This window comes from Dyella jejuensis, from assembly GCF_044904675.1.
GTDB classification, from domain to species: Bacteria; Pseudomonadota; Gammaproteobacteria; order Xanthomonadales; family Rhodanobacteraceae; genus Dyella_B; species Dyella_B jejuensis.
Genome location: NZ_JADIKJ010000013.1, coordinates 1 through 57671, shown reverse-complemented (window position 1 = coordinate 57671; position 57671 = coordinate 1). Strand labels below are relative to the sequence as shown.

General features: G+C 63.0%; 48 protein-coding genes (1 of these 48 running past the window's edge). 24 read left to right on the top strand and 24 right to left on the bottom strand.

Going from position 1 to position 57671, the window contains the following annotated elements; all coding sequences use genetic code 11:
• The 3 genes from bluB to ISP15_RS12400 all read right to left on the bottom strand — a co-directional run.
• A protein-coding gene (gene bluB, locus ISP15_RS12410; RefSeq protein ID WP_404547778.1) for a 5,6-dimethylbenzimidazole synthase crosses the window boundary here: on the bottom strand, positions 1-23 show its 5' portion. 694 nt of this gene lie to the left of the window's left edge; 23 of the gene's 717 nt are visible here — the first part of the coding sequence; its start codon is at positions 21-23; its stop codon lies off the left edge, out of view.
• A gap of 21 nt (positions 24-44) precedes the next feature.
• Positions 45-2027 (bottom strand): UvrD-helicase domain-containing protein, encoded by a 1983-nt coding sequence (locus tag ISP15_RS12405; RefSeq protein ID WP_404547775.1) that lies wholly within the window; start codon positions 2025-2027, stop codon positions 45-47.
• 136 nt (positions 2028-2163) lie between these two features.
• Complete coding sequence (locus tag ISP15_RS12400; protein WP_404547772.1) at positions 2164-2919, bottom strand: YfdX family protein; 756 nt, start codon at positions 2917-2919, stop codon at positions 2164-2166.
• A 173-nt stretch (positions 2920-3092) separates the two neighbouring features.
• Between ISP15_RS12400 and ISP15_RS12395 the strand changes: the two genes are divergently transcribed.
• Positions 3093-3725: a thymidine kinase gene (locus tag ISP15_RS12395; RefSeq protein WP_404547770.1), complete on the top strand. Its 633-nt coding sequence runs from the start codon at positions 3093-3095 to the stop codon at positions 3723-3725.
• A gap of 54 nt (positions 3726-3779) precedes the next feature.
• Positions 3780-4544 (top strand): hypothetical protein, encoded by a 765-nt coding sequence (locus ISP15_RS12390; protein ID WP_404547767.1) that lies wholly within the window; start codon positions 3780-3782, stop codon positions 4542-4544.
• Between the two features lie 12 nt (positions 4545-4556).
• Here ISP15_RS12390 and mutM read toward each other — a convergent pair whose 3' ends face one another.
• Genes mutM through ISP15_RS12365 form a run of 5 tightly spaced genes read right to left on the bottom strand, consistent with a single transcriptional unit; the run spans position 4557 to position 8730 of the window.
• Positions 4557-5384, bottom strand: coding sequence for a bifunctional DNA-formamidopyrimidine glycosylase/DNA-(apurinic or apyrimidinic site) lyase (mutM, locus tag ISP15_RS12385; protein ID WP_404547765.1), 828 nt, complete (start codon positions 5382-5384; stop codon positions 4557-4559).
• A gap of 1 nt (position 5385) precedes the next feature.
• Positions 5386-5880 (bottom strand): hypothetical protein, encoded by a 495-nt coding sequence (locus ISP15_RS12380; RefSeq protein ID WP_404547763.1) that lies wholly within the window; start codon positions 5878-5880, stop codon positions 5386-5388.
• Positions 5877-7196, bottom strand: coding sequence for a GldG family protein (locus ISP15_RS12375; RefSeq protein WP_404547761.1), 1320 nt, complete (start codon positions 7194-7196; stop codon positions 5877-5879). Before ISP15_RS12375 ends, ISP15_RS12380 begins: the two co-directional genes overlap by 4 nt.
• Positions 7196-7981: an ABC transporter permease gene (locus tag ISP15_RS12370; RefSeq protein WP_404547759.1), complete on the bottom strand. Its 786-nt coding sequence runs from the start codon at positions 7979-7981 to the stop codon at positions 7196-7198. Before ISP15_RS12370 ends, ISP15_RS12375 begins: the two co-directional genes overlap by 1 nt.
• Positions 7978-8730 carry an ABC transporter ATP-binding protein gene (locus ISP15_RS12365; RefSeq protein WP_404547757.1) on the bottom strand — a complete coding sequence of 251 codons (753 nt, stop codon included), beginning with the start codon at positions 8728-8730 and terminating at the stop codon, positions 7978-7980. The genes ISP15_RS12370 and ISP15_RS12365 overlap by 4 nt, the downstream gene beginning before the upstream one ends.
• 156 nt (positions 8731-8886) lie before the next feature.
• Here ISP15_RS12365 and ISP15_RS12360 point away from each other — a divergent pair, with 156 nt between their 5' ends.
• Positions 8887-10086: a DesA family fatty acid desaturase gene (locus tag ISP15_RS12360; protein ID WP_404547755.1), complete on the top strand. Its 1200-nt coding sequence runs from the start codon at positions 8887-8889 to the stop codon at positions 10084-10086.
• Between the two features lie 137 nt (positions 10087-10223).
• Here ISP15_RS12360 and ISP15_RS12355 read toward each other — a convergent pair whose 3' ends face one another.
• From ISP15_RS12355 to rpmB, 3 genes are all read right to left on the bottom strand, one after another.
• Positions 10224-12377 carry an alpha-glucuronidase family glycosyl hydrolase gene (locus tag ISP15_RS12355; RefSeq protein ID WP_404547754.1) on the bottom strand — a complete coding sequence of 718 codons (2154 nt, stop codon included), beginning with the start codon at positions 12375-12377 and terminating at the stop codon, positions 10224-10226.
• A 373-nt stretch (positions 12378-12750) separates the two neighbouring features.
• Positions 12751-12918: a 50S ribosomal protein L33 gene (gene rpmG / locus ISP15_RS12350; RefSeq protein WP_126675274.1), complete on the bottom strand. Its 168-nt coding sequence runs from the start codon at positions 12916-12918 to the stop codon at positions 12751-12753.
• 10 nt (positions 12919-12928) lie between these two features.
• A complete protein-coding gene (rpmB, locus tag ISP15_RS12345; protein ID WP_090449535.1) occupies positions 12929-13165 on the bottom strand; it encodes a 50S ribosomal protein L28 in 237 nt (78 codons plus the stop codon).
• A 403-nt stretch (positions 13166-13568) separates the two neighbouring features.
• Between rpmB and secB the strand changes: the two genes are divergently transcribed.
• The 3 genes from secB to ISP15_RS12330 all read left to right on the top strand — a co-directional run bounded on the left by secB (position 13569) and on the right by ISP15_RS12330 (position 18221).
• The gene (gene secB / locus ISP15_RS12340) at positions 13569-14066 is read left to right on the top strand and encodes a protein-export chaperone SecB (protein ID WP_404547751.1); all 498 of its coding nucleotides are present in this window, start codon (positions 13569-13571) and stop codon (positions 14064-14066) included.
• Positions 14067-14075: 9 nt separating this feature from the next.
• The gene (locus ISP15_RS12335; RefSeq protein WP_404547749.1) at positions 14076-15101 is read left to right on the top strand and encodes an NAD(P)H-dependent glycerol-3-phosphate dehydrogenase; all 1026 of its coding nucleotides are present in this window, start codon (positions 14076-14078) and stop codon (positions 15099-15101) included.
• 96 nt (positions 15102-15197) lie between these two features.
• Complete coding sequence (locus ISP15_RS12330; RefSeq protein ID WP_404547746.1) at positions 15198-18221, top strand: DEAD/DEAH box helicase; 3024 nt, start codon at positions 15198-15200, stop codon at positions 18219-18221.
• Positions 18222-18705: 484 nt separating this feature from the next.
• On the opposite strand, the gene ISP15_RS12325 is transcribed toward ISP15_RS12330, so the two are convergent.
• The 4 genes from ISP15_RS12325 to ISP15_RS12310 form a co-directional block, all read right to left on the bottom strand.
• On the bottom strand, positions 18706-19530 hold the full coding sequence (locus ISP15_RS12325) for an SEL1-like repeat protein (RefSeq protein WP_404547744.1): 825 nt from the start codon (positions 19528-19530) through the stop codon (positions 18706-18708).
• Positions 19531-19598: 68 nt separating this feature from the next.
• Positions 19599-20282 carry an HAD family hydrolase gene (locus ISP15_RS12320; RefSeq protein ID WP_404547742.1) on the bottom strand — a complete coding sequence of 228 codons (684 nt, stop codon included), beginning with the start codon at positions 20280-20282 and terminating at the stop codon, positions 19599-19601.
• A gap of 68 nt (positions 20283-20350) precedes the next feature.
• Positions 20351-21367 carry a glucokinase gene (glk, locus tag ISP15_RS12315; RefSeq protein ID WP_404547739.1) on the bottom strand — a complete coding sequence of 339 codons (1017 nt, stop codon included), beginning with the start codon at positions 21365-21367 and terminating at the stop codon, positions 20351-20353.
• 119 nt (positions 21368-21486) lie between these two features.
• Complete coding sequence (locus tag ISP15_RS12310; protein WP_404547737.1) at positions 21487-23013, bottom strand: S53 family peptidase; 1527 nt, start codon at positions 23011-23013, stop codon at positions 21487-21489.
• Positions 23014-23221: 208 nt separating this feature from the next.
• On the opposite strand from ISP15_RS12310, the gene hemB reads away from it, so the two are divergent.
• Positions 23222-24214 (top strand): porphobilinogen synthase, encoded by a 993-nt coding sequence (gene hemB / locus ISP15_RS12305; RefSeq protein ID WP_404547735.1) that lies wholly within the window; start codon positions 23222-23224, stop codon positions 24212-24214.
• A 185-nt stretch (positions 24215-24399) separates the two neighbouring features.
• Here the strand turns inward: hemB and ISP15_RS12300 are convergent, their stop codons facing one another.
• Positions 24400-25185, bottom strand: coding sequence for a glutaminyl-peptide cyclotransferase (locus ISP15_RS12300; RefSeq protein WP_404547733.1), 786 nt, complete (start codon positions 25183-25185; stop codon positions 24400-24402).
• A gap of 107 nt (positions 25186-25292) precedes the next feature.
• Here ISP15_RS12300 and ISP15_RS12295 point away from each other — a divergent pair, with 107 nt between their 5' ends.
• Together ISP15_RS12295 and ISP15_RS12290 are read left to right on the top strand one after the other, a co-directional pair.
• Complete coding sequence (locus ISP15_RS12295; RefSeq protein ID WP_404547731.1) at positions 25293-27131, top strand: monovalent cation:proton antiporter-2 (CPA2) family protein; 1839 nt, start codon at positions 25293-25295, stop codon at positions 27129-27131.
• 131 nt (positions 27132-27262) lie between these two features.
• Complete coding sequence (locus ISP15_RS12290; RefSeq protein WP_404547729.1) at positions 27263-28366, top strand: glycosyltransferase family 9 protein; 1104 nt, start codon at positions 27263-27265, stop codon at positions 28364-28366.
• A gap of 55 nt (positions 28367-28421) precedes the next feature.
• Here the strand turns inward: ISP15_RS12290 and ISP15_RS12285 are convergent, their stop codons facing one another.
• Together ISP15_RS12285 and ISP15_RS12280 are read right to left on the bottom strand one after the other, a co-directional pair.
• A complete protein-coding gene (locus ISP15_RS12285; RefSeq protein WP_404547727.1) occupies positions 28422-31880 on the bottom strand; it encodes an ankyrin repeat domain-containing protein in 3459 nt (1152 codons plus the stop codon).
• Positions 31881-31956: 76 nt separating this feature from the next.
• Positions 31957-32247 (bottom strand): YcgL domain-containing protein, encoded by a 291-nt coding sequence (locus ISP15_RS12280; protein ID WP_404547724.1) that lies wholly within the window; start codon positions 32245-32247, stop codon positions 31957-31959.
• Between the two features lie 408 nt (positions 32248-32655).
• On the opposite strand from ISP15_RS12280, the gene ISP15_RS12275 reads away from it, so the two are divergent.
• On the top strand, positions 32656-34071 hold the full coding sequence (locus ISP15_RS12275) for an OmpP1/FadL family transporter (protein ID WP_404547721.1): 1416 nt from the start codon (positions 32656-32658) through the stop codon (positions 34069-34071).
• Between the two features lie 78 nt (positions 34072-34149).
• Here the strand turns inward: ISP15_RS12275 and ISP15_RS12270 are convergent, their stop codons facing one another.
• The gene (locus ISP15_RS12270; RefSeq protein WP_404547719.1) at positions 34150-35565 is read right to left on the bottom strand and encodes a coniferyl aldehyde dehydrogenase; all 1416 of its coding nucleotides are present in this window, start codon (positions 35563-35565) and stop codon (positions 34150-34152) included.
• Between the two features lie 704 nt (positions 35566-36269).
• Positions 36270-37016, bottom strand: a complete 747-nt coding sequence (locus tag ISP15_RS12265) for a glucose 1-dehydrogenase (protein ID WP_404547716.1) — start codon at positions 37014-37016, stop codon at positions 36270-36272.
• Between the two features lie 106 nt (positions 37017-37122).
• Between ISP15_RS12265 and ISP15_RS12260 the strand changes: the two genes are divergently transcribed.
• Positions 37123-37488 carry an ArsR/SmtB family transcription factor gene (locus tag ISP15_RS12260; protein ID WP_404547714.1) on the top strand — a complete coding sequence of 122 codons (366 nt, stop codon included), beginning with the start codon at positions 37123-37125 and terminating at the stop codon, positions 37486-37488.
• A gap of 67 nt (positions 37489-37555) precedes the next feature.
• On the opposite strand, the gene ISP15_RS12255 is transcribed toward ISP15_RS12260, so the two are convergent.
• The 3 genes from ISP15_RS12255 to putA form a co-directional block, all read right to left on the bottom strand.
• Positions 37556-38638, bottom strand: coding sequence for an AraC family transcriptional regulator (locus ISP15_RS12255; protein WP_404547712.1), 1083 nt, complete (start codon positions 38636-38638; stop codon positions 37556-37558).
• 195 nt (positions 38639-38833) lie between these two features.
• Positions 38834-39553, bottom strand: a complete 720-nt coding sequence (locus tag ISP15_RS12250; protein ID WP_404547711.1) for a TlpA family protein disulfide reductase — start codon at positions 39551-39553, stop codon at positions 38834-38836.
• 138 nt (positions 39554-39691) lie between these two features.
• The gene (gene putA / locus ISP15_RS12245; protein ID WP_404547709.1) at positions 39692-42895 is read right to left on the bottom strand and encodes a bifunctional proline dehydrogenase/L-glutamate gamma-semialdehyde dehydrogenase PutA; all 3204 of its coding nucleotides are present in this window, start codon (positions 42893-42895) and stop codon (positions 39692-39694) included.
• Positions 42896-43245: 350 nt separating this feature from the next.
• On the opposite strand from putA, the gene ISP15_RS12240 reads away from it, so the two are divergent.
• The 5 genes from ISP15_RS12240 (at position 43246) to ISP15_RS12220 (ending at position 47517) form a co-directional block, all read left to right on the top strand.
• Positions 43246-43728, top strand: coding sequence for a DUF2244 domain-containing protein (locus ISP15_RS12240; protein WP_404547707.1), 483 nt, complete (start codon positions 43246-43248; stop codon positions 43726-43728).
• A 76-nt stretch (positions 43729-43804) separates the two neighbouring features.
• Complete coding sequence (gene coxB, locus ISP15_RS12235; protein ID WP_404547704.1) at positions 43805-44704, top strand: cytochrome c oxidase subunit II; 900 nt, start codon at positions 43805-43807, stop codon at positions 44702-44704.
• Between the two features lie 59 nt (positions 44705-44763).
• Positions 44764-46389, top strand: a complete 1626-nt coding sequence (ctaD, locus tag ISP15_RS12230) for a cytochrome c oxidase subunit I (protein WP_404547702.1) — start codon at positions 44764-44766, stop codon at positions 46387-46389.
• Positions 46390-46393: 4 nt separating this feature from the next.
• Positions 46394-46576 (top strand): hypothetical protein, encoded by a 183-nt coding sequence (locus tag ISP15_RS12225; RefSeq protein ID WP_404547699.1) that lies wholly within the window; start codon positions 46394-46396, stop codon positions 46574-46576.
• A gap of 53 nt (positions 46577-46629) precedes the next feature.
• Positions 46630-47517 (top strand): cytochrome c oxidase subunit 3, encoded by an 888-nt coding sequence (locus ISP15_RS12220; protein WP_404547696.1) that lies wholly within the window; start codon positions 46630-46632, stop codon positions 47515-47517.
• Between the two features lie 241 nt (positions 47518-47758).
• Here the strand turns inward: ISP15_RS12220 and ISP15_RS12215 are convergent, their stop codons facing one another.
• Positions 47759-47974, bottom strand: a complete 216-nt coding sequence (locus ISP15_RS12215) for a twin transmembrane helix small protein (RefSeq protein WP_404547903.1) — start codon at positions 47972-47974, stop codon at positions 47759-47761.
• A 65-nt stretch (positions 47975-48039) separates the two neighbouring features.
• Between ISP15_RS12215 and ISP15_RS12210 the strand changes: the two genes are divergently transcribed.
• From ISP15_RS12210 to ISP15_RS12175, 8 genes are all read left to right on the top strand, one after another.
• Positions 48040-48783, top strand: a complete 744-nt coding sequence (locus tag ISP15_RS12210; protein ID WP_404547694.1) for an SURF1 family protein — start codon at positions 48040-48042, stop codon at positions 48781-48783.
• Positions 48784-48825: 42 nt separating this feature from the next.
• Positions 48826-49389, top strand: a complete 564-nt coding sequence (locus tag ISP15_RS12205; RefSeq protein ID WP_404547692.1) for a hypothetical protein — start codon at positions 48826-48828, stop codon at positions 49387-49389.
• Positions 49389-50546 (top strand): COX15/CtaA family protein, encoded by a 1158-nt coding sequence (locus ISP15_RS12200; RefSeq protein ID WP_404547690.1) that lies wholly within the window; start codon positions 49389-49391, stop codon positions 50544-50546. The genes ISP15_RS12205 and ISP15_RS12200 overlap by 1 nt, the downstream gene beginning before the upstream one ends.
• Positions 50543-51427: a heme o synthase gene (gene cyoE, locus ISP15_RS12195; RefSeq protein ID WP_404547689.1), complete on the top strand. Its 885-nt coding sequence runs from the start codon at positions 50543-50545 to the stop codon at positions 51425-51427. Before ISP15_RS12200 ends, cyoE begins: the two co-directional genes overlap by 4 nt.
• A gap of 271 nt (positions 51428-51698) precedes the next feature.
• Positions 51699-53843 carry a type I secretion system permease/ATPase gene (locus ISP15_RS12190; protein ID WP_404547687.1) on the top strand — a complete coding sequence of 715 codons (2145 nt, stop codon included), beginning with the start codon at positions 51699-51701 and terminating at the stop codon, positions 53841-53843.
• A complete protein-coding gene (locus ISP15_RS12185; protein ID WP_404547685.1) occupies positions 53840-55276 on the top strand; it encodes an HlyD family type I secretion periplasmic adaptor subunit in 1437 nt (478 codons plus the stop codon). The genes ISP15_RS12190 and ISP15_RS12185 overlap by 4 nt, the downstream gene beginning before the upstream one ends.
• Positions 55277-55371: 95 nt before the next feature.
• The gene (locus ISP15_RS12180) at positions 55372-56037 is read left to right on the top strand and encodes a lysozyme inhibitor LprI family protein (RefSeq protein ID WP_404547684.1); all 666 of its coding nucleotides are present in this window, start codon (positions 55372-55374) and stop codon (positions 56035-56037) included.
• A 57-nt stretch (positions 56038-56094) separates the two neighbouring features.
• A partial coding sequence (locus ISP15_RS12175) for a beta strand repeat-containing protein (RefSeq protein WP_404547682.1) occupies positions 56095-57671 on the top strand: 1577 nt, incomplete at its 3' end.

The following is a 57671-nucleotide window of genomic DNA, read 5'->3' as shown; positions in this document are numbered from 1 at the left end:
TCCGGAAAACCGTGGTCAGTCATGCTGCATGGCCCGTGCTTCCCTCAGTTGCCGGCAAGCATCGCGGCAATCTTGGCCATATGCGATTCGGCCGTTTCACGCACGGCTTCCTTGTCGGCTTCCGGGTCCTTGCCCTCCCAGTGCAGATCAGCCTGCGGCAGTTCGTGCAGGAAGCGGCTGGGCTGGTTGCTATGCACTTCGCCGTAGCGCTTGGTGCGCGCCGACCACGAGAGCGTCAGCAATTCCTTGGCGCGGGTGATGCCCACGTACATCAGGCGGCGTTCCTCGTCGATGCGGCCTTCGTCGATGGCGCCATCGTGCGGCAATGTGCCTTCCTCGCAGCCGACGATGAAAACAAAGCGAAATTCCAGTCCTTTCGCGGCATGCAGGGTCATCATGCGCAGCGCATTGCCTGGCTCGTCGCGATCGGCGTGACTGAGCAGCGCCAGTTGCGAGGCGAGGTCGCCGGCGCTGTTGCCGCCTTTCTGCATGGCCCGGAACCATTCGGCCAGTTCGCGCAGGTTGCCGAGGCGGCGCTCGCGCAAGGTGGCATCCGGCGAGGACGAAGCAATATGGGCGGCATAGTTGGTGCGCGCCAGCACGCGATCCACCAGCTCGGCGGCGCTTTCGTGCAGCGACGCGCTGCGCAACTCGTCCAGCAGCTCGGAGAACGAAGCGAGGGCGGCCGCAGGGCGTGGGCTCAGCTGGCGCAGCACACTGTCGCTGCGCGTGGCTTCAAGCAGCGAGCCATGCCGCGTCTGGGCAATCTGCCCAAGTTTCTCCAGCGTGGTGGCGCCGATCTCGCGCTTGGGCACGTTCACCACGCGCAGGAAGGCGGCGTCATCGCTGGGATTGGTCAGCAGGCGCAGATAGCAGAGCAGGTCTTTCACTTCGGCGCGATCGAGAAACGACAGCGCGCCGGTAAGGTGATAGGGCACACGTGCCAGGCGCAGGGCTTTTTCCAGCGGACGCGCCTGGAAATTGCCGCGATAAAGAATCGCCATGTCGTGCCAGCGCACTTTGTGCTTTTCGGCCAGGGTGGCGGCCATGCCGGCGATGCGCTCGGCCTCGTGCTCGTTGTCCTTGCACTCGATCACGCGGATCGGCGCGCCTTCCGGGTGCTCGCTCCACAGCTTCTTGACGTGCAGGTGCGGATTGTTGGCGATCAGCTGGTTGGCGGCGCGCAGGATGCGCTTGCCGCAGCGGTAGTTCTGTTCCAGCTTGATCACGCGCAGGCTGGGCCAATGCTTGCCGAGCTGGTCGATGTTTTCCGGATTCGCGCCGCGCCAGGCATAGATCGACTGATCGTCATCGCCCACGCAAGTAAAATGGCCGCGCTCGCTGGACAACGCTTTCAGCAGGCGATATTGCGCATCGTTGGTGTCCTGGTACTCGTCCACCAGCAGGTAGCGCAGGCGTTCGCGCCAGCCATTGCGGCATTCCTCGTCGGTTTCGAGGATGCGCAACGGCAACCGGATCAGGTCATCGAAGTCGACCGCATTGAAGGCGGCAAGGCGCTGCTGGTACATCTCGTAGATCGTGGCCGCGTCCAGCTCGCGCGGGCTGCGTGCGGCAGCGAGCGCTTCTTCCGGCGAGAGGCCGCTGTTCTTGGCGCGGCTGAGCAGGCTGCGCAGGCCAAACAGTACATCCGGTTTCGCGCCCTTGGGCGCAAGTTCCTTGACGATGTTCTCGCTGTCGTCGGCATCCAGCACGGAAAACCCACGACGCAGGCCGGCGCGCGCGTGTTCGATCTGCAGGAATTTCAGGCCAAGCGCGTGGAACGTGCACACGGTGAGCGCTTGCGCATCCTCCGCGCTGACCAGTTTGCCGACACGCTCGCGCATTTCGCGCGCCGCCTTGTTGGTAAAGGTGATCGCCGCGACCTTCGAAGCGGGCAGCTTCCGCCGCTGCACCAGATGCGCGATTTTCTGGGTGATGACCGACGTTTTGCCGGACCCGGCGCCGGCGAGCACCAGCAGCGGGCTATCGACATGTTCGACGGCGGCCAGTTGTTGGGGGTTGAGCATGCGTCGGGCGGAATGGGGCGGGCGTCAAGGCGCGGCGCATGATGGTAACAGCGGCGCGGAACGAATGGCGCCCTGCCGCCGGGAAACGGCAGGGCGCGTGGTGTCGCATGGCGGTTGCCCTATGGCTTACAACGCCTTACTTGTTCGCATGCGCATCGTCGGCTGCGTCGTGCGTCGAACTCGTCACCGGCTCCGTCAAGCCCATCTTCACGGGCGCCGTGGCGTTCTTGGCCGGCCTGGCGTTGAGGTCGACCCAGTCATAGCGCACGCTGTCCTGCACGTGCTTGAGGCTCAGATTGGCTTCGTAGTATTTGCCATGGGCCAGCAGCGTGGCGGCTTCATCGACGTCGGCGGCGATGGTTCCGGCCGGCACCAGGGCCAGCGTGCAGGAGAGCTTGATGTTGGCCAGGCGCAGCGTTTCGATCGCCTTGTCGCGCTCGCCTTTCTTCAGGTGGACGTTGGAGGCAGCGACTGCGGCCGCCTTGGCCGGATCGGCTGAATAATCCTGGTCGAGCGAGAAATCCGCGCCGATCGGTAGCCAGCGAACCGGCGCGCCATGGGCTGCCGGCGCCGGATTGGCATGTCGGGGCGGGCTTTTCAGATCGGCCTCGGCCTTGTCAAAGGCAGTGCCGTCCGACTCGGCCTTGATGAGCGATAGCTGGGCACGCTTGATCAGCGTAACGGCGACCTGGGGATGGCCGTTGAAAATCGCGATGCGGGCGATTTCGATGTCCTGGAAAGCCTGGCTGCCTTGCTCCGACAGCTGCTGGAAATCTCGCGTTGCCGCAGCAGAGGATGCAGGGGCGGCGGCCTGGGCGATATCGGCCGAAGCGGCGCCGGCAGCGCAGGCCAGTGCGAGGGCCAGGGCGGTGGCCATTCGATAGTGGGTCATGATCTGTCCTTGTCTAGTCCTTAGGAGTACAGCTCTCGTTGCTTCCTGCCCGCATCGCAGGCGCGATGGGGTCCAGGTAGACAGGCCGGTGGGCGAACGGTTCCGTGGATGACACACGAATCGGATCGTTTGCAATGGCGTTACCATGTGCCGTCACATGTGCGGTGGGGACCATGGCCAAGCTGTATTTCTATTACTCGGCAATGAACGCCGGCAAGACGACCAACCTGCTGCAAAGCGCCTACAACTATTACGAGCGCGGCATGCGCACGCTCATCCTCACGCCTGCGCTGGACAATCGCTACGGCGAAGGCATCGTGGCATCGCGTATCGGTTTGCAATCGCAGGCGCAGCGCTTTACCGGCGACGCCGATCTCTATGCGCTGGTGCAGGCCGACATCGCCGCGCATGGCGACCTGCATTGCGTGTTCGTGGATGAAGCGCAGTTCCTGCGCAAGGCGCAGGTCTGGCAGCTCACCGATGTGGTCGATCACCTCGACATTCCGGTGCTGGCCTATGGCTTGCGCACCGATTTTCGCGCCGAGCTGTTCGAGGGCAGCCGCTATCTGCTGGCCTGGGCCGACAGCCTGGAAGAAATCAAGACCATCTGCCATACCGGCCGCAAGGCCACCATGGTGGTGCGCGTGGATGAAAACGGACGCGCGATTACCGAAGGGCCGCAGGTTGAGATCGGCGGCAACGAACGCTATGTCTCGGTGAGCCGGGCCGAGTTCAAGAAGATTACCCAAGGGCGCGGCCGCATCGAATTGAAGCGGCCTGGCTTGCCGCTGGATGACGAAGCCTAGCGACACCTATTCCTCGCCTCGAAAGGGCGTGGAAAAAAACACAAGGATAAACCCATGAGCAACCCGGTCTACTTTCCCGCCTGGCAGCGTCCGCACTGGCAACCTGGCGACGAAGAGATCCTGCTGCACTTTTACGTGTTCGGCGATTTCAAGCCAACCAGGGTGCCATCCGCCGCGTACGGCAGCGATGGCCTGCCCGACGCCGTGAAGATGAGCAGCCATCACCACTATGTGTTGCGCGATTGGGAAGGCTATCCCTTGAAAGGCCCGCTGGGCGATCTATTCAAGAACGATGCGCCCGAAGCGTTCGAAAAGGCGATGGCCGCGCCGCAGGTGCTGGTGCTCCACGGGCGTTTCAACGATTCGCCCGACACCGGCTACCTGCGCGACACCTATGGCGTGCTGGCCGGCTTGCTCGATATCGGCGGCGTGGCGATCCTCGATCCGCAGATCCTCACCCTGTTCAGCGCCGAAGCATGGCGCAGCCATTATCTGGTCAAGGATGGCGCGCCGCTGCGCAACCATGTGCTGATCCTGCGCGATGAGGAAGAGCACGATCGCCAGTGGATCCATACGCGCGGCCTGCGCAAGTTCGGCCGGCCCGATATCAGCCTGCGCAACGTTCCCCTGGATGACACCGACCGTGCCGGCGCGCTATGCCAGCGGCTGGTCGAGCTGGAGGCGCTCGGCGCGCATTTCGTCGACGGGCAGGCGCTGGAAGTCGACGGCATGTTCGGTGGCCTTACGGCCGAGTTGGGCGGCGGCTACGACGATCCGCAATTCAACAATACCCATGTAACTTTCCACTGGCCGGATTGACGCGGTTGTCCGTCATTTCTGGCAATGCGGGCACCAGAACGTGGAGCGTTGCCCGATCACTCCTTGGCGGATCGCCGTGCCGCAAACCTTGCACGGCTCGCCCTCTCGGCCATAGACGAAGAGTTCGCGGAAGAAATAGCCCGGTGCGCCATCCGGATTGAGGAAGTCGCGCAGCGTAGTGCCGCCCCGTTCGATCGCCCAGGCGAGAATGCGTTTTACCTCGGCGGCCAGCCGCTGGTAGCGTGCGCGCGATAACGCTCCCGCCGGACGGCGCGGATCGATGCCGGCGGCAAATAGCGCTTCGCTCGCGTAAATGTTGCCCACGCCGACCACGACCGCGTTATCCATCAGGAACAGTTTTACCGCCGCCTTGCGGCCGCGCGAACGCCGCCACAGCAAATCGCCATCGAATGCGTCAGTAAGCGGTTCCGGACCGAGCCTTGCAAGCAATTCATGCGTCTCGCCAGGCGGCTGCCACAGCAGGCAGCCGAACCGGCGCGGATCGGTAAAGCGAAGCATGCGCGCGCGATCGCCTGGTAAAGGCTCAAGCTGGATATCGACGTGATCGTGCACACCGGGCGCTACGTCCGGCGGCAGCACGCGCAGCACGCCGGTCATGCCCAGATGCAGCAACGCGCTGCCGGCATGCGTGTGCAACAGCAGGTATTTGGCGCGGCGTTCTACTTCTTCGATACGCTGGCCTGGCAGCTGTTCGGTGATTTCGCCTGGAATCGGCCAGCGCAAGTCCGCCCGGCGCAGGATGACCGAGGCAATGCGCCGGCCGATCAGGTGCGGTGCGATGCCGCGTCGGGTGGTTTCGACCTCCGGCAACTCGGGCATGTCAAAGTGCCTTGACGGATGTGCTTTGCGCGGAACGCGGCAGGTAACGCAGCGATACGATGCCTACGCGCTGGCCTGCCTGCACATAGACGTTCCGGCCGAGTGCCGTCATGCCGCCGAATAGCAGGGTTTGGCCGTCCAGATCCAGTTTGGCCTGCGGTGGCGCGAGGCCGATCTTGGCGAAATCATAGCGGCTCGCGGATTGCCAATCCTGCACTGGCGCGGCGGCGATGCGTACCAGTTCGCCCAGGCGCAGGTCGTCGGCGCGTGTGATCGGAGCCGGATCGATGCGCCACCAGTGGCCTTCGCGCTTGGCGTAATGTTCGGCCGGCGCACGGCCGGCCTGCAGGTCCACGCGCGTGATGGCCTCCGGATCGAGCGGCAGCAAGGTGCCGGGTGCGGCCAGCCGGTCGCTGCGCAGTTGCCACCACGCCACCGCCAGCAGCACGATTACCGCGGCCAGCGTCCATCCCAGTCGACGCGCTGCTCGCTTCATGCGCGACGGCGACGCCACGCGATGAAGCCGCCGAGCAACAGCAACACCAGCGGCATGGCAACGATGAAAGCCGTGCTCAATACATTCAATGCGCCCTGCGAGACAGTCAATACGCGATCGGGCGCCCCGCGCGAAGGCAGGTTGATCAACTGATCGTCGCCCAGCAGCCAATCGAAGATACGTTCACCCAGGGCGCGGTTGCCGCCGTTGCCAAGATAGCTGTTGGACAGGAAGTCGCCGTTGCCGATCACCACGACGCGCTGCTCGCTCTTGGCCGGGCTGGGCGACAGCCGGCTCAGTGCGAACGCAAAATCGAGCGGACCTTTCAGCGAAGCCGCTGGCGTATCGGTCAGGGATTGCACCACGGCTTGCGGGCTGGAGCGCAGGAAGGGAGCGATCTGCCATTCGCTCTTGCGCACCTGTGCCAGCGGCGCGACTTCCGGGAACAGCGTGGTGAGCGTGAAGCCGCGCGTGATGGCGCCAGGCGGATAATCGCCGAGTGCGATCATGCGTGGGTCCTTCAGTCCCAGTGCCGTGGAGGATGCATCCACCAGTTCGCCTGGCAGCACACGTATGCCCAGGGCATCGGCCAGCGGTTGCAGGCTCGGATCCTGATTGCCCGGATCGGCGAGCCAGAGCAGGTTGCCGCCGCTGCCAAGGTAATCGACCAATGCCTTCGCCGCGCCCGGCGCCAGCGCTGCCTGCGGGCTGGCGAGCACGACCAGGTCGGTATGATCGGGCACGGTTGCGGTCTGCGAGAAATTCAGCGGTACGGCGCGCATGCCGCTCTGTTCGAGCTGCGAGACGAACAGGCCGAGGTCCGCGTTGGCGACCCCGTCCGGGCGGCGCTCCCCGTCGCCGGTGACAAAGGCGACGATGCGGTCATTGCCGCGCACCAGGCGTTCCAGCGCATCGGTCAGGCTGCGCTCGGTCAGCGTGTCGAGGCGTTGCTCGCGATCGCGATAGTGCAGGATCAGTTCGCCATCGACCGTAATGCCAAGGTTGCGCATGGCGGCGGGGTCTTGCTGCGGATCGACGAAGCTCAAGCGCAAGTCAGGTTTGGCTTGCTGGTAGCGTTGCAGCACGGCTGCGATGGTCTGGCGCAGATCGCCTTGCGGATTGGCGTAGCTGACGATCTCGACCGGGCCATCCAGCTTCGCCAGCACGGCGCGTGTTTCCGGCGACAGGCTGACGCGGTGGCCATAAGTCCAATCGGCGACGCGATCGTGGCGCGCGGTGAGGTAGCCGATCGCGCCGGCGCCAAGCAGGATCAGCAAGGCGAACAGCCAGCCATGGAGACGGCGTGCGAAAATCATCAGCCGCGCTCCCGATCGGCAGCGAGACGCTGCGTGCCCAGCGCCAATGCCACCGCAATGGCGAGCAGGAACCACACGATATCCGCGCTCGATACCAATCCGCGCAACAAGGTTTCCTGATGCGGGCTCATCGCCAGCCAATTGAGGAACCCGTTGCTGACGCCCGCCAGCTGCGCGCCAAGATTGATGCAATTCAAGCCGATGCCCACCATCAACGCGGCCACCGCGGCCACTGCCGGATGCGATGCGAACGCCGAGCACGCCACGCCAATGGCGCCGAGCACCGCCAGCGCCAGGAACGTTCCCAGGCTGGCGGCGGCGAGCTTGCCCCAATCAAGCGTAGCGCCGTGCGCAAGGCTCATCGGAATCACCAGCGCGAGCGCCAGCCACAACGCCAGCCAGATCAGCACCGCAAGATATTTGCCGAGCACTATGCGCGATGCGGAAAGGCCGCTGGCGAACAGCAGCGGCAAGGTGCCGGCATTGCGTTCGCCAGCCAGGGTCGACATGGTCAATAGCGGAACCAGCAGCAAGGCCAGTTCGATCAGGCCGAACGGCAATGGGCTGCCGGTAATGAAACTGCTGTCCATGCGCACCACCACCAAGTCGGTATAGCCGGGGCCGTCCGGCAGCGCCGCCAGCTTTATCTGGTTCAACAGGAAAATCTGCAACAGCAGTGCGAAGCGCCAGCCCAGTTCCGCCAGCGCCAGGGCGGCGACGATCCAACCGAGCGGACGCACGAACAGGCGGCGCAGTTCCAGCCGCGTCACGGCGAAAAGGGTCATGCGGCTTCCGCCTTGCCGTTGAGCGCGATGTCGAAAAAGATTTTTTCCAGTGCGGCGTGCTGGTCCGCGGGCAGCGCTGCGTCATGGCGCAGGATGCCGCCGTGCAGGATCGCCACGCGATCGCATACCGCCGTGATTTCGGTCAGCTGGTGCGTGGACAGGATCACCGCGGTGCCGCCCGCAGCCAGTTCGCGCAACAAACCGCGCAAAGCCACCACTTGCACGGGATCGAGCGCATTGGACGGTTCATCCAGCACCAGCAAGGCGGGCCGGTGCAGCAGCGCGCAAGCCAGTCCGAGGCGCTGGCGCTGGCCCTGCGACAATACGCCGGCCAGTCGCCGCGCCATGTCGTTCAGTTCCAGCCGCGCGAGGGCCGTCTCGCGGGCCTCGCGCAGAGCGGCGCCGGCCATGCCGCGCAGGCGACCATGCGCGTCCAGATGTTCGCTGACGGTCAGTTCCGGCCATAGCGGGGCACCTTCCGGTAGCCAGCCGATGACCCGCCGGGCCAGTTCGGGATACTCCAGGAAATCCTGGCCTTGCAGCCGGATCGCGCCGCTATCGGGGCGCAAGGCGCCGGCCACCATGGCCAGCGTGGTGGACTTGCCGGCCCCGTTCACCCCAAGCAGGCCAAGGATCTGGCCCGCTTCCAGCCGCAGGCTGAGATCGCGCACGGCCGGGCGGCCCGCACGGTGCCGGTTGACCGCTTCGAGTTGCAATACGGGAGGTGAAGCAGGTTTGGGCGCGTTCATTGCATGATTGTCAGGGTGACCCCATCCGCTAGACAACCGTTGTTTGTCACGAAGTGGCGCTCTTAACAGAAGTCGAAGTAGCAAGGGGCTACCATGCTGGTGGGTACGGACACCCTCAACTAGACTGCTTTTCAACGTTATCCAGGTAATCCAAAGATGTTCGATGCTGTGCTGCACTTCCTTTCGAGCGGCGTGAGCGGTGCCGGGTGGGTGGCGATCCTCGTCTACTTGCTGGTGGTCACCCAGATCACCATTTTCACTGTCACGCTCTACCTGCACCGCTGCCAGACGCATCGCGGCGTCGACCTGCATCCGTCGATCTCGCATTTCTTCCGTTTCTGGGGCTGGCTCACCACGGGCATGGTCACCAAGGAGTGGGTCGCGGTGCATCGCAAGCACCATGCCAAGGTCGAGACGGAGGAAGATCCGCATAGCCCGCAGATCTATGGCATCAAGAAAGTTTTCTGGGATGGCGTTTCGCTGTATCGCGATGCCAGCTTCGTGACGGAAGACCTGGAAAAGTACGGCCGCGGCACGCCTGACGACTGGCTTGAGCGCAAGTTCTATAGCGGCCATCCCTACTGGGGGCCGGCGCTGATGCTGATCATCAATGTCACCCTGTTCGGCGTGATCGGCCTGGCCGTGTGGGCTGTGCAGATGGCCTGGATCCCGTTCTGGGCTGCCGGCTTCGTCAACGGCATTGGCCATTGGTGGGGCTATCGCAATTTCGAGAGCTCCGACACGGCCACCAACCTGATTCCCTGGGGTTTCTGGATTGGCGGCGAAGAGCTGCACAACAATCATCACGCCTTCCCGAGCTCGGCGAAGTTCGCGCTGCGCAAGTGGGAGTTCGACATCGGCTGGGCCATGATCTGTGTCTTGCGTGCGTTGGGCCTTGCCAAGGTGCTGCGCGTGGCACCTTCGCTGGACGTGCGCCCCAATGTGCACCTGCCGGATGCCGAGACGCTGAAAGCCGTGCTTACCCACCGCTTCCAGGCCATGACCGACTATTACCGCAACGTGATCGTCCCCACCCTGCGCGACGAAGCGCAGCATGCCGGCGAAAACATCAAGGCCACACCGCGTCGCCTGCGGCGCGCGCTCGCCGATGGCGGTCGCTGGCTCGATGGCGAGGGCCGCGAGCGCATGCAGGCGGTGCTGGCCAAGCGTCCGACTCTCAGCACGGTATGCGAATTCCGCAACCGCCTTGCCGAGCTGATGGAACAGCGCGGTGCCGACCAGGCGTTGAAGGGTTTGCAGCAGTGGATCGCCGAGGCCGAGCAGAGCGGCATTCGTGCGCTGCAGGATTTCGCGCAGCGCCTGAAGAGCTACTCGCTGGTCGGCAGCAACGCCTGATTCATCGCGCGACCCACCGCTCCAATGCAAAAAGCCCGCCTCGATGGCGGGCTTTTTGTTGGATGCGCGGCGTGATCGTGGTTTATCCGTACACGCGCGTGGGCAAGGGCGTCCTTCGTTCTCTTGCACTGTCGTGATCAATGCGATCCGAGGGCGGATGGATTGGTCCCCGGCGCGTAGGGAAAGGAAAGCGATTCGTAGTATTTGAGCGAGTGTTGGGGTGGTGCAAATCCGGGCGGCAAGGGACGCCCGGACATGCTTTGGAAATAGGCAATGCAGGCGTCGCGCCACCATTGCGCTTCTTTTTCCTGAATAGCCAGGAACGCGGCAACCTGCCGGTAGCGTTCCGGATCGATATAGCCGTCCAGCCGCCGCCAGGTTTCCTGCATCTGCTTCACTTCATCCACGCCATGCGTGTAATGCGCCACCAGTTCGTACCACAGCGTATGGCCGGAACGCAGGCGATAGTCCCAGGACACATGATGGAACCAGAGCAGGTATTGCTCGGGCGTCTGCTTGATATCGTTGAACTGCGCAGCGAGCGGTGGCGCGTATTGATCGACGGCATCGCTGCCGGTACGGGTCCGGTCGAAGCCGATGCCGTGGCGGTCCGCCTGGTGATAGTAGGCCGGGCGCCAGTCGGCACGCGGCGGGCTGGTATCCCAGGGCGCCGGTCCGTAGTGGCTGCCGTAGGCCATCAGGTGATGCAGGCCGAGCGGGGTCATGTAATCGACGGCGGCTTCGCGCGAGCCCATCATCATGTCGACCACGGGCCTGACGAATGCTTCGTCGTTGGTGAAGGTCATGCGCACCCAGTCGTCGGCAATGGCGCGTGCCGATAGCGTCGGATTCCAGGCCAGGCGGCCAAATACGTACCAGTTGGCCTGGTTGAATGTGGAGCCGCACCAGTCGCGGTCGGTGCCGATGTTGGCGGCGCCGGCCATGCCTGAGAGCGTGTGGCGATCCAGCGCCCCGTCGATCACCTTCGCGACGGTAGAGCCCTTGCCATCCACCAACGTGTCGGCCGACAACACCTCCTGGTACAGCGGACCTAAGTAAACCAGATGCGTGGCGAAGCCGAGGTATTCCTTGGTGATCTGGAATTCCATCATCAGCGGCGTCTTTGGCATGGCGCCGAAAAGCGGGCTGAAGGGCTCCCTTGGCTGGAAGTCGACCGATCCGTTCTTCACCTGCAACAGCACATTGGGACGGAACTGGCCATCGAGCGGTTTGAATTCTTCGTATGCCTGCTTGGCGCGATCGTCCTTATTGGCTTGCGAGTAGACGAACGCGCGCCACATGACGACACCGCCGTGCGGTGCGAGCGCATCGGCAAGCATGTTCGCGCCGTCCGCATGCGTGCGGCCGTAATCTTGCGGACCAGGCTGGCCCTCCGAGTTGGCCTTGACCAGGAAGCCGCCAAAGTCGGGAATGAGCTGGTAGATCGCATCGGCTTTTTCGCGCCACCAGCGCTGTACCTGCGGATCGGACGGATCGGCGGCTTTCAAGCCGCCGATTTCCATCGGCGAGCTAAAGCGAACGCTGAGATACACCCGAATGCCGTAAGGGCGAAACACGGACGCCAGTGCCGCGACCTTTTGCAAGTACGTCGGCGTAAGAATCGCTGCCTCGGCGTTGACGTTGTCGAGTACGGCGCCATTGATGCCGATCGAAGCGTCGGCGCGCGCGTAGTCGGTGTAGCGTGGCTCCAGCCAGTCGGGCAGCTTCCACCAGTCCCAGATCGAAGCGCCGGCATAGCCGCGCTCGATGCTGCCGTCGAGATTGTCCCAATGATCGAGGACGCGCAGTTTTATGCGCGGCCATTCGCGCACGTCAAGATGATCGATCGGTTGTTCGGTTTGCAGCAGGCGCAGGAAATGGAATACGCCGTAGAGAACACCGATATCCCGGTTGGCAACGATGACGGTGGCGGGATGACCGTCCACCATTGTGCTTCGGACCAGATAGCCTTCGTTGCCGAGCTGTCCGGTATCCAGCCGCAGCCGCGCGAGTTGCGGCGACGACGCCGGCGTGCCGGCGATAATCGCGCCATCGCGCGTGACCGTATCGGACAGTCGCGGAGTTTGGCCGAGCAAACCGCCCAGGCCGCGCAGCAGTTCATCGCGCGCCGCGGCCTGGGTGGGCGTGGAGGAAGCCATGATCAATTGTGATGCGCGGCTTCGATACGCGGTGGCCTGCGTTGAGGCCAGCGGGTGATAGCGCAGCCATAGTTCGTAGCCGTCTTCCGAATATGCCGGTTTTGCGCATAGCAGCGCGATCAGCACCAGCATGCTGCTTGCCAGGGCGCGGAGCAGCGAAAGCCTGCGCCGGCTACGGCGGTGATCTGCTTTGGCTGCTTCAGCGGCCTTGGACTTCGTTTCCACAACCATGCGCAAGAAGGGACGCATACAACGCTCCGAAATCGTGGCCGGAATCGAGTGCCGATGGCGAAGTGTCGCCGATCGCGGCGTCGCGTGTTGTCAAGGATTGGAGGGAAGAACCACGCGGGTGGGTGCAATGTCGCAGACGCGGCAGCTGGCTGCGCGGGGCATCGCAATAAGCGCGAGAATTTTTGGGCAAAAAAAACCCGCCACGACGGCGGGTTTCTTCAAGACGACAAGGCAAAGTTCCCCGGCTTTCGCCGGATGACCTGCCTGGAGCAGGTCACTTGATCTTGCCTTCCTTGTAGATCACGTGCTTGCGAACGACCGGATCGTATTTCTTGAACTCGAATTTGTCCGGGGTGTTCTTCTTGTTCTTCTGCGTGGTGTAGAAGTGGCCGGTACCGGCCGACGAGATCAGGCGGATCTTGTCTTGCTTGCTGTTAGCCATGACTTACTCCTCAGACCTTTTCGCCGCGGGCACGCAGGTCGGCGATCACGGCCTCGATGCCCTTCTTGTCGATGGTGCGCAACGCCTGGTTGGAGACGCGCAGTTTCACCCAGCGGTTCTCGCTGGCGACCCAGAAGCGACGCTCATGCAGGTTGGGCAACCAGCGGCGACGGGTCTTGTTGTTGGCGTGCGAGACGTTATTGCCGGTCTGCACACCCTTTCCGGTGACTTGGCATACACGGGCCATGATGACCTCCGTAATTTTGTTTACCGCCCGTTGGCCAGGGCGACATCGGCCCAGCGGCGCCATGCGCCACGCGATGCTGGAGGGTAGTGCTTTCGCCAAGATCGTGAGGTCCGCATCGCGTTGCGGACATGCCCGGAAAGCCGGGTCGACAGGGGCGAGCCGCGTATTCTCCCAGAAGACGCGCCCTGTGCGCAATGTTTGAGCAGTGGCAGCGTCCGGTCGGGGCGGGAAAAGACCTGCCGGCGACCGTGGAACCGGTCGCCCGGCTGCGTTGGCCCGGATGCTTCGCTGCTGATTCTGGCCGGTAACAGGGCAAACGCCTCATGGCGGCCACCGGGGATGTATGGAACAATTCCCTCCTTTGCGCCCCGTGCGCTCGCCCATCTGAACCTAAGGGATTCCCATGGCAGAAATCATCGCCAACGGCCAGGCCAATGGCCCGGCCAGCCAGCCGCAGCTGATGCTGCAGAAGATCTACGTCAAGGACGTATCCTTCGAGGCCCCCAATGCGCCGCAGATCTTCCAGGACATCGGCGAGATCAGCGAGCCGCCGCAAGTGCAACTGAACCTGACCCAGCGCGCCACCGGCCTGGGCAACGATCTCTACGAAGTGGTGCTGACTCTCACGCTCACCTGCACGGTCAACGATCGCACCGCCTATCTGGCCGAAGTGCATCAAGCGGGGCTGTTCGGCATCGCTGGATTCAACGAAAGCGACCAGGCCGGCATCATCGGCAGCTACTGCCCGAACCTGTTGTTCCCCTACGCGCGCCAGATCATTTCCAGCCTGGTGCAAGAAGGCGGTTTTCCGCCGTTCCTGCTGCAGCCGATCAATTTCGAGGCGCTGTACGCCGAACAGCAGCGCCGCGGATCCGGCGAGGCGCCGACGCTCAACAGCTGAAGCCCATCTATGAGCGATCAGCCGATCCTGGCAGTCCTGGGTGCCGGCTCCTGGGGGACGGCGCTGGCGGCGCTGGCGGCGCGCAACGGCGTCCCGACCCGGTTGTGGGGCCGCCATGCCGGCGCCCTGGCCGACATGGCGGCTACTCGCCGCAATCAGCGCTATCTGCCGGAACTGGAACTGCCGCCGCAACTCGCCTACGAGCCGGACCTGGCGACCGCGGTGCGTGGCGCGACGATCGTGTTGATCGTCGTGCCCAGCCACGCCTTCGCCGAAATGCTGGACGAGCTCGTGCCGCTGCTCGATACCGGCGCCAATATCGCGTGGGCGACCAAGGGCTTCGAGCCAGGCACCGGCCGCTTCCTGCATGAACTGGTGGGCGAAAAGCTGCCGGGCCGGGCGGCGGCGGTGATCACAGGGCCGTCGTTCGCGCGCGAAGTGGCTGCCGGCATGCCCAGCGCCGTCACCGTACATTCGGAAAGCAATGCCTTCGCCCAGCAGCTTGCGGCGTTGCTGCATGCGCCGAACTTCCGCGCCTATTCCGGCAGCGACGTACTGGGCGCTGAACTTGGCGGTGCCATGAAAAACGTGCTGGCGGTCGCCACGGGCGTTGCCGATGGCATGCAACTGGGTTTGAACGCCCGTGCCGGCTTGATCACCCGCGGCATGAACGAAATGCTGCGCCTGGGCGTGGCGCTTGGTGCGCGGCCGGAAACCCTGATGGGTCTTTCCGGACTGGGCGACCTGGTGCTGACCTGCACCGGCGACCTGTCGCGCAATCGCCGTCTCGGCATGGCGCTGGGACAGGGCGTAGGCATCCACGAAGCTGTCGCGCAGATCGGTCAGGTGGTCGAAAGCGTCGTCACGGTCGACGAAGTAATGCGCCTGGCCGACAAGCACAGCCTGGACCTGCCGATCAGCAGGGGCGTGCGTGCGGTGCTGCACGGCGAGGTCACGCCCGCCGAAGGCCTGAAGGCTTTGATGGCGCGTGAGCAGAAGCCGGAATACCCGCAAGGCCTGTTCGGAAGCCATTGAGCGCCGATTCTTACTGCGCTGTCCGTATCCACTTGTGGTGCGGACCTGGATCGCTGCTAAGCTCAAGGTTTTGATCGCTCCAGGGATCGCATCCGCATGCACCTACCGGACGAGAAACAGCACGGCGATCCGTCCATCCAACGGGATGAGCGCGAGGAAAGCCTGCCTGGCGTATGGCGCAAGCTGCTGGCCAAGCCCGCTACGGCCACGATGCCGGAACACGTCGTGCTGGGTTTCTTTTTCGAGGTGATGCCGGAAGAGGGAGCGCCCTATGCGCGGCTGGACGCGGCGCCAGTGTTGCTCAGCCCGGTCGAGCACGGGCGCTTCGCCCGCCCTGCGCCGCTGGAAAGCAAAATGCTTTCGCACGCGGCATTGCAAACGCATGAACAGCGGCTGGCGACGGCGGTATTGGGACTGCCGCAGGCGCTGCGCAAGTCCCGCAGCTATGCCCGGCTGACCGGACATGTCGGCAACGCGCTGTTGGCCGAGATGCTCGATACCGCGCCGTGCTTCCTGGGTGGCCTGGCTGGCTTGCGCCTTTCGCGCGGCAAGTCGCACCAGCTCAACTGGCATTGGCACCTGGAGCAGGACGGCAGCCAGAGACTGTTGCCGGCGTTGCCGCACAGCCAGCGCCTGCTGCGTATCGATGGCCTGTGGTACCTGGACGCGGAGCGTGCCGAGCTGGGACACCTCGAGGCCGATCCGGAGGAAACGCACTGGCTCGACCTGCCGCCGCTGAAGCATGACTACAGCCGCAGCCTGCGCCGCAGCTTGCCGTCGAGCCGGCTGGCGCAGCGCATCCCGCTGCCCCAGGTATTCGATGAGCTGCGCCGCGCCGAAGTCGCGCCCAAGCCGGTGCTGACCCTGCACGCACTCACCCGCCACGTGCGCCTGGCTGCGGGCACGCCGCCGTTGGCGTATGCGCGGCTGGCCTTCGATTACGCCGGCGAGCGCCTGCCGGGCCGTGGCGGCGAGCCGCTGGTGCGCCGTGTTCGCGATGGTCAATTGGTCGAAATCATCCGCCGCCGTGCCGAAGAGCTTTCCACCATGGAACAGCTCGAGCGCGCCGGACTCACCCTGGGCGTGGATACCGAAGGCCTGCCATGGGATCTGGCCGACACGCTGCCCGAAGATGCATGGTTGTTTCCCGGCAAGGGCCACGCTGGCGCGCTGGAAGTGAATACCCCGGCACGCTGGCTAGCCTTGCGGCCGAAGCTGGAGGCGGATGGTTTCCAGCTTGAATACGCGCCGAGCTTTCCGTTCGAGGTGCTGGAAGGCCCGGTGCGCTGGTATGGCAACGCGGTCGAAGATGCCGACGACCACGCCTTCGACCTGGAAATCGGCATCGAAGTCGAAGGCAAGCGCCGCAATCTGCTGCCCGCCGTGGCACAAGCGCTGGCCGAGCATCAGCTCAACCTTAGCCCCGCGCCGAACGAGCCGGAAGACGCGGTGTGGTACGCGCCGGTCGACGAACGCCGCCGCGTGCCGGTGCGCCTGAAGGAACTGCGCGGCTTGCTGGCGCCGCTGGCCGAGTATCTGGAAAAGCCGAAAAAGAAACTGCACCTGCCACGGGTGCAGGCCGGGCGCCTGGAAGAGATCGTCGAAGCGTTGCCAAGCGGTGGCGAGCTGCAGGCGCCCGAACAGTTGCGCGGTTTCACGGCGCGCCTGCGCGATGCTGCCGAACGCGCCAGCGATGCGGTCCCGGATGGGCTCACGGTCGAACTTCGTCCTTATCAACGCGAAGGCCTGCGCTGGTTGAACGCGCTGGCCGAAGCGGGCGTGGGCGGAGTGCTCGCCGATGACATGGGCCTGGGCAAGACCCTGCAATTGATCACCCATCTGTTGGCGTTGAAGCAGCACGGTGCCTTGCAGCAGCCAGCATTGATCGTGGTGCCTACCAGCCTGATCCCGAACTGGCTGGCGGAGATCGCGCGCTTTGCGCCATCGCTGCGCGCACTCGCCTTGCACGGCCCGCAACGCAGCGGCGACTTCTCGCAGATCGCTATGCAGGACATCATCCTCACCAGTTACGCCTTGCTTCCGCGCGACGTGGTGACGTTGCGCAAGCAGCCGTTCTCGGTAATCGTGTTCGATGAAGCGCAACAGGTGAAAAACCCGCGCACGCAGGCGCGCCGCGCCGCGCTCACGTTGCGTGCGCCACGCTGCATCTGCCTTACCGGCACGCCCCTGGAAAACCATCTGGGCGAACTATGGTCACAGGTGGACCTCGCCGTGCCGGGCTTGCTTGGCGACGAGGGCGCGTTCCGCCGTCACTACCGCGTGCCGATCGAAAAGCAGCGCGACGAAGAATGCCAGGCGCGCCTCAATCGTCGCCTCGCCCCGTTCATCCTGCGCCGTACCAAGGCCCAGGTCGCCTCCGAGTTGCCGGCCAAGACCGAAATCACCCGTCGCGTGGTGCTTGATGGCCGCCAGCGCGAGCTCTATGAAAGCCTGCGCCTGTCACTGGCCGACGAACTGCGTGAAGTGATCGCCCAGCGCGGCATCGCACATAGCGGCATCGTGGTACTCGATGCATTGCTCAAGTTGCGCCAGGTTTGTTGCGATCCGCGCCTGGTGAAACTGGAAGCGGCGCGCGGCGTGCGCGATTCGGCCAAGTTCGAGCTGCTGATGGACATGCTGCCAGCGCTGCTCGCCGAAGGGCGCAAGGTGCTGCTGTTCTCGCAGTTCACGGAAATGCTCAAGCTGATCGCCGGAGAATTGGAGCGTCGCCGCATCCGCTACGTGATGCTGACAGGCGAAACGCGCGATCGAGCCGAACCCGTGCAGCGTTTCCAGGATGGCGACGTACCGCTGTTCCTGCTATCGCTGAAAGCCGGCGGCGTGGGCCTCAACCTTACCGCCGCCGATACGGTGATCCACTACGACCCATGGTGGAATCCCGCCGCCGAAGCACAGGCCAGCGACCGCGCACATCGCATCGGCCAGGACAAGCCGGTGTTCGTATTCCGCTTGATCACGGCGGGAACGGTCGAGGAGCGCATCGAGGAATTGAAGGCACGCAAGGCGGAACTCGCCGAAGCGGTGCTTGAAGGCGGCGGTACGCGCGAGAAACTCAGCTTCGACCAGACCGATCTCGATGCGCTGCTGGCGCCGGGCTGATTTGTCTTCGTGAAGCTGCCCTAGGGATGCTCTGATCAATGCTACGTAGGCGTCACCAGCTCTGTCTGTTCGCAGACCATAGGTTCGTCGGCGCACGCGGGGAGGGTACATGGATGTACCCGGCTTTGAGGAGCGAGGAAGGCAGACTGGCCGTCTGTCGAGACGACGGACCGCACGCGGGGAGAGTGCATGGATGCACTCGGCTTTGAGGAGCGAGGAAGGGATGCGGACAGACAGAGCTGGCCCCAACATGTTGAATTAAAGCGATGGGGTGATGTCCAGAAGGCTCGCAGAGTGCGCCGCGCGGCTTGGCAAGACGGCCAGTCTTCCCGGCGCCGCACAACACACTCTGCGAGCCTTCTGGTCATCATGCCGCCTGCGTAGCATTGATCAGAGCATCCCTAGTCGACGTTCTGCGCATGAGTGTCGTGCGGAGTGGCCCGGATCGTCGGGCCGTTACGCATCCAAGGCGGTGGAATGATGCCTACTGTGTCGTCGAAGTCGACGATGCACTGGCGGGTTGCTGGCCATGCAGCCATTCGGGTTTGCCGACCACTACGGTTCCTTCGGTGTTTTCGAAATCGGTGGTGGCCTGATCATGAAGCTTGTTGGCGACACTGAATGCGCTTTGCGAATAAGGCGCATAGCCCCTCAAATAGACCGTGCCGTTTTCGCGCGCTGAATCGTCAATCGGTTCGATGGCGTGATTGAAGCGGCGGATGGCGCGTTTCGCAGCGACGTTGTCAGCGTATTTCAGCCGCATTTGACGCCACAGTTTCAATGCCTGCTGATACTCCTGCGTCGTGACTTTGGCGCGTGCGCTGGCATAGGCCAGCTGATACTGCTGGTTCTTGCGCTCTGCGGCCAGCGCCAGCCAAGCCAGGCCAAGCGGTCGATCCTCCGGCACATCCGGCATGTCGCCGTTGAAATAAGCCAGGCCGAGTGTGTATTGAGCGTCCTTGTTGGCCCAGTACGCGGACTCCCGCAACATCTCGATCATCTTGCGGTAGTTGTCGTTGCCGTAAGCGGCGCGCGCTTCGCAAGCGTAGTAATCGCCTGGCAGGATCGGCTCGAGCGCGGTCGGGCAGTAGATATCTTTGTCCGAGACAGGCGGGTTCGGATTGTCCGGGGCAGGTTCGTATTGCGAAAGGTCGGGCTTGGCTCCGTTTACCGTAATACTCGGAGACGAAGGCGCTGAAGTTTGCGCGGCTGCGATCGACGTGAACGACAGCATGGTGGCGAGCGTTCCCAAAGCGAGCAACGTATTTTTCGACATACTCTTACCTGAATCATTTCCCCAGCGCAGCATAACGGGTCAGCGCCGTTTTCGATGACTTGCCGGGACAAGATACGCGCGGCCGTGCACGCTTGCCACGATCAATCGCGGGCGGCCACTTCGTCGATATGCCGCAGCAGGTCGGCTGGATCCTCATAGACCCGGAAGGCGCCCGACCGCTGCAGTTCGTCCTGGCCATAGCCACCGGAAAGCAGGCCCACGCCCAACGCCCGCGCGCGCTGCGCGGCGAGCATGTCCCAGACGCTGTCGCCAATGACCAGGGATTGATGGATATCCACCCCCAGCCGCTCGGCGGCGGCCAGGAACAAGTCCGGATCGGGCTTGGCATGGCGGACCATGTCGCGCGTCACCACCGGCACCTTGCCCGGATCGACGCCCAGCGCGGCAAGATTGTGGGCAGCGGTCTGCATGCGGCCGCTGGTGGCGATCGCCCACGGAATGCCTTCCTCGGTAAGGAAATGCAGCAGTTCGCGCGCGCCCGGCAATGGCCGCACCGAGCCTTGCGCATGATGGCGATTGAAGGCCTCCGCATGCCATTGCTGCAATCGCAGGATGCGCTCCTCGGTGATGTCCAAGCCCGTTTCGCGTAGCAGGATATGGGTGAACAATCCCCCGCTCATGCCGATCTTGCGGTGGATGCTCCATACCGGCAGCACTACGCCTTCGCGATCCAATGCTTCCTTCCATGCCAGCACGTGCTGGTAGACGCTGTCGATCAGCGTGCCGTCGAGATCGAAAAGAAAGGCGGTGCTGGAGCGAGGCATGAAATCACCGATGCGTGTACTGCAGGATACGATCATCCGGCGGGGGCAAGGTTGCCATCCCTGCGGGATCAGGCTTCTCTGGGCAAATTTCGGCCCGCTTCGAGCACGGCCAGGGCGGCCGCCCCCAGCAGGCCCGGTTCGGGATGCGTGATGGCCACGGTAGGCACGTTCTCCATCGTGTCGCGGAAGCGGCCCTTGGCTTCGAAGCGCTCGCGAAAGCCGCCGCTTTGCAGCCAGGGCATCAGGATCTTCAGCACGCCGCCGGTGAGGTACACGCCATCCCAGCCGCCCAGGCTGAGTACCAGGTCGCCTGCCACGCTGCCGAAAATGCCGGCCAGCGTTTCCACGGTGCGCACGCACAGCGCATCGCTGCCATCGGTGGCGCGCGCGGTAATGTCTTCCGGGGTGTATTCCTCGGCCGGTTGTCCGGCGATATCGGCCAGCGCCAGGTACAGGTTCACCAGGCCGTTGCCGCAGATCATGCGTTCGTTGGAGACGCGCCCGAAGCGCGCATTGAGGCGATGCAGGATCTCGACGTCTTCGGCGCTATGCGCGGCGAACCCGGCATGGCCGCCTTCGGTCTCCAATACGATCCAGTGGCCATGGCGCAGCAGCAGGCCGGCCACGCCCAGTCCGGTACCCGGCCCCATCACGACGAATGTCTGCGACGATTTGCGATCGTGTTCCGGCGGCAGCGCCTTTCCGACCGCTTGCAGCTGATCGTTGTGCAGCAACGGGATCGACATGCCCTGCGCGGCGAAATCGTTGACCAGGCGCACGCCATCGAATCCCAGTTCGAGTTGCAGCCCATGCGCGGAAACGGCCCAGGGATTATTGGTGATCTTTACCGTTTCGCCGTTGGCGATACGTCCGGCCGCGGCGATGATCGCTTGCGATGCGGTATGGCCGGTATCCGTGAAGTATTGGCGGATGGTGTCGGCCAGCGTATCGAAATCCTTCACGCGGTAACGCCGCACGCTATCCATGAGCAGCGGCGTGGTGGAAGCGGTATCGGCCAGCGCGAAGCGGACGTTGGTACCACCGAGATCGGCAAGCAGGGTAGGGGACGTGATGGAGCGATCCATGAGTATTCCGAAACGGCAAGCCTGCCAAGACTGCCTGTTGCCGCCCCGTTCGTCCAGTTTGAAAGCGCGCTGGAGCGCGGATCGGGATGCGCTGCTGTATCCCGATCCGCGGTGGTTGCTTATGACTTTTGCGCGGCCAGCGCGGCTACCAATGCCTGGCCGTTGGGACTGCCCAGCCCGGTGCAGGCATCCCAGCCCGGGCCAGCCTGATATGCGCCGTTGTTGCCTTGCGTGATATCGCGGAAAACCGATTCGCCGGCCTGGTACAGCGCCGCATGCACGTCACCCACCGGCGCGCCGAGTTGCTGGTTGAGGCGTGCGACCAGCGCTGCCCATAGCGGCGCCACCGCGCTGGTGCCGCCGATCACCTGCGACTGGCCGCCGACCAGCACCTGGTAACCGGTCATCGGGTCGGCATTGCCGGCAACGTCGGGAACCCCGCGGCCCGCGCTGCCGCTTGGCGAATTGGGCACCTTTGCGTTCTGCTGCCAGGTCGGCAGCCCGAATTCGATGCTCACCCCGCCGCCGGTGGCGCCTTCATTGCTGGCGGTTTCGTTCCATACCACCTCGCTCTGGATCGACGTGCCGCTGGCCGCCAGGGTAGTACCGCCGCACGCCAGCGCGTAAGGACTGGAAGCCGGGAAATCGACATGCGATTGCCCGTCGCTCTCGCCATCGGTGGAGCCGCTGTCGCCGGCCGCCACTGTTACCGTGACGCCCAGCGCCGCCGCATCCTCCAGCGCCGTTTCCATCGCGGTGCGGGATGAGCTGGTCCAGCTGTCTTCCGGGCCGCCCCAGCTGATCGAGATCACCGACGGTTTGTAGGTGGTGTCGTGTGCAGCCTGCGAGATCGCTTCGTAGAAGCCCTGGTCGGTATTGGTCGTGAAATACACCGCGATGGTCGCCCCCGGGGCCAGCGCGCCAGCCACTTCGATATCCAGCATGACTTCGTCATCGGCATCGCTGCTGCCCGGCTGGTTCTGGCCGCCCGCCACGGAAACGGCTATCACCTGGGGTGGCTTGCTGATGCCAAGGTTGGAAAAGTACTGGGACAGATCGCTGGTAGTGAAGCCGCCACCCAGTTCGATGATGCCGATGGCCTGGCCGGTGCCATCCGTATTCGCGGGGAAGTTGTACAGCTGGCCCAGCTGGATGGGCGTGTAGGAGGTGTTCGGCTGCGCGCTGGGCTTGCGAAAATGCGGGCTGGCCACGGGCCGTCGGTCCAGGCCCAGCACGGCGATGGCCTCGGGCGGAAGCGTCGGCGCGTGCCCGCAGCCGACAAACGGTTCGCACCCGTTGAGCTGGTATTTGCCGAGCGTGACGCCGAAGGCCTGTTCCAGCGCCGCCGGCGTGCCGCGCAGATGCAGGACGCGACGATGCGTATCGCAGCCGGTTTCGGTCAAGCCATGCTGTTGGGCAAAACGCCGCAGGGTTTCCACATCGGCCGGATTCGCGCCGTAGTGATCGCCGAATTCGCCGCGCACGTAGCGTGGCTGCTGCGGCCATGCGGCGATAGGTGGCGTGGTTTCCGAACGCCGCCGCAACACGATGGTGACGTCGATCGGCTCGGCGCCTTCGTGCGGGCCGAGGTATTTCATGCCTTCGGGCGTGGTCCAGTGCGGCGAAGTTTTGCTGGATAGGCTCATGACGCGACTCCATGGAGGGGGACATGCACCATCGGAAGATGGCACACGCTATGTGTCGATCTTGCGTATAGGCGGACCGGCGTTCATCGGTGCAAAGCATTGTCGCCGGATGGCATCTCAGCGTTTGAGCCGCCCGTCGCGGCGTGTGTCCAACGCACCGAGTACGCCAGCGCTAAACTAGGTGGACGATCCGCACGAGATGTCCCGCATGAACTTCCCCGCCATTCGCATGCGCCGCATGCGTCGCGATGCTTTCTCACGCGCGCTGATGCGCGAACACACCTTGCTGCCCTCGGACCTGATCATGGTGGCGTTCGTGATCGAGGGGCAAGGCAAGCGCGAGCCGGTGCCATCGATGCCGGGCGTGGACCGTCTCTCGATCGACGGCCTGCTGGCGCTGGCCGGTGAATGCGTGCGCCTGGGCATTCCCGCGCTGGCGCTGTTTCCGTCGCCAGGCGCCGCGGTAAAAAGCGAGGACGCGAGCGAGGCGTGGAATCCCGATGGATTGATGCAACGCGCCACTCGCGCGCTGAAGGCCAGCTATCCCGAACTCGGCCTGATCGGCGACGTGGCACTCGACCCCTACACCACGCACGGCCAGGACGGACTGATCGATGCGCATGGCTATGTCATGAACGAACCCACCGTCCAAGCGCTTATCAACATGTCGCTGGCGCAAGCCGAGGCCGGCATGGATTTTGTCGCGCCTTCGGACATGATGGACGGGCGTATCGGCTCGATCCGCGAAGCGCTGGAACAGGCAGGCCACATCCATACGCGCATCCTTGCTTATTCAGCGAAATACGCTTCGGCATTCTATGGGCCGTTCCGTGATGCCGTGGGCTCCGCCGCGAACCTCGGCAAAGGCAACAAGCACACCTACCAGATGGATATCGGCAACAGCGATGAAGCGCTGCGCGAGGTGGAACTGGACATCGCCGAAGGCGCCGATGCCGTGATGGTGAAGCCGGGCCTGCCGTACCTGGACGTACTGCGCCGGGTCAAGGATGCCTTCGGCGTGCCCACGTTCGTCTATCAGGTAAGCGGCGAATACGCGATGCTCAAGGCGGCCGCACAGAACGGGTGGCTCGACGAGCGCGCCGCGGTGCTCGAATCGCTGACCGCTTTCAAGCGTGCGGGCGCCGACGCCATCCTCACCTATTTTGCGATCGACGCTGCGCGCTGGTTGCGCGGCGCATAGCACAGCTTTTTACTGGCTCGCACTGGCATCGCGCAGCGTAGCTGCCGCGGCCGGTGCAAGCCTGGTTGTGGCATCTGGGCCGCCATCGCTCAGTCTTTCGGCCGATTTGCGCGAGAAGCACATCCAGTGCCCATTATCGCGCGCGCATGGCGCAACTCATCGTGCAGCCCCTGACGGGCCGGCGTTCAATGGCCTGCTGCGGGCGGCGTCAACGTGATCTCGTAGATCAACGGCCAGCGCTTGCCGGTGACGAACAAACGGTCGTGCCTGGCATCGTAGGCGATGCCGTTGAGCACGTCGTTGTCCGGGTCCACCGTTTCGCCCGGTTTCGGGCCCAGTCCGGTGAGGTTGATCACGCCCACCACTTTCCCGCTGGCCGGGTCGATCCGCACGATCACATGGGTAAGCCATACATTGGCGTAGATCTGGCCCTTCACCCACTCCAGTTCATTGAGATTGGCAACCGGCTTGCCCTCCGCGGTGACGTCGATCTTGCCGGTCTGCTTGAGCGTGCGCGGATCCAGCACGCGAATGGTCGGCGTGCCATCGGTCATGTAAAGCTGCTGGTCGTTCGCGGTGAGCGCCCAGCCTTCGCCCGGATAATCGAACTGGCCGATACGCTTGAACGTATTGAGGTCGTAGATGAAACCGTGATGGGATTGCCAGGTCAGCTCGATCAGCCGGTTTTTCCAGGCCACGATGCCCTCGCCGTAATCGGGCGGCGGCAGCTCGGCCTGTTGCAATACCTTGCCGGTCTTGATGTCGACCTTGCGCACCGAGGATTCACCCACGTTGCCGGTGCCCTCGTAGAAATAACCGTTGCGATAGAAAAAGCCTTCCGTATAGGCCCTGGTGTCGTGCGGATAGCTACGTACCACCGTGTAGCCATAGACCGGTATGGCCGATTGTGCGTAGGCGGACGAGGCCAGGCACAGCGCGAAAACAAGGAATAGGCGAGAGAGTCGTTTCATGGCGCCGGATCATCCCACGTCCGGCGCATGCCGTCAGCAGCATGGTTTTGCGCCGCCGCGGCCATCGCATGAAATAATCGAGGGCAAGGACGAGGTACGGAGCAAGCGTGGATAGCCATCATTTCCTACAGACCGCAGTGGTTTTCCTGCTGGCCACGGTCATCGCCGTGCCGCTGACCAAGCGTTTCCGCCTGGGCGCGGTGCTTGGCTATCTGTTGGCTGGCATCGTGATCGGTCCGGCGGAATTGCAGCTGATTGCCGATCCTACCGGGGTCTCGGACATTTCCGAGTTCGGCGTGGTGCTGATGCTGTTCGTCATCGGGCTGGAGCTTTCGCCGCAGCGCCTGTGGGTGATGCGCCGTTCGGTATTCGGCACCGGCCTGCTGCAGGTGCTTGCCTGCAGCATCGTGATCGGCGTGATCGCCTACGCCTGGTTCGGCCTCATGCCGGGTGCGGCGGCCATTGTCGGTGGCAGCCTGGCGCTGTCTTCCACCGCATTTGGCTTGCAGATCCTGGCCGAGCGCAAGGAAGCGGGTTCGGCTTATGGACGCCAATCCTTCTCCATTCTGCTGTTCCAGGATCTGGCGGCGATTCCATTGATTGCCGCCGTGCCGTTGCTGGCTTCGACCTCGGCCCGTCACGGCATCGATCCGATGGCCGTGCTGCGTACCATCGCGGTGATCGTGGCCGTGGTGGTGGGCGGCCGCTACCTGCTGCGGCCGGTGTTCCGTTTCGTGGCGCGCGCCGATTCGGTGGAAGTGTCAACCGCGACGGCGCTGCTCGTGGTGATGGGCACCGCGTTGCTGATGGAAGAGGTCAAGGTGTCGGTGACACTGGGTGCGTTCCTCGCCGGTGTACTGCTGGCCGATTCGGAATACCGGCATGAACTCGAATCGAACCTCGAGCCGTTCAAGGGTTTGTTGCTGGGCCTGTTCTTCATCAGCGTCGGCATGTCGATGCAGATCGACCTGCTGCTGCAAGCGCCATGGCTGGTGCTGGGCCTGACCTTCGGCCTGCTGCTGGTGAAGGGCCTGCTGCTGTGGCCACTGGGGCTTACCCTTGGCGCCTTGCAGCGCGGCGATGCCTTGCGTCTTGCCGTGTTGCTGGCCAGTGGCGGCGAATTCGCTTTCGTGGTGCTGCGCCAGGCGACCGACCGCGGCCTGATCGCCGGGCAGCAAGGCGGCGTGCTGGTGCTGGCGATCACGCTTTCGATGGGCTTGACGCCGCTGCTGGTGGCGGCCACGGGCAAGCTGCTCGGCACTGGGAAAAAGGAAGAATCCAGGCGACCCTACGACACCATCGATGTGGACAGCCCGCGCGTGATCATTGCGGGCTATGGCCGCATGGGACAGATCGTGGCGCGCGTGCTGCGCACGCGCAACATTCCGTTCGTGGCGTTGGATCATTCGATCGAGCAACTCGACCTGGTGCAGCGTTTCGGCAATCGCGGCGACATTTTCTACGGCGATCCGGCGCGACCGGAATTGTTGCGCGCCGCGCAAGCCGACAAGGCCGAGGTTTTCATCCTGGCCACCGACGATCCCGAATCGAGCCTGCGGGTGGCGCGCCTGGTTCGCCGCCAATACCCGCATTTGAAGATCGTCGCTCGCGCCCGTAATCGCCAGCACGTCTGGCGCCTGATGGACCTGGGCATCGACGAACCGGTGCGCGAAACGCTGTTTTCCAGCCTCAAGATGAGCCGCAAGGCGCTGGAAGCGCTCGGCTTGAGCGCTGAAGAGGCCGTTGCGGAAGTGGAGCGGTTCCGGCGCAGGGACGCCGAGCTGATCAAGATCCAATACCTGGTCTACGACGACGAGGCCAAGCTGTTGCAGACCACGCGCGAGGCGGTGGAAGATCTGGACAAACTGTTCGAGGCCGACGCCGAGATCGCACCGCCGCCTGAAAAAGGACCGGACGCGGATACGCCGCTTATCGGCGATCGCTGAACGCCGCACCGCTTGCAGAAATATGCGAAAAAACGGCAAGAAATTGCGTTGAAACAGTAAGTTGCCGGTAAGCAGCCAGCGTGCATCATAGGATGATCCATCCATGATGAGCACCCGGGCCCTGTCTGCGTATGCCGCTACCTTTCCGCCCGCTCGTCATCCGCTTCGGCCGTCTTGGCGACATGCTGCTGTTGCAGCCGCTGTTGCGCCGGCTTCATGCGCGCTACGGCGCACCCTGCGAGCTGCTGGCCATCGGCGAGCATTCGATCGAACTGTATCGGGACCAGCCCGACGTGGCGGAAGTCATCGCGCTGCGGGCACACCACCGCCCGCTGCCGCTCAGTCCCGAACAATGGCATGCCGTCCATGTATTGCGCGGCATGCGCCATATGCCGGTGTATGTCTGTGAGCCGCAACCGCGCTCGCTGGAAAGAATCCGCCTGCTGCTGAGGCTGGCGGGCATCCCCGGCAGTCATTGCGTATTCCTCAACGATATCCCGCTATCGTCCAATGGCCACTGGATCGAGCACTTGCTGCAATTGGCCGACAGCACGCCTGCTGGCTTTCGCGAGCGCTTCGGCGACGTGAGCTGCGTGACCGGCAGCGTTCCCGAGTTCGCCGTCAGCCCGCGCGACCGCGCGGCATGTGACCGGTGGCTGGTCGAGCGTGGCCTTTCCGTCCATCCGCTGGTGCTATTGCAGCCGGCGAACAAACGCACCGTGCGCTGGAACGGTGTGCGCAAGCCCAGTGACGACGACAAGTCGTGGCCGGTCGATCATTGGGCGCAGGTAATCGCCGCGATCCTTGAGCAACTGCCGCAGGCGCGCATCCTGCTATGCGGATCGCCGGCGGAATCCCGATACCTTGAAGGCATGCGCGCAACCATGGCGCAGCCGCATGTCGAAGTGGCCGCCAGGGATTTGCCGTTGCCGCGGCTGAGGGCCTTGCTGGCGGTCGCGCACAGCATGGTTTCCGTCGATACCGGACCGGCCCACCTCGCCGCGGCGATGGGTTGTCCGCTGGTGGTGATGTTCGGTTCGGTGTCGCCAGCCCATTGGCGTCCGCGCAGCAGTATGCCGCAAGCAGTGCAGGTGCTGGGTGGGCCGCCCGGACGTCACCGGGTCGATGCGATCGCGCCGGAGGAAGTGATCGAAGCGTGGCGCTCATTGCCCGTGCGAGGGACGTATTCCCCCGTCGCGCCGGCGCCGGCCATGCATGCGCCTTTGGCGGTATAGCCGTCCATATGGATCGCGCCGGCTGGTCGATCGGCGCATCATCCGGGGCTTGCGGTTACGGTTCGGAAGGCTGTGCCGGCTGCCGCAAGGTCTGGCGAACGCTGGGAATGACGCTTCCGCGTGCGGCAAGCTCGTGCGCGATATCGACCATGCCCAGGTGTCGTGCGACGTCTGCGGCAGTACGGCCAAAATGGTCGGCGGCATGGCGGTCCGCGCCACGTGCCAGCAACACGCGAGCGGGCGGCAGCAGGGCGTGCATGGCACAGGCGTGCAAGGCGGTGACGCCGCGCTGGTCGACGTGGTCGATGCGGGCGCCGGCATCGAGCAGGACTGGCAGTAACGCGCCGATGTGTGTCGCATCGCACGGGCTGCCTGGACGCATGTGCGCGCCGAGCAGCAGCAGCAGTGGCGTCTTGCCTTCGCCATCGGCGAGGTTGGGATTGGCCTGGCGCTTGAGCAATGCATCGAACAGCCGGCGCGCGCGCAGGCTGTCGTTCTGTTCGAAACCAAACTGCGCGCCGGCGTGCAGGGCGCTGTGGCCGCGCGCGTCGACCGCGTTGGCGTAGGCGCCCGCATCGAGCAACCGTTCGGCGATTTCCGGGTAGCCCTGCACCGCGGCGATCATCAGTGCGGTGGCGTCGCCGGGCAGGCGCTGGTCGACCGCCGCGCCGCGCTCGAGCAGCAGGGTCACCAGGCCTTCGCGGCGAGCGGCGACTGCCGCGGCGAGCGGCGTCATGCCGTTGTTGGCGCTCGCGGCCATATCAGCGCCGGCATCGAGCAGGGTGAGCGCCACCTCGCGGTGGCCCGCTCCGCATGCGTGCAGCAATGCGGTCGCGCCTTGTGCATCGCGGGTGTCCACCGGAAAACCGAGTTCCAGCAGACGGCGGACGGCGGTAGCCGCACCCCGCGTTGCGGCGTGGATCAAGTCGTCGGCACGCAGCGGACGGCGCGGACGCTGCCAGCCGTTCCAATCGAGCCAACGCTCCAGTTCGGGGTGTTCCAGCGCGAGGCCGAGCGGCGTTTCGCCGTTCGCATCGACCGCTTCGGCATCCGCGCCGTGCGCAACCAGCGCACGCACCAGCGGCAACGCATCCATGCCATGTTCGAGCGCGGTGAACAGCGGTGTGCGGCCATTGCTGTCGCGGCAGTTCGGATCGCAGCCGCGCGCCAGCAATGCCTGCAGCAGGACGGACTGGCCATTGGCGGCGGCCAGGTGCAGCGGTGTGCGCTCGCGCTCGTCCGCGCCGAACGGATCGGCACCTCCCTCGAGCACGGCCAGCGGCAATGCCTCGGCGCGGGGGGGGCCATGCAAGCGACCGAGCATCTGGGCGAGCAAGCCGGCGCCCGCAGGACTGGCGCCGGCATGGAGCAGGTCTTCGATCGCCTCGGCGCTGCCGGGCAGCAGCGGCAGCAATGCGTCGAACAGCCGGCGGCCAAGCGGCGGCAGGGTCGGATGTTCACTGTCGAGCTCGTCGATCAGCTGCGGCGGCAGACGCGCTTCGGCCTGCAGGCCATGGTCGAGCAGCCAGCGCCGCGCGGCTCGAAGGCCGGGCTCGCTAAGGTCGAGAAACAGTTGCGCCAGTTGTGCCTGTGACCAGTCGCGCACGCGCGCGGCAAAGCTGGAAACGATGGCCCAATGGCCGAAGCGCAAGGCGTCGAGCAGATGCGCGGGCGTATCGGCGCCTTCGGAAATCGCGTCGAGATTGAGGCTGGTTGGCAGCGGGGTATCCGGGTCGAGCAAGGCGACCAGATCCCAGCGTCCGCTTGCGGTGGCATGGTCGAGCGCGCTGCGGCCGTCGCTGCCGGGCGCCTTCGGCTCCGCGCCGAGCGCGAGCAGGGCGTGGATGGTCTCGGCGCGGGCATGGGGCGACTGGCAGGCCAGGGTCAACGCATCGCGACCGTGTTTGTCACGCACGCGCGCATCCGGCTGTGCCTCGGCCAGCAATTTCACCACGCCTACCGCGCCGGCGCGCGCCGCTTCCATCAGCGCGGTACTGCCGCGATGGTCGGCGAGGTTCACATCGGCGCCGGCCGCGCGCAGCGCGCGGGCGATCTGCTCATGTCCTTCGGCGGCGGCGGTCATCAGTGCGCTGCGCTGGCGCGCATCCACTGCGTTCACCGGGGCGCGATGCTTGAGCAGCAACTTGACGCCGGTTGCGTCATCGTCGGCGATGCCGGCGGCGGCGACCAGTGCGGGTTCGCCGTGCGCAGGAGCGGCCTTGGCGCCGTGGTCGAGCAGGAATTGCACCAGCGGCCAATTGGCGGCGCGGCAAGCGATCGAGAGCGGACTGGCGCCGGCCTGGTTGAGAGCATCCGCGGATGCGCCGGCATCCAGCAGCATGGCTGCGACCGTGGGCTCGCCGCTGAGTACCGCGCCGTGCAGGGGCGTGTTGCCATCGGCATCGGCAACGACCGGGCTGGCGCCATTGGCGAGCAGGGTCATCACCGCATCGGCGCGGCCATGCCAGCTGTCGCGGGTGGCGGCGAGCAGCGGGGTGAGTCCGCCGCTGGCGCGATTGACGTCGGCACCGTTGGCGATCAAGGCGCGCAGCAGCCGCGGATCGGGCAGCAACGCCGCAAGCATCAGCACGGGGCGCTGGTCGCGGTCGCCGGGATCCGGCGCGGTATCCGGATCCGCGCCAGCTTCGACCAGGGCCAGCGCGCGGGCAATATCGCCGTTGCGGGTGGCGGCAAGCAACGCTTGCGCCTGTTCGGGCGTACCGGCGATGCGTTCCTGTTCGGACAGATGCGGCGGCGTTGCGGGCGCCGATGCTACGGATGTTTCCAGATCTGCCGTGGCAGGTCGCCGCGGGCGGCTTTCGCACAGCATCACGCGCAGGGTGCGATTGGCGATGACCAGGCAACCCAGCGGCATCAGCAACACTGCATAGAGCGCCAGGGCGGCGGTGCGCATTTCCGATGGCAGGATGCCATACAGGCCGCTCAATGCGATGGCGGCAAATGACAGCAACAGCAGCGCCAGCGCACTGGGCAGGAAGTGGCTGAAGAAATGTTCCTCGCGCGACAGGTGCCGGCCGAAGGCGACGCTGCGCGCGGTAGCGGTGAACAACCACGAGCCTTCGCCCTGGCCGTGCGCGGGATAAGCGTCGTCCCAGACATACACCAGCGCAAAGGCCGGCCACAGGCGCCACAACACGACCAGCGCCACTACCAGGGCGGCCGCCAGCAGCAGGCTGGCGCCCAGCGTGGGATGCTGGCTCAAATGCAGCATCGGCCATGCGATCAGCAGGAATACCAGCGCCACGTAACAGGTAAACATCGCCAGGTGCGCCGCGCCGCGCCGCGCCACGGTAAGAAAGAAATCCGGTTCCGGATCAAACCCGATCGCATGGCAGACCGCGGCCATGGTCAGCGTATTGGCCAGCAACAAGGGAATCAGTGTGAGCGGATGGGCGCCGATGGCGGCGGCGATCCCGGCCATGACCAACCCCGGCACGAACCAGACCAGGGAGGTGAGCACGGACGATGGGCGGCGCGTTTTGGTAGATGGCATAGCGTGAGTATAGGAACCGGCAGCGCGTCAGACGGTAATCACTTGTTAACGAATCCCTCGCGTAGCGATGGCTTGCTTATTCGTTCTGGGGCGCGGGCTTTTGGCCAGAGGGGTCCGAAGGTGGCGTCACCAGCGTTTCCTGCGGCGGCAATTGCAAATGCCAACCCTGTTCGCGCAGATGTTCCATCACGATTTCGGTGTCTTCGTGCGGCAGTTTGCGCTGTACGTGCAGTTGCACTTCCAGCACGAAGCGCAGGTCGCCAAGCAGCAGCGCCAGCGGCGCCGGCAGCACGCTGAAGTTATCCTGGCGCGCGAGCCACAGGTAGGTACCGGGCTTGCGCTGGCTGGCATAAACGAAACAATGCATGGCGATAGGAGCTTCAGCCGCGTGGGGCGGGAAGGGTAGCAGCAGCGTGTCGTGGATGGAGCGCCCGCGGGGCGAGCGGGAGAGCTTTCGTTTCCCGAAACCCACGGATGCAATGGAATGACTTCAGTATTGGCGGCCATGATCCGGCCGAACCCGGCGCGGCAACTTTTTGTGCCTCGTTCCCCAGATCCGCGGGGCCTGCTTTTCGCATTCCATTGCTGCGCCTGCACTTGCACGTCCGGCCTCGAGCCGGCAGAGTGCCGCCCAGGGGTATCAAACGCGCGTATGAAATTCTGGCTCGCCTTGCCCCCGCTACGACCCGAGTCGAGGGACTCCAAGCGTCCCGCGGCAAGCTACCGGTCAGCTTTGGCCGGACTCGTCACCAAAATAAAAAAGCAGGAGCAAGCGATGCATATGTCCTTCCGTTACACAGCCCGTGGTGGCCGTCCGCTCGCCTTGGCCGCGCTCGGCTTGGCCATTGCCGGCGCGCTGGTCGCCCCGCAACAGGCCCGCGCCAGTGCCTTCCAGCTGAAGGAAGACAGCGCGCAGGCCATGGGCCGCGCCTACGCCGGTTCGCTTACCGCAGGCGGCGACGTTTCCGTGGTGGCCAACGGCCCGGCGGCGATGAGCGACCTCAAGGGCACCTATTTCGAAGCAGATGTCACGGCCATCAATTTCAGCGCGCAATTCAGCGGCAGCGCCCATGACGTGCTCGGCAATCCGATCAGCGGCGGCAACGGCGGCGACGCCGGCACCACCATGCCGGTACCGGCCTTCTTCTTCGAAACGCAGGTGAGCGACCGTTGGCACGTGGGCGCGGCGTTCAGCGTGCCGTTCGGCTTCAAGACCGATTACGACAGCAACTGGGTCGGCCGCTATAACGCCATCGAATCGAAGTTCGAATCGCTGGATGGCACGCTGTCCGCCTCCTTCGATATCACCGACAACTTCAGCATCGGCGGCAGCGCGATCGCGCAGCGCACCAGCGCCACGTTGACCAATGCCATCAATTTCTCGACCGTGGGCTTGAGCCTGGTCGGCCCCGGCACCGCGATGAACCTGCCGCCGAACGAAGTGTATGGCCTGATTCCTCCCGGCACCGACGGCCTGGCACACATCACCGGCAGCAGCTGGGCCTGGGGCTGGCAGCTCGGCGGCTACTGGAAGCTCGATTCGCAGGATCGCTTCGCCTTCAACTACCGCTCGAAGATCAGCCATCGCCTCAACGGCACGGCCGATTTCAACGTGCCGCAGAACGTCTCCACCCTGATCGGCCAGCTCGCGCCGACGCTGGGCCTGACCCCCAGCACGCTGCCATTCCAGAACACCAGCGGCTCGGCCATCTTCACGACCCCGGCGGTAGCCAGCACAAGCTACTGGCACCAGGAAGACAAGTTCGGCTTCGGCGCGGACGTGGACTGGACCGAGTGGGATGTGTTCAAGAACCTCACCGTGAACTACGGCAACCCGGCGCAGCCCTCCTCCAGCCAGGTGTTCGACTGGCATAACTCGTGGTACGCATCGATCGGCGGCGAGTACTACCTCACCGATCGGCTGACGCTGCGCGGTGGCTTCGGCTACGACACCACGCCGACCGCCGGTGCGACCCGCGACGTGCGCGTGCCGGATGAAACCCGCAAGCTGTTGTCCGTGGGCGTCGGTTACAAAGCCAGCGAGCACCTGTCGCTCAATGCCTCCTACGCGCACATCTTCGTCAGCCACGCCACGGTCACTAATGACGTGAGCGCTACCGAGGATGCCATCACCGGCACCTATGACGATTACGGCAACCTGTTCTCGCTGTCGGCGGTCTATAAGTTCTGACAGCGGTCTACGGAAATCAAAAGCCTCCCTGCGCGAGCAGGGAGGCTTTTTTATATCCAGAATTATTTTTCCGTCGATTCAACCCCGGCGCAATAAAAGCTCCAGCATCTGCCGGAAACGCTTCCCGTAAGGCGGATTGAACAGGCCCGTGCCATTGAAGCGTGCCTGGCGAAACACCGGCTTCAGATGCGAAAAGGTGCGGAAGCCGGCTTCGCCGTGATACCCGCCCATGCCGGAAGGGCCAATGCCGCCGAAGGGAAGGCCATGCTGGGCGATGTGATAGATCGTATCGTTGACACTGACGCCGCCGGCATGGGTGCGGGCGAGTACGTGATCGATGCTGGCACGGTCCTGCTCGAACAGATACAGCGCGAGCGGACGTGGGTGCGTGGCGACATAATCGATGGCTTCGTCGAGATGTTCGTAGGGCACCAAGGGCAGCAAGGGGCCGAAGATCTCCTCTTGCATCACCGGCATGTCGTCGCGCACGTCGGTCAACAAGGTCGGCGCAAGCAGCCGTTGCGCAGGAAGGTCCGGGACATCGCATAACGTTTCGCTGCGCGCACCGGCGCTCACCGCGCTATCGCGCAAGCCGACCAGGCGTTGGTAATGACGATCGGTGGCGATGCTGGCGTACTGCGTACCGGCGAAGAGATCCGGATAAAGGCGCGCCACCGCGTCGCGTGCCACCGAGCGGAAGCGTTCGACGCTGGACTTCGGCAGCAGCACGTAATCGGGTGCGATGCAGGTTTGCCCCGCATTGAGCATCTTGCCCAGCACGATGCGTTCCACCGCGTGATCGAAGCGCGCACCAGGACCGATGATGGCCGGCGATTTGCCGCCAAGCTCCAGCGTGACCGGGGTGAGATGGGTCGATGCCGCGCGCATCACGTGATGGCCCACGGCAGTGGAACCGGTAAACAGCAAATGATCGAACGGCAACTCGGCGAAGGCTTGTCCTGTCGCCGCATCGCCGGTGACGACCGTTACCTCATCCGGCTGAAAATGACGCGCCACCAGTTCGGCGAAGAGCTGCGAGAAGCGCGGCGTATACTCGCTCATCTTCAGCATGGCGCGATTACCGGCAACGAGGGCGTCGACGAGCGGCCCCACTGCCAGGAACAGCGGATAATTCCACGGCACGATGATGCCTGCCACACCGAGCGGTTGCGGCCGCATTTCAGTCCCGGCGGGAAGGAAGGCCAGGTTGGCCCAGCCAAGCCGTGGCTTCATCCAGCGCCGGCCGTGACTTAGCGCATGGCGGATCGCCGACAGGCTGGGAAATATTTCCAGCATTTCGGTTTCTTCGCGTGGCCTGCGGCCAAAATCGGTATTGATGGCATTGGCGATTTCGCCGCGATGCTCACGTACCAACGCCTCCAATGCACGCAACCGTCGCGCGCGCGACGGCCACCCGGGCAGCGGATCGCGCGCCTGTGCATGGCGCAGGCGTTGCAGTTCGGCAAGCAGGTCAGGCCGATTGAGCGGATTCATGCGTGGCGTGCCTTGATCGTCTGCGAGCAACGGGGTGTCCTCAATTCGCTAACTGCTGACTATATGCGTGCGTGGCGGCATCATGGCCGTGACGGCGTGATAATGGCCGATATCGAAATGGCCGCCGACATGGTGAGCAGCGAACGGTTCCCGCGCAGCCTCTCACACCATCGGTGGCATCTGCCCACTGTCTCCCAAACCGGGCGCTGGAAGGAAGGAGAGAGGGACCGATACGGGGGGCAAGGCGGTCTGCCTGTGTGAAGTTGGCGGCCGGGTTCGCTTCAGCGTTCGAACGGTTAGCCCGCGCCGGCTCAGGCTTCCGTGCAGGCGGCCTCAGCTTGAACTTGATTCAAGGCTGTCTTGCCAAACCATCGCTACTGCGGGAAGCCGGGTGCGCCTATCTTGAGTGCATCTCAACAGATGGAGGCTACCGTCATGCGCGCTCGCTGGATTGGACGTCGGTTCGCAAGCATCGGCGATGATGCAGGCGCCACAAGCAGGCGCTGGGCGAATGTGCCATCGGCTGCCGTGCCGGAAGGGACAAATAAAAACGTGCACGTCGCCGTGCCGCGCGGACGCCCGGATTTCCTGCGCATCTGCCTGGGCATTGGCGACGGCAACGTACACCGGCAGTAAGCGCGTCGCCTGGATGACGTCGACCGAAGCGCACCCGCATGAGTGCGCTTCGGTCTGCGGCGGATCGATCAGCGAGCGCCGCCGCCGGCGTAAAGATGTTCGCCGCTCAGCCAATACGAATCGTCGGAGGCCAGGAACACCGCAATCGAGGCGATGTCGTTCGGCTGGCCAATACGGCCGAGCGGCGTCTGCGCCGCGGCCTGGTTATGGAAATCCGAACCGATGAATCCGGCCGAATGAGTGCCCTCGGTTTCGACCATGCCCGGATTCAATGCATTTACACGGATCTTGCGCGGGCCCAGTTCGCGCGACAGCACGCCAGTGATGGCGTCCACGGCGCCCTTGGTGGCCGTGTATACGGCGCTGCCGGGCGGCACGATGCGCGTCACCAGGGAACCCACGTTGATGATGCTCGCGCCTTCGCCAAGGTGCTTGGCGGCTGCCTGGGTGGCCAGCAGCAGGCCAAGTACATTGACGTTGAATTGCTTGTGGTAGTGCTCTTCATTGATCGCTTCGAGCGGAGCGAACTCGTAGACGCCTGAATTGTTCACGAGAATATCCAGCTTGCCATAGTGCTGGATCGCCGCGTCGACGATGGCTTGTGCGTCAGTCGCGCTGGAAACATCGCCGCGCACGGCGACGGCTTTGCCGCCGGCCTTGCCGATTTCGGCCACGACCGCGTCTGCGCCAGCCTTGCTGGATGCGTAATTCACCACCACCGAAGCGCCTTCAGCGGCCAGTGACCTGGCAATCGCGGCGCCGATGCCCTTGGATGCGCCAGTAACGATGGCGACCTTACCTTTCAGCTTACTCATGATGTTTGCCTCGACGATGAGTGTGGACGGAGGAAGTTCCTAACTTCCATAGTTCGTAACTTATGAACTATGGAACTAGAAGTCAAGGGGCTGGTAACATAAATTCATGAGGCCGCTGGTTCACCCATCGATCGAGGACATCACCGTGGAGGGCATCCTCCATGCGCTATCCGATCCCGTGCGCGCCGCCATCTATGCGCAGCTGGCCATTTCCAGCGGCGCCACCTGCTCCAATTTCCTGCAAGTCAGCGACCGCAACATTCCCAAATCCACGCTTTCACAGCATTTCCGCGCACTGCGCGAGGCAGGCCTGATACGCAGCGAACGGCAAGGTGTGGAAATGCACAACACCACGCGCTGCGCGGAAATCGAACAACGCTTTCCCGGATTGATCGGCGCGATCATGAAAGCGCATCAGATGCAGGCGGCGGAAAGGATGCGCGGGGCAAAGCGGAAGCAGAAGTCCAGCTGATGCGCCCTGCGACATAGCTCGCCGCGCGCGCAGCGAACGATGGCAGGCGTGGACCGCGTGCGCTCCGTCAGCGCATGCTGCGCCGGGCCAGCTGCGGCGGCATGCCCGTCCAGCGCTTGAAGGCGCGACGGAATTCGCGCGGATCGCTGAAACCCAGTTCGATGCCGATCTCGGCCACGCTCAGCTGCCCGGCGTGCAGCAGTTCGAACGCGCGCTCGGCGCGCACGCGGTCGTGGATTTCGCGGAAGATGCGCCCGCTGTCGGCAAGTTTGCGCCGCAGCGAACGTTCGCTGAGATGGAGCGTGCGCGCCACTTCGGTAAGCCGGGGATGTTCGCGCAGGCGACTGCGCAGCAGGCGTTCGACCGAGCCGACGATTTCATCGGAACGACTGCCGCCACGCAGTTGCTGGTGGCAAAGCGCCAGCGCCTGGCGCGATGTAAGCGGGTTATAGCCGGGCAGCGGATATTCCAGCCAGGCGCTGTCGACCAGGATGCGATTGTGCTGCGCGCCGAAGTGCACCTCGCACCGGAACAGGGCGGCGTATTCATCGGCATGAGGCGGCGCGGGATAGGTCAGTTCGATGCGCGAGGGCACCCACCTGGATCCGACCAGTTCACGCGCAATGGTAAGCGAGCTGGCGAACAGCTCCTCACACAGGAACGGCAGCAGTTCGGTTTCCCCAAAGCGCGGCCATGCTTGTATGGCTACCGTGTGTGGATCGACCGTGGTGACATCCACGTCCAGCAGGCTGCCGCAAATCTTATGGTTTTCGATGCCTGCGCGCATGGCTTCGCCGAAGTTGCGCGAGGTCATCATGGCCAGGCCAAGCAGCCCGAAGCTGCCGATGGTTTCGTTGCGGCCGATCAGCAGGCCCAGTGCGGGTTCGCGCATCGCGTTCAATCCGCGTGCAATGATCGTGCGAGCTTGCCGATAGGAAACGCGCAGCGTGGGATCATCGATCTGCTGGCGCGAGATCTCCGTCCCGACGAACCACGATTCGGTGGCGAGGCCGCGTCGAGCAGCCAGTTCAGTGAGGTGCACCAGCATGTTCGGCGGAATGTCGGCGGCCAGTGCACGCGGATCGGCGTCCACTGCCTGCGAGGTCATGCGACGCGGGTAATAACGTGCTTCGAACGCCAGCTGTGACATGCCCGAACCTTCCCCCGTGCCGACCCTCTTCGGCGCAGAAGCAAGTTCTAGCACGGTCGGCGCCGACATGATTGGCGCGGCGCACAACTCGATCGGCAGCCGCGCCGAGTGGTGCGTCAGCACATCACGTATCGGCTCGTGTCGCGCGCCATGTGTGCAAGTTGCTGGAGTGCATGGCGTCAGCGATGTTCTCGCCTACTGCGTCGCGCGCTTCCATTGCGCGATCCATCCGCGGAGGTCGGCCAGACGCTTGGCGGAATCGTCGTGCATCGACATGCCGACGGCGGCACCGGCCACGTGGCCGGATGGATCGACCAGCATCAAGGTGGGATAGATGCCGATGCCCAGTGTGTCGGTCAGTGCCTGGGCATCATAAAGTACGCGCCAGGTCAGGCCGTGATCGTTCACGAAGCGATGGGCGGTCGCCGCATCTTCATAAGTGATGGCGATGAAATCCATGTCGCCATGTTCGCGTGCGTAGGCGTTTAGCGTGGGCACTTCCGCCATGCAGGGTGCGCACTCGGCAAAGAAGAAGCTGATCAGGATGTAGTGGCCGCGGAAATCGTCGAGCCGCCGCATGCCACCCTGCCAGGATGGCAATGCGAACGGAGGAAACACGGCGCCGCGCCCGAACGCAAATCGCCCTGGCTGGCCTGGCCCGGCGCCGGGCGGGCGCAGGCGCAGCATCGCCATGCCGGCATGGCTGTCACCGGTAATGCTGTAGTGGCTGCCTCTGTGCAACTGCAGCGCGAAGGCGGTGTAATCCAGTGGCCTGCCATCGGCGTCGAGATAGCGCACCCGGGGAGCATTGCCCACGTGCAGCGAGGCTACGAAATGTTGCTCGTCCTGGCTGGAGCTTGCGGCCCGCGTGGACGCCGCCAGGCATATCAGCAGAAGCAGGATTAATCGTCGCATGGAACATTCCGATCGCACGGCGGCGCCTGGCGACACCCTGGCCAAACGCAATCGGCCTCCCTCTCCCGCCAAGGAGAGGGTTGGATAAAGGATGTCCGCAAAGCGCCTGCCGGAACGGCAAGGCTGCTTCACCAACAATTATTCGCCGATCGTCAGCAGCGAGGCGTTACCGCCCGCCGCCGTGGTGTTGATGGTAAGCGTGCGCTCACCCGCGAACCGCAGCAGGTAGTGCGGCCCGCCGGCCTTGGGACCGGTGCCGGAGAGGCTTTCGCCACCGAACGGCTGCACACCGACCACCGCGCCGATCTGGTTGCGGTTGACATAGCAGTTGCCGACGCGCGCGTGGCTGCGAATGTATTCCACCGTGTCGTCGATGCGGCTGTGCACGCCCAGCGTAAGGCCGTAGCCGGTGGCGTTGATCTGCTCGATGACCTTGGGCAGGTCGCTGCCCTTCCAGCGGATCACGTGCAGCACGGGCCCGAACACTTCGCGCTTGAGTACGTCCAGCGACGGAATTTCATAGGCGCGCGGGGCGAAGAAGGTGCCATGGGCGGTGCCGGCCGGATCGAGCTTGGCCTCGGCGACTTTGCTGGCTTCTTTATCCATGCGTGCGGCATGGTCGGTAAGGATTTTCAGCGCATCGTCGTCGATGACCGGGCCGACGTCGGTGGACAACTGCCCCGGATCGCCCACCTTCAATTCCGCCATCGCGCCGGCAAGCATGCCGATGACTTTGTCGGCGATGTCTTCCTGCACGAACAGCACGCGCGCGGCGGAACAGCGCTGGCCGGCGGACTGGAAAGCCGAGGCGATCACGTCCTTGACGATTTGCTCGGGCAGCGCGGAGGAATCGGCGATCATGGCGTTCTGGCCGCCGGTTTCGGCGATCAGCGCGGCGATCGGTGCATGGCGTGCGGCGAGCGCGCGGTTGATCGCCCAGGCGGTTTCCGTGGAGCCGGTGAAGGCCACGCCGGCCACGCGCGGATCCTTGGTGAGGGCGGCGCCGACTACCGCGCCGTCGCCCGGCAGGTATTGCAGCACGTCCGCCGGTACGCCGGCGTCATGCAGCAACTTCACCGCGACGTAGCCGATCAGGCTGGTCTGCTCGGCCGGCTTGGCGATCACGCTGTTGCCGGCGGCGAGGGCCGCGGAAACCTGGCCGAGAAAAATTGCCAGCGGGAAATTCCATGGGCTGATGCAGACGAACACGCCGCGGCCGTTCAAGAACAATTGATTGCTTTCGCCAGTCGGGCCGGGCAGTTGTTCCGGATGGCCGAACAGGCGGCGCGCCATGGCGGCGTAGTAGCGCAGGAAGTCGGCGGCCTCGCGGATTTCGGCAATCGCATCGGGCAGGCTCTTGCCGGCTTCGCGCACGCATAGCGCGGTGAATTCACCGCGCCGGGCTTCGAGCTGATCGGCGGCGTGTTCCAGGATCGCGGCGCGGCTGGCGGCGGGCAGGCGATCCCAGTTCGGCTGGGCGGCTACGCCGTTGGCCAGCGCCTTGTCGACCAGCGCGGCATCGGCGCTGAGGTAGCTGCCAACCTGGTCGCGACGATCCGCCGGATTGGTGACCGGCACGGTTGGGCCGCTGCCTTGTGCGCCCGGTACCAGCGGCGTGGCGTTCCACGCGCCGGACTTCGCGTTGATCGCCTCGGCGAGGGCTTTCAATTCATTATCGTTGGAGAAGTTGACGCCCATGGAATTCTTCCTGGAGACCCAATTGGAATGCTGCGCAAGCGCAGCCTTGTCACCGAACAGATTGACCGGCAGCGGAATGCGCGGATGCGACAGATTTGATTGATTCTGGGCCGCGAAGCGGCGCACCGTTTCGCACGGATCGGCAACCAGGTCGCGCACCGGCAAGCTTTCGTCGACCACGCGATTGACGAAGCTGGTGTTGGCGCCGTTCTCGAGCAAGCGCCGCACCAGGTAGGGAAGCAGGTCTTCATGCGTGCCCACCGGCGCGTACACGCGGCACGGCACATTGAGGTTCTGCTTGCCGATCACTTCGGCATACAGGTCCGTGCCCATGCCGTGCAGGCGCTGGAATTCAAACGGACGCCCATGCGCGATGTGGTGCACGGCCGCGATGGTATGCGCATTGTGGGTGGCGAACTGCGGATAGATCAGGTCGCTGCCCGCGTCGAACAGTTTGCGCGCGCAGGCGAGGTAGGACACATCGGTGTTCGGCTTGCGCGTATACAGCGGATAACCGGCCAGGCCCAGTTCCTGCGCACGCTTGATCTCGGCATCCCAGTACGCGCCTTTCACCAGGCGCACGTACCAGCGGCGGCCGCTGGCGCGAGCGGTTTCGATCAGCCAGTCGATCACGAACGGGGTGCGCTTGGAATACGCCTGGATCACGATCCCCAGGCCATTCCAGCCTTGCAGCGACGGATGCGCGAACACCTCGCCGATGATGTCCAGCGACAGTTCCAGGCGATCGGCTTCTTCGGCATCCACCGACAGCGCGATGCCTTGCTTCATCGCCAGCTGCGAGAGCTCCAGCAGCTTGGCGGTGAGATCGCGGCGCGCGCGCGCGCGGTTCATCACTTCGTAACGCGGATGCAGCGCGGACAGCTTCACCGAGATCGACGGCGCGTCCGTGTGATTGGCGAACGGACCGCGCGCACCGATGGCGCCGATCGCATTGCGGTAATCCTGCTGGTAGCGCTCGGCGGTGTCGTGGGTGAGCGCCGATTCGCCGAGCATGTCGTAGGAATAGCGATAGGCCGCGTACTCGCCCTTCGCGCAGCGATCCAATGCTTCGTTGATCGTGCGGCCCATCACGAACTGGTGGCCCATGATGCGCATGGCCTGGCGCACGGCCAGGCGGATCGCCGGCTCTCCCGCGCGGCCGACCAGGCGGCGCAGCGCGCCGGCAAAATCGTGGCGGGTGTCTTCGGTGAGATTGACCAGCTTGCCGGTGAGCATCAATCCCCAGGTGGAGGCATTGACGAACAGCGACTCGCTCTGGCCCAAGTGCTTTTTCCAGTTGGCGTCGCCCAGCTTGTCGCGGATCAGCTTGTCGGCGGTGGCCTTGTCCGGGATGCGCAGCAGCGCCTCGGCCACGCACATCAGCAGCACGCCTTCCTCGCTGGAAAGATCGTACTGGCGCATGAACGATTCCACCGCGCTCTGGTCTTTGGCGCGGGCGCGCACGCGGGTGACCAGGTCGGCCGCCAGGTCGATCACCTTTTCGCGCTCGACCGGCGGCAGCGTGGCCTGGGCCAGCAGGTCGTTGACCGCTTCGGTTTCGTCGCGCAGCCAGGCGGCGGTGATGCGCGCACGAGCCGGCTCGGTACCGGTCGGCAGTTCGGGGGTAAGGATGGGTTGGGTCACGATGGCGTGCGGCTGCTGGGACGGTAGGGGAACGCACGATTGTACGGTGGGGTGAGGTACGAGCGCATCCGCCGGGTCGATGGCATCGGCCGCTGCGAATCGGGGTCCTCGAAAAGCCCTCGCGCCAGACCGCGACAATTTGTAGCAACCTGTGGCAACCGCAGCGCTCCGGCGTGTGACGTATCCGCGCTGCGGCACGAACGCGCGCAGCACCCTGTATCCCTCGCCCGAATGGCTTGTTTTGATCGCATATGCCGCGCGTGCAAGCGTAGCTTGCGCGCTGCACCCGTCCTTGCCCGTCGCTGCATCGCGGCCTATGATCGGGAACGTTCCAGGCACGCCGGACTTTCATGATCGTGCTTCGACCAGCCCTCGGCGGCCTGCCGTATGTGTTGTGGCTTCGGCCCAATCGCGTACTCAGCCGGCGCGGCCTGCGTCGGCTGATCCTGGTGTTGGCTGCCCTGGCGTTGATAACGGCAGGTCTGGGAGCGTGGCAGGGCGATGTGTTCGCTCCGCTGTTCGCCCTGATCGAGGCTTCCGCGGTGGCTATCGCATTGAGCGTGGCCTGGCGGGCCGGCGACCGCAGCGAACGCATCACCCTCGACGCCGAGTCGCTGGAGGTGCAAACCCTGCCGGGTTGCCGCTGCACGCGATTCCAGCCCTACTGGGTGCGCGTGCTGCTGGAATCAGGGGAGGGGCGTTACCGATTGTTGTTGTCGTCGCACGGACGCAAGCTGGAGGTCGGGGCTTTCCTCGCCGAAGAGGAACGCACCGCGCTGTTCCGGAAACTCAAGGTGCTGCTGGCCGATGTTCAATCCCAGCCGCGCAGGTAGGTTCAACAAAGGTGCAAACATGACAGCTGGCGGCATCGGGAAGCACGGCATCAGGTTCAGGGGCGTTAGGCAGGGGATGGGGGCGCTGGCGTTGGCAGCCCTGGGTTTGTCCGGCGGCACCGTACAGGCAAATCCGCAGCCCGGGCAGCTCAATCTCACGCCCGGCGTGACAACGTATTCGAATGTGCCGTACCTGCTGAACAACGTGGCGCTCGGCGTCTGCGTGGTCATCGGCATCCTGGTGTTCGGCGCGATGTTCATCGCCATGTTCCGCTTCCGCAAGTCGCGCGGCGCGGTGGCGGAGAAGTGGTCGCACAACACCACCATCGAGATCATCTGGACCGCCATCCCGATCATCATCCTGATTTCGCTGGCCTGGCTGGCGACCAACGGCCTGCGCCAGTTCGCCGATACCACCGGCGCGCAGATGACGGTGAAAGTCACCGGCTACCAGTGGAAATGGCGCTACGACTACGTCGATTACCAAGGCAAGCCGATCAGCCACGTCGGCTTCATGTCCAAGCTGGACGACCAGAGCAACGCCACCCGCCAGCTCAATTCCGGCCTCGATCCGTATGCGGTCAAGGTGGGCGACGAGAACACGTATCTGCTGAACGTCGATCACCCGCTGGTGGTGCCGGTCGATACCAAGATCCGCTTCGTGATCACCGCCGACGACGTGATCCACTCCTGGTTCGTACCCGCGCTGGGCTGGAAGATGGACGCGATCCCGGGCGTGATCAACGCCGCCTGGACCAACATCGAGCAGCCCGGCGTCTATCGCGGGCAGTGCGCGGAATTGTGCGGCCAGGATCATGGCTTCATGCCGATCGTGGTCAAGGCGGTATCGAAGGCGGACTTCGCCAAGTGGCTGGCCGACCAGCAGAAGCCTGCCGCGCCGGCGCCGGCCGCCACGACCCCGGCACCCGCGCAGGCGACGGCACAGGTCGCGCCGCCGCACGCGGCCCAGGGTTGATCTTTCAGGCTGCTTACGCAGTTCACGACAACGCATTCATACGGTAGAGGTTCAAGGTTATGGCCCAAGCAGCCGCCCACGACCACCACGATGAGCATCACGACGAACACCACGAGCACCTGAACTTCTTTCAGCGCTGGGTGATGTCCACCAACCACAAGGACATCGGTACGCTGTACCTGGTGTTCTCGCTGCTGATGTTCTTCATCGGCGGCAGCTTCGCCATGGTGATCCGCGCCGAGCTGTTCAAGCCCGGCATGCAGCTGGTGCAGCCGTATTTCTTCAACGAGATGACCACCATGCATGCGCTGGTGATGATCTTCGGCGCGGTAATGCCGGCCTTCGTGGGCCTCGGCAACTGGATGATCCCGTTGATGGTCGGCGCGCCGGACATGGCGCTGCCGCGCATGAACAACCTGTCGTTCTGGATCCTGCCGTTCGCCTTCGCGCTGCTGCTGTCCACGCTGTTCCTGCCGGGCGGCGGCCCCGCCGGCGGCTGGACCATGTATCCGCCGCTGTCGCTGCAAAGTGCTTCGCTCGCCTATGTGGTGTTCGCGGTGCACTTGATGGGCATCAGCTCGATCATGGGCGCGATCAACATCATCGCGACCATCCTCAACATGCGCGCGCCGGGCATGGACCTGCTGAAGATGCCGGTGTTCGTGTGGAGCTGGCTGATCACGGCGTTCCTGCTGATCGCGGTGATGCCGGTGCTGGCCGGCGCGGTGACCATGCTGCTCACCGACAAGTACTTCAACACGCACTTCTTCGATGCCGCCGGTGGCGGTGATCCGATACTGTTCCAGCACGTGTTCTGGTTCTTCGGTCATCCCGAGGTGTACATCATGATCCTGCCGGCGTTCGGGATCATCTCGGAGATCATCCCGACCTTCTCGCGCAAGCCGATCTTCGGCTACAAGGCGATGGTGTTCGCGATCGCGTCGATTGCCTTCCTCTCGTTCATCGTGTGGGCGCACCACATGTTCGCGGTGGGCTTGCCGCTGGGCGCTGAAATCTTCTTCATGTACGCCACCATGCTGATCGCGGTGCCGACCGGCGTGAAGGTGTTCAACTGGGTCGCCACCATGTGGGGCGGCTCGATGACCTTCGAAACGCCGATGCTGTTCGCCGTGGCCTTCGTCATCCTGTTCACCATCGGCGGCTTCTCCGGCCTGATGCTGGCGCTGGTGCCGGCGGACTTCCAGTATCACGATACCTACTTCGTGGTGGCGCATTTCCACTACGTGCTGGTGACCGGTGCGATCTTCGCCATCATCGCCGCCACGTATTACTGGATCCCGAAGTGGACCGGGCACATGTACAGCGAGTTCTGGGGCAAGATGCATTTCTGGAACTCGGTGGTGTGGGTGAACGTGCTGTTCTTCCCGCAGCATTTCCTCGGGCTGGCCGGCATGCCGCGCCGCATCCCGGACTACAACGTGGCCTTCGCCAACTTCAACATGATCAGCTCGATCGGTGGCTTCCTGTTCGGTGCCTCGCAGCTGATCTTCCTTGGCGTCATCATCCACTGCGTGTGGTTCTCCAGGAAGAAAGCCACCGATCGCGTGTGGGAAGGCGCCCGGGGCCTGGAGTGGACCGTGCCGTCGCCGGCGCCGCACCACACCTTCGCGATCGCTCCGGTAATCCACGACGAGGAACTCGCGCATGGCCATGTCGAGGATTGAACGCTTGAAGCTGGATCATCAGCCGCTCGAGGCGGGACAGGCGCGGCGCTTGCGTCGTGCGCGGCGCACCGCGCTGGTGATCGGCGCAGTTGCCGTCGCCGTGTTCGTGTTCTCGATCGCGCAGATGCTGTGGCTGCAGCATCATCCGCAGATTCACCAGCAAGCCATCGATTCGCTCATGCAGTAAACCCCGCGAAAGCGGGGGCGTAGGTCACCAGGAACATCTACGGGAACGACACCATGGGTCAGCAGCACGACATTTATTACGTACCGAGCAAGAGCCAGTGGCCGATCGTGGCCGCCGTGGTCATGTTCCTCACCGTGTTCGGCGCGGCGCACTGGCTCAATGCCGAGCCGGGTGAAAGCGGCTTCGGCAAGACGCTGCTGATCATCGGCTTCGTCGGCATCCTCGGCATGTTCTTCGGCTGGTTCCGCTCGGTGATCCATGAATCGATGGCCGGCCGCTACAACAACCAGGTCGACCGCTCGTTCCGCATGGGCATGATGTGGTTCATTTTTTCCGAGGTGATGTTCTTCGGCGCGTTCTTCGGCGCGCTGTTCTACGTCCGCATGTTCTCGGTGCCGTGGCTGGGTGGCTATGGCCATGGCGTGCTGACCCATCAGTTCCTGTGGAACGATTACGCCGCTTCGTGGGGCGCCGGCGGCGGCAACGGACCGGCGCACGTTGGCGGTGCCTTCGAGACAGTGGTGCCGTGGGGCCTGCCGCTGTTGAATACGTTGATCCTGCTCAGCTCCAGCGTGACGGTGACCATTGCCCACCATGCGCTGAAAGCCGGTCACCGCGGCAAGGTACTGTGGTTCCTCGGTTTCACCGTGCTGCTGGGCGCCACCTTCCTGCTCTGCCAGTCGCGCGAGTACATCGAGGCCTACCGGGAGCTCAACCTCACGCTGGGTTCGGGCGTGTACGGTTGCACGTTCTTCATGCTTACCGGCTTCCACGGCCTGCACGTGACGCTTGGTACGATCATGCTGGCGATCATCTGGCTGCGCGTGCTGGCCGGGCATTTCACCAAGGATCACCACTTCGGCTTCGAAGCCGTGGCCTGGTACTGGCATTTCGTGGACGTGGTATGGCTCGGGCTTTTCATGTTCGTCTACATTCTCTAAAGACGATGCCGCACCCGACAAAAAGCCCGCCAAAAAGGCGGGCTTTTTGCGTTCCTCCCTCTCCCCTTCGGGGAAAGGGCCGGGGTGAGGGCCGGGGCTTGCCTGGATGGGTGACCAAGAGCGTCGTCCGTCTTGTTCAAGACAGAGCGGATTTTTTGTCTCTCTCCTCAGATGAAAAAAGAGAAAGCTACGCTGCGCTAAACGTCGCAACCAAGCGCCATTGCAGGGCGCCCCGCTACAATCATTGCCCCACCCCATGCGGGTGGATCCACCCCATCCTGATGCCGACGATGACCATCGCGATCAGCACCAGGGACAGGCCGATGCGCCGGGTCAGCGCCCATACCGTGCGCTTGCTGCCATCCTTGTCCGTCATCATGAAATACAGGGCCTGGCCAAGGTTGAACACCACCACCAGGAACATGATCACCAGCGCGATTTTGTAGATGGTTTCCACGTGATTGACCTGAGCAGGTTCGAAGCCGACAACGCCAGTATAGCCATCCATCGCGGAGCCGCCGCGTGAGCGGGATGCGGCGGCCGGCATGGTGGTCGGTGTTGCTTACGCTGGCCGGCGTGCTTGTTTTTGTGCGTCTTGGCATCTGGCAACTGCACCGCGCCGATGACAAGGACGAACTTCTGCGACGGTATGCCGCAGCGGCCAGCGCGCCGCCGCGCGACTTCGCCGCCGTGACCGCCAACCCGCCCGAAGACGTCTATCCGCGTGTGCGCGTGCAAGGCCGCTACCTGGCCGATCGCCTCTACCTGCTGGACAATCCCAAGCACGATGCCTTGGGTGGGGTGGAAGTGTATGCGCCGTTCCAGCCCATCCATCAAAACAAATGGCTGCTGGTCGACCTGGGCTTCCTGCCTGGCAACGGCACGGACCAGGCGCCGCAACTGCCGCCGCTGCCAACCGATGGACAAACCCTGCAAGGCCTATACGAACCCGCGCCGGGTACCGGCCTGGAAATGGGCGGCAACGCACTGGCGCGGCAAAGCCAATGGCCGAAGACCACCATCTATCTCGACCTGGGCCAGGTTGCCGCTGACCTGCACGCCACGCTTTATCCGCGGGTACTGTCGCTGGATGCGGATCCAGCCGCCATCTATGTGCGGGTGCACACGCTCGACCTGTCCTCGATGCCGCCCGCGAGGCATCGCGCCTATGCTTTCCAGTGGTTTGCGTTCGCCGTCGCAGCCGTGGTGATGTTCGTGGTACTGCATCGGAAAAAGCCGCGTGCGAAGAACCAATCCCAGCCATAGTTATGTTCTCCCGCGGGGAGAACAGCCATTTACCGGACACGCATGACTACCCAACCCAACCAGCGCGCCAGCCGTCTGAAATTCCTGCTGGTGGTGTGCTTATTCGCGGCGCCGATCATCGCGGCGGCCTTGCTCAACCTCAGCGGCTGGCAGCCCACCGGCAAGGGCTATGGCGCGCCCATCCTGCCGCAGCGCAACTTTGCGCAGGAACACCTGCAAGTACGGCTTGCCGATGGACAGCCCTGGCCATGGCGCGATAGCTCGCCACGGCTCACCCTGATTGCGCTGGCCGGCCCGGATTGCGCCGCGCATTGCGTGGAAGTGCTGACCAAGATGGCTGCCGCGCGGATCACGCTCAACAACAACGCGCCTCGGCTGCGCCTGCTTTACCTGGGCCAGCCGCCGGCAGACGCGGCAACCAACGGCATGAAGAACTACTGGGCCCTCGGCACCGATGTGGACCGTCGCCTCGCCGCCTATCGCCCGGCCACCCCCGATAGCGTCAGCGCCGTGCTGGTGGAATCCGACGGCACGGCGCTGACGCGCTATCCTGCCGGTTTCGATCCGAGCGGACTGCGCAAGGATCTGCAGAAGGTCATCCGCTGATGTCGTTGCGACTCCGAAAAATACTGCCTTATCTCGCCGTGCTGGCGGCGGTTTTTGCCTTTGGCCTGGTGATGTTCGGCGCCTTCGTGCGGCTTTCCAACGCCGGCCTGTCCTGCCCGGACTGGCCCACCTGCTATGGCAGGGCCACCTGGCCGCAGCATGCGCAGGCGGTGGCGCAGGCCGATGCGGCATTTCCGGATCGGCCTTACGAAGCGAACAAGGCGTGGCGCGAACAGGTACACCGCATGCTTGCCGGTACGCTGGGCGTGCTGGTGGTGATCCTGGCCTTGCTGGCCGCACGGCGTGATCGCATCACGCTATTAGCCATTGTCTTCAGCGCAGCATTTGCGGCAATCGGCATCTCGCTCTACCTGCATGGCGAACGCGAATGGTCGTCCGGGTTCGCCTTGCTCGCCATCCTGCTGCCGACCGCGGGTGCAATATGGCTGCGCGAGCGCGCCGCGTTCAAGATGAGCGTGCTGGCGCTGGCGGTGATTATTTTCCAGGCGATGCTGGGCATGTGGACGGTGACCTTGCTGCTCAAACCCATCGTGGTGATGGGGCATCTGCTCGGCGGCATGACTACCTTCGGGCTGCTTGCCTATGCCGCGCTGCGTTACCACGGCATCGGTGCACCAGATAACCATTACGCAACCTTGCGCAGGGCAGTGGTGATCGGCGTGGTGCTGCTCGCCTGCCAGATCGCGCTCGGCGGATGGACCTCGGCCAACTACGCGGCGTTGGCCTGCGGCACCGACTTTCCGACCTGCCTCGGGCAATGGGCGCCGCCCACCGATTTCCACCAGGGTTTCGTGCTGTGGCGCGAGATCGGCGTGAACTACGAAGGCGGCATTCTGGACATGGCCGCGCGCAGTGCGATCCAGATAACGCATCGCCTCGGTGCGCTGGTGGTGTTCTGCTACCTCGCGTGGCTATCGCATCGGCTGGCACGCAACGGTTTCCGCCTGGGTGGCGTGGCGGTTGGCGTGGTATTGGTCATCCAGGTAGTGCTGGGCATCAGCAACGTGCATTTCGGTTTGCCGCTGCCGGTCGCCACGCTGCACAACGGCGGTGCGGCGCTGCTGCTGTTTACGCTGCTGGCGAATTTCGCGCGCTTGCAACCGTGGCAGTCCGCATCCATGGAAACCATCGCATGAGCCTGGTCCGCGAATACCTGCAGCTGACCAAGCCGCGGGTCGTAGCCCTGCTGGTGTTCTGCGCCGTGATCGGCATGTTTCTGGCCGTGCCCGGTATCCCGCCATGGCGCGCACTGGTCTTCGGCACGCTCGGCATCTGGATGGCATCCGGCTCCGCCGCCGCGTTCAATCACCTGATCGATGAGCGCATCGATAAATTGATGGCGCGCACGGCGCGTCGTCCGCTGGCGACCGGCACGCTCAGGCCGCGACAAGTGCTGGTGTTCGCGATCATGCTCGGCATCGTCTCGATGCTGGTGCTGGCGCTGCTGGTGAACGGGCTCACCGCGTGGCTCACCTTCGGCGGCTTGATCGGCTATGCGCTGGTCTACACCGCTTACCTGAAACGCGCGACGCCGCAGAACATCGTGATCGGCGGCCTGGCCGGAGCGATCCCGCCGGTATTGGGCTGGACAGCCGTGACGGACGCATTGCATCCGTTCGCATTACAGTTATGCCTGATCATCTTCGTCTGGACCCCGCCGCATTTCTGGGCGCTCGCCATCTTTCGCCGCGACGACTACGCCCGCGCGGAAATCCCGATGCTGCCGGTCACCCACGGCGTGCGCTACACCCGCTGGAACATCCTGCTCTACACCATCCTGCTGGTCATCGTCAGCCTGCTACCGACCATCACCGGCCACAGCGGCCTGATCTACTTCGGTGGTGCGGCGGTGCTTGGCGCCGGCTTCCTCTACTACGCTTTCCGCATGATGAACCCGCCGGACGAATACTTCGCGATGCGGACCTTCAAATACTCCATCGTCTACCTGATGGCGTTGTTTGCTTTCCTGCTTGCCGACCACTGGATTACCGCGCCGGCCACGGCTGGCCTGCAGTGAACACAGAAAGCGTCTGCATCACCGAACGGGCGCTTCTGTATGGCTTGCGGACGGCTTTTGCCCCGTCGGTCATAGACTGCCCTCTCCGCTGCCTGCGTAATGGCGAGCGCGCAATTCGAAAATTCTTAAAGCGCAAAATCTTGCTCGTTGACGACGAGTAATGCTTGACGGAGCATTTGTTCAGGGGGAGCACCAGCCAACCTTTATATGCAGCTAAAGGAATAGCTCAGTCGCTCTTTGATGTGGCTGTCTTGTATGTCAGGGATGTTATATGGCGCTGGAAATACACGCGGCGGCGACAGGAGCCGAGGCGTCCGACACGGGGCTTGCGTGTCTGGTCATTATCGCGCGCATTCACGGTATTCCCGTCGATCCCGCGCAGGTTCTTCATGAGTTTGGCGAACCGGGTCGTCCTTTCGACACCGATCTCATTCGCCATGCTTCGGCCAGGCTGGGTTTCAAGACCAAGCTGGTGGATGCGAAGTTAAGCCGCCTCGATCATCTGGCGTTACCCGCGCTGGCCGTCGATCCTGATGGCACGATGTATGTGATAGCGCGCGCCAACGAAAAGAAAGTACTCATCCAGGATCCACGGCACGGCAGTCCCCAGCTGCTTTCGCACGATGAGGTTGCGCGGCGGTGGTCGGGCAAGGTGATGCTGTTTACGTCGCGTGCATCGATCGCAGGCGAACTGACGCGGTTCGACTTTAGCTGGTTCATTCCGGCAGTGGTCAAATACCGCAAACTTCTGGGTGAAATCCTCGTCGTTTCATTTTTCCTGCAGTTGATAGGCCTCGCCACACCATTATTTTTCCAGGTGGTGATGGACAAGGTGCTGGTTCATCGCGGCCTCACCACGCTCGACGTCATCTCGATCGGATTATTGTTCTGTTCGATCTTCGAGTCCTTGCTCAGCGGCTTGCGTACTTATGTATTTGCGCACACCACCAGTCGCATCGACGTTGAACTGGGCGCAAGGCTTTTCCGCCATTTATTGTCCTTGCCGCTTACCTACTTTCGCTCGCGGCGAGTAGGCGACTCCGTGGCGCGCGTTCGTGAACTGGAAAACATCCGCAGTTTCTTGACCGGTAACGCCATCACACTGGTGATGGACGTGCTGTTCTCGTTTGTATTCATCGGCGTAATGTTGTTTTACAGCGGCTGGCTGACGCTGGCCGTGGTGGCATCGCTGCCAGTCTATGTGCTGCTTTCCGTAACGCTGACGCCAGCGCTGCGTGCACGGTTGCGCGAGAAATTCAATCGCGGCGCCGATAACCAGTCCTTTCTGGTGGAAACCATCAGCGGTATCGACACGGTCAAGGCCATGGCCGTTGAGCCGCAGACCATGCGGCGCTGGGACAACCAGTTGGCCGGTTACGTCGAAGCCGGTTTCCGCACCGTTGCGCTCGGTACGGTGGCGCGTGAAGGCGTCAACTTTGTCGGCAAGATGGTCACGGTCGCGACAATCTGGATCGGTGCGCGACTGGTCATCGATGGGGATATGACCGTCGGCCAGCTGATTGCATTCAACATGCTGGCGGGGCGCGTCGCGCAACCCATCATGCGCATCGCCCAGCTATGGACCGATTTTCAGCAGACCGGCATTTCCATGCAGCGTCTGGGCGACATTCTCAATGCGCCGGGGGAAGCCACCAGCGGCAGTCGCAGTACGATGCCCAGGCTAGAAGGACGCATCGAACTCGATGCGGTGACCTTCCGTTATCGCCCGGATACACCCGAAGTCCTGCATGGCGTGAACCTGAAAATCAATGCCGGCGAAGTGATCGGCATCGTCGGGCGCTCCGGGTCGGGCAAGAGCACCCTCACCAAGCTGATTCAACGCCTGTACGTGCCAGAACGCGGTCGGGTACTCGTGGATGGCATGGACCTGGCGATGGTCGATGTCTCCTCGCTGCGGCGCCAGATTGGCGTGGTGCTGCAGGAGAACATCCTGTTCAACCGATCGTTGCGCGAAAACATCGCGCTCACAGATCCGGGCGCGCCACTGGAAAATGTTGTCGCCGCAGCCAAATTGGCCGGCGCGCACGACTTCATCCTCGAACTGCCCGAAGGCTACGACACCATGGTCGGCGAACACGGCTCGACTTTGTCCGGCGGGCAGCGGCAGCGTGTGGCCATCGCGCGCGCGCTGATCAACAACCCACGCATCCTGATCTTCGACGAAGCCACCAGTGCCCTCGATTACGAATCCGAACGCATCATTCAAAACAATATGCGCGCCATCTGCCAGGGACGCACCGTGATCATCATCGCGCACAGGCTATCGGCCGTTCGCGATGCCGACCGCATCGTCGTCATGGAACGCGGCAACATCGTGGAGGAAGGCGGCCACGGCGAGTTGCTGCAAATCCAGGCGGGTCACTACGCCCGCCTGCATCGGTTGCAACAGACATGAGCACGCTGAAAATGAGATGGTTGGCGACCCGTGACCTTACCACTCGCTATGGGCAAGTGTTCCGGGCTGCCTGGGGCATGCGCCTTGCGCTCGACACGCCCGCGCGGCTGCGGCATGAAACAGAATTTCAGCCAGCAGCTCTGGCCCTGCGCGATACACCCATTCACCCGGCGCCGCGCTGGGCCATGGGAGTTATCGTCTCATTGCTGGTCTTCGCGCTGCTATGGGCGAGCTTTGGCAAGGTCGACGTAATGGCCACCGCCCAGGGCAAAATCGCGCCCAACGGCGAAGTCAAAACCATCCAGTCGCAAGATACCGCGGTGGTAACGGCCATCTATGTCGCAGACGGGCAGGTCGTCAAAAAGGGTGATGCATTGGTCGATCTCGATGCTACCGATGCCAAGAGCAACGCAAGCGAAGCGCAGTCGGCGCTGGCCGAGGCGCGCGATGAAGCGACGCGCGGACACGCATTGCTCGCAGCAATCGACAACCACAGGCAGCCCGTATTGCTGCCCTCTCCCGATCGGAGTGCGGATGATCTAGCGACCCAGCGTCACGTACTCGCCGGTGAATACGCCGAATACCTGAGCAGCGTGCAAGAAATGGACGCGGAAATCGACCAGGCGACAGCGACGCTAGGCGAGACGCGGGCGGAAATTGCCAAGCTGCAAGGCACGCTGCCCATCGAGGAAACCAAGGAAGCCGACTACGCAAAGCTGATCGTGCCAGGCTACGTGGGCCTTCACGACTATTACAACGAGCAGCAAGCGGTTATCCAGATGAAGCAGGATCTCGCGGAGCAGAAAGCCAAGCTCCTGGAGACACAAGCCACGCTGGATTCAAGCAAACGCAAACGCGATGCCTATGTCGCGCAGACGCGCCGCACCTGGCTGGAAAAAATCCAGGACGACGAGACCAAGGCAGCGTCGTCGGCAAGCGATCTGGCCAAAGCACGCGATCACACACGCCTTATGCACCTGGTCGCCCCAGTGGACGGAACAGTGCAGCAGCTTGCCATCCATACCGTAGTCGGCGTGGTCAGCCCGGCCCAAACCATCATGACCGTGGTGCCAAAAAGCAGCCAGCTAATGGTCGAGGCCACTATCGATAACCAGGACATCGGCTTCGTCAAAGAAGGACAGCCTGCGGAAGTGAAGGTCGAGGCGTTTCCCTATACGCGCTACGGCGTGCTGCACGGGACGGTGGTGCAAGTGTCCAACGACGCCAAGCAGGACGATAGTGACAAGAAGAAGTGGGTGTTCACGGCGCAGATTGCGCTGCCCTCAGACAGCATGATGATTGAGGGTAAAAAGATCTATCTGTCGGCGGGTATGACGGTGACGGCGGAGGTTAAGACCGGAAGAAGAAGGATTGTAAGTTATCTGCTCAGTCCGCTAATTCAGCGTGTTAGTAGCAGCTTTCATGAAAGATAATTAATTGATAAGCGCAAGCTAAATAATTTATCTATGAATTGTCTGTCTGTGAAAGTTACAAAAAATGAAACTACGGATTGTTTGAGGAGCTAAAAATGTTTTCGAAAAAATTCCTTGTCTTGAGCGTCGCGCTTTTTTCCAGCGCTGTTTTTGCTGCTGGATTTAACTGCGATAAATCGGCCGTGATAGCTGAGCGGTTGATATGTTCTAACGCCAAACTTAGTGCGTTAGATGTCGATTTAAACAAAGCTTATAAATCGGCACTGGAGTCAGCGTCGTCGGCAAGCAAAACCACATTAATCAAGGAACAAAGAAATTGGCTAGCTTATGCCAGAGATTCTTGTGAAGACGTTAATTGTCTAAAGGATGCATATACAACAAGAATCGCACTTCTCCGCAAGAACGTCGAATGGATCGTCAACGCTAGACCCATACCTATGGCCATAGACGGTCAACAAAGAAATGTCGTTTTTCACCGAGATCCGAATGAGGAAGTGGTCTTTTTTAATAAGAAGCTTTCTGAGGAAGGTGGTAAGCGTCTTATTGAATGCCATCGTTTGGTGTCGTTACCAGTTGGCTATGCAAACAGTGATCAAACATATGGTGCATATTGCACAATGATTTCGGACAAAGGGAGGAGGAATGTCATAATTTGCGCCGATAAATTTATTGGGCATTTCTCGTTCGAAGATTATGAAAATGATAAAGAGAATGATTTGAACTTGATTGAGTTTACCAACCGCAAATGCTTTGGTGGTTAGTCGACGTCAAATTAGATATTGACGTCTAAATTGTCAGTTACTTTATAAGGAAATTACATGGCTACGAGTGGCTATAACAGTAATACCGTGTCAATTCAACAGTTGCGCACGCTCTTTACGGACACTGAGTCGGGAAACTCGGCTAACGTCTTTAGTTTCGCTGGTGGAAGTAGTACTTATTCCTTTGGACTTTTGCAATTTGATGTCGGAAATAATGGCGTTGCTTCGCAGTTTTTATTGGCAAACGGTTTCACTCAAAGTGATATTTCGGAATTGAGTAGTAATGGAGGATTGAGTGCTGATCAGCTGGCGGCTCTTGACAGCAAACTTCAGACGATACCCGCCTCTACTTTAGATCAATTTACTGATGATATGCTGACGCAATACCAGGATTTTATATCTAATTTAGTTGGTAACTTACTTGAGACAAATCCGCAAGTTGGTATTGATATCGAAAATAGTCAAGACCTTCAATTGGCGCTGATCGACTATAACAACCAATACACACTTAGCGGCTTAGACCCGGCAAGTCCCTACACTGCTCCTGCGAATGGCATGCTTGCGTATTTACAAGGCCAGTCGGTTAATATGGCTAGTGGCCAAACATTACAGTTGGTGAGCGGAACGGGAAACTTTTCGTTAGAAGATATTCAAAATTTTATAAATAATACAACGGAAGCGGTTAATCAACCCAGTGTTGTCGCTAATAGGCAACAAAATTTATATAATGCGCTTGATCAGATTGATAACGGTCAATTGGTCAATAATGATACGGCCTCTTTAGGTTCGGTATCTTCCTTGCAGGCGACATCGGCCGGTCTAACAGGCGACATCTCTAGCAGTTACAGTTCCGATGGAACATTTAACCTTCAGGGATATAACGGATCAGTGAGTATCTCTCAGGATGGTTATTTGAACGTCGTTGCGTCTAATTCAAGTTTTAATTTTTTAGAAGGGGTCAGTGGCTCAGTTCAAGGATCGGGTAACACGCTGCAATGCAACGCAAGTGACGATTTGAATAACCAGGGAAATAATAATTATTATTTTATTAACGATGGATCTATTAACGATGCGGCCGGTGACTCAGGCCTTGGCGTCGACGGTATCGATGACATCGTCACCACGAATGCCAATGATCAACTGACGGCGGGCGGCGACACGATCGATGCGGCGAGCGGTGACACGCTGTCGCTAACTGACAGTGGTGATGTGCAGAACACCATCGATGGCACGAACTTCACGATATCGCAGAGCAACGGTTCACTGGCCTTCAATGGCAGCGGCACGCTAAACGGCAGCGGCAATGCACTGGAGATCGATGCCAATAGCAAGGGCACGGTAACGAGCAGTAACGACGCGATCGATATGGATGGCGGTGCGACTTTGATCGACAGTGCCGGCGACGGCAACGACACGATCAATGCCAGCGCGGGCGACACGATCCAGATCAGCAACGATGGCGGTAGCAACTATCTGGATACGATCAACGCCAACGGCGATGCGGGTATCACGCTGGATGCCGGTTCGAGCCTGGACTTGGTGGGTAGCGGGAATGCTGTCGCTGCCAACAATGGCGACCAGATCACCGCGACCGACAACACGATCGATGCCAATAATGCATCGCTGACACTTAC

Coding starts and splice junctions, on each gene's coding strand:
- ISP15_RS12405 (WP_404547775.1), bottom strand. CDS start 2,027: ATGCTCAACCCCCAACAACTGGCCGCCGTCGAACATGTCGATAGCCCG.
- ISP15_RS12400 (WP_404547772.1), bottom strand. CDS start 2,919: ATGACCCACTATCGAATGGCCACCGCCCTGGCCCTCGCACTGGCCTGC.
- ISP15_RS12395 (WP_404547770.1), top strand. CDS start 3,093: ATGGCCAAGCTGTATTTCTATTACTCGGCAATGAACGCCGGCAAGACG.
- ISP15_RS12390 (WP_404547767.1), top strand. CDS start 3,780: ATGAGCAACCCGGTCTACTTTCCCGCCTGGCAGCGTCCGCACTGGCAA.
- mutM (WP_404547765.1), bottom strand. CDS start 5,384: ATGCCCGAGTTGCCGGAGGTCGAAACCACCCGACGCGGCATCGCACCG.
- ISP15_RS12380 (WP_404547763.1), bottom strand. CDS start 5,880: ATGAAGCGAGCAGCGCGTCGACTGGGATGGACGCTGGCCGCGGTAATC.
- ISP15_RS12375 (WP_404547761.1), bottom strand. CDS start 7,196: ATGATTTTCGCACGCCGTCTCCATGGCTGGCTGTTCGCCTTGCTGATC.
- ISP15_RS12370 (WP_404547759.1), bottom strand. CDS start 7,981: ATGACCCTTTTCGCCGTGACGCGGCTGGAACTGCGCCGCCTGTTCGTG.
- ISP15_RS12365 (WP_404547757.1), bottom strand. CDS start 8,730: ATGAACGCGCCCAAACCTGCTTCACCTCCCGTATTGCAACTCGAAGCG.
- ISP15_RS12360 (WP_404547755.1), top strand. CDS start 8,887: ATGTTCGATGCTGTGCTGCACTTCCTTTCGAGCGGCGTGAGCGGTGCC.
- ISP15_RS12355 (WP_404547754.1), bottom strand. CDS start 12,377: ATGCTGGTGCTGATCGCGCTGCTATGCGCAAAACCGGCATATTCGGAA.
- rpmG (WP_126675274.1), bottom strand. CDS start 12,918: ATGGCTAACAGCAAGCAAGACAAGATCCGCCTGATCTCGTCGGCCGGT.
- rpmB (WP_090449535.1), bottom strand. CDS start 13,165: ATGGCCCGTGTATGCCAAGTCACCGGAAAGGGTGTGCAGACCGGCAAT.
- secB (WP_404547751.1), top strand. CDS start 13,569: ATGGCAGAAATCATCGCCAACGGCCAGGCCAATGGCCCGGCCAGCCAG.
- ISP15_RS12335 (WP_404547749.1), top strand. CDS start 14,076: ATGAGCGATCAGCCGATCCTGGCAGTCCTGGGTGCCGGCTCCTGGGGG.
- ISP15_RS12330 (WP_404547746.1), top strand. CDS start 15,198: ATGCACCTACCGGACGAGAAACAGCACGGCGATCCGTCCATCCAACGG.
- ISP15_RS12325 (WP_404547744.1), bottom strand. CDS start 19,530: ATGCTGCGCTGGGGAAATGATTCAGGTAAGAGTATGTCGAAAAATACG.
- ISP15_RS12320 (WP_404547742.1), bottom strand. CDS start 20,282: ATGCCTCGCTCCAGCACCGCCTTTCTTTTCGATCTCGACGGCACGCTG.
- glk (WP_404547739.1), bottom strand. CDS start 21,367: ATGGATCGCTCCATCACGTCCCCTACCCTGCTTGCCGATCTCGGTGGT.
- ISP15_RS12310 (WP_404547737.1), bottom strand. CDS start 23,013: ATGAGCCTATCCAGCAAAACTTCGCCGCACTGGACCACGCCCGAAGGC.
- hemB (WP_404547735.1), top strand. CDS start 23,222: ATGAACTTCCCCGCCATTCGCATGCGCCGCATGCGTCGCGATGCTTTC.
- ISP15_RS12300 (WP_404547733.1), bottom strand. CDS start 25,185: ATGAAACGACTCTCTCGCCTATTCCTTGTTTTCGCGCTGTGCCTGGCC.
- ISP15_RS12290 (WP_404547729.1), top strand. CDS start 27,263: ATGCCGCTACCTTTCCGCCCGCTCGTCATCCGCTTCGGCCGTCTTGGC.
- ISP15_RS12285 (WP_404547727.1), bottom strand. CDS start 31,880: ATGCCATCTACCAAAACGCGCCGCCCATCGTCCGTGCTCACCTCCCTG.
- ISP15_RS12280 (WP_404547724.1), bottom strand. CDS start 32,247: ATGCATTGTTTCGTTTATGCCAGCCAGCGCAAGCCCGGTACCTACCTG.
- ISP15_RS12275 (WP_404547721.1), top strand. CDS start 32,656: ATGCATATGTCCTTCCGTTACACAGCCCGTGGTGGCCGTCCGCTCGCC.
- ISP15_RS12270 (WP_404547719.1), bottom strand. CDS start 35,565: ATGAATCCGCTCAATCGGCCTGACCTGCTTGCCGAACTGCAACGCCTG.
- ISP15_RS12265 (WP_404547716.1), bottom strand. CDS start 37,016: ATGAGTAAGCTGAAAGGTAAGGTCGCCATCGTTACTGGCGCATCCAAG.
- ISP15_RS12260 (WP_404547714.1), top strand. CDS start 37,123: ATGAGGCCGCTGGTTCACCCATCGATCGAGGACATCACCGTGGAGGGC.
- ISP15_RS12255 (WP_404547712.1), bottom strand. CDS start 38,638: ATGTCACAGCTGGCGTTCGAAGCACGTTATTACCCGCGTCGCATGACC.
- ISP15_RS12250 (WP_404547711.1), bottom strand. CDS start 39,553: ATGCGACGATTAATCCTGCTTCTGCTGATATGCCTGGCGGCGTCCACG.
- ISP15_RS12240 (WP_404547707.1), top strand. CDS start 43,246: ATGATCGTGCTTCGACCAGCCCTCGGCGGCCTGCCGTATGTGTTGTGG.
- coxB (WP_404547704.1), top strand. CDS start 43,805: ATGGGGGCGCTGGCGTTGGCAGCCCTGGGTTTGTCCGGCGGCACCGTA.
- ctaD (WP_404547702.1), top strand. CDS start 44,764: ATGGCCCAAGCAGCCGCCCACGACCACCACGATGAGCATCACGACGAA.
- ISP15_RS12220 (WP_404547696.1), top strand. CDS start 46,630: ATGGGTCAGCAGCACGACATTTATTACGTACCGAGCAAGAGCCAGTGG.
- ISP15_RS12205 (WP_404547692.1), top strand. CDS start 48,826: ATGACTACCCAACCCAACCAGCGCGCCAGCCGTCTGAAATTCCTGCTG.
- ISP15_RS12200 (WP_404547690.1), top strand. CDS start 49,389: ATGTCGTTGCGACTCCGAAAAATACTGCCTTATCTCGCCGTGCTGGCG.
- cyoE (WP_404547689.1), top strand. CDS start 50,543: ATGAGCCTGGTCCGCGAATACCTGCAGCTGACCAAGCCGCGGGTCGTA.
- ISP15_RS12190 (WP_404547687.1), top strand. CDS start 51,699: ATGGCGCTGGAAATACACGCGGCGGCGACAGGAGCCGAGGCGTCCGAC.
- ISP15_RS12185 (WP_404547685.1), top strand. CDS start 53,840: ATGAGCACGCTGAAAATGAGATGGTTGGCGACCCGTGACCTTACCACT.
- ISP15_RS12180 (WP_404547684.1), top strand. CDS start 55,372: ATGTTTTCGAAAAAATTCCTTGTCTTGAGCGTCGCGCTTTTTTCCAGC.